This is a genomic window from Pseudomonas sp. NPDC087346, assembly GCF_044744235.1.
GTDB lineage: Bacteria > Pseudomonadota > Gammaproteobacteria > Pseudomonadales > Pseudomonadaceae > Aquipseudomonas.
In genome coordinates, this window is record NZ_JBIUXX010000026.1 from 1 (window position 1) to 52,423 (window position 52,423).

Genomic DNA, 52,423 nt, shown 5'->3' on the forward strand with positions numbered 1-52,423 from the left:
AATAAAACACCAAACCCGATAACAACCACAGACAAGACTACATAAAACTTAACGTACAAAAATCCAAAGACCACTTCCTCAGCTGCGAATGCTGCTTCCAGAACGATCCAGCACTCAGCGCGCTTGGCTTTTTCACGGGACAGCTTGGTTTCACCGAAACCGTCTTCAACCGAGTCCAGAGCAACGTGAACTTCGTCACCGACATTGATAGTCAGATCGCCAGCGTCGTTGTAGAACTGCTCAAGCGGGATGAGTGCTTCAGACTTCAGGCCAGCGTGAACGGTTACCCAGCGAGCCTGGTAATCGATATCAACGATAACACCGGTGATGATGGAGCCTGCCTGAAGGTTCAGGGTTTTTAGGCTTTCTTCAAAGAGTTCCGCAAAGCTTTCGCTCATTTTAATTCCTGTAAATGAGGGCGAAGGATACGCCCATCTCCACACCCCAGACGGTGTGGGTTAGTTTCATATGAAAGAAGCACCGCAGAACTATGACTGGTCCCCTGCGGCCCTCTTGGTCACCCGGCGATATCGCGAATGGCGATCTCGCTCATGATGCGTTCCAGCACCTGATCGATGGACAATTCCGTGGAATCCAGCTGTATGGCGTCAGCCGCCGGTTTGAGCGGGGCTACCGCTCGCTGGGTGTCACGCTCATCGCGCGCACGTATCTCATCTAGCAGACTCGACAGACTAACACCCTCGACTTTGCCCTTCAACTGCAAATATCGACGGCGCGCTCGCTCTTCGGCACTGGCGGTGAGGAAAATCTTCAGCGGAGCACCGGGGAAAACTACCGTACCCATGTCGCGACCATCAGCGACAAGGCCCGGCGCCTCCTGGAAATCGCGCTGGCGCATCAGCAGCGCCTCGCGTACCGCCGGCAGTGCAGCCACTTGCGAAGCGCCGGAGCCGACGCTTTCAGTGCGGATGACATCGCTGACTTCATCACCTTCCAGAATGATGCGCTGCAGCTGACCGTCGGTCGCTGCAATGAACTGCACATCCAGATGAGCGGCGAGTTTTTTCAGCAGCTCTTCATTGGTCAGGTCGACACCATGATTGTGCGCAGCAAACGCCAGCAAACGGTAAAGCGCACCGGAATCCAGCAGATTCCAGCCCAGACGCTTGGCCAGAATCCCGGCTACCGTGCCTTTGCCCGAACCGCTTGGCCCATCGATGGTGATGACCGGTGCCATGTTGTTCACGACTGAGCCTCTTGTGCCACACGAATTCCGACCTGCGCACACAGCGCGAGGAAGTTCGGGAACGACGTCGCGACGTTGGCGCAATCATGGATGCGGATCGGTGCAGAAGCGCGCAACGAAGCAACGCTGAATGCCATTGCGATACGGTGATCGCCATGACCATGCACTTCACCGCCGCCGATCTGGCCGCCGTCGATGATGATGCCGTCCGGGGTCGGTTCGCACTTGACGCCCAGCGCCAGCAAACCGTCCGCCATCACCTGAATGCGATCCGATTCCTTGACCCGCAGCTCTTCGGCGCCGGTCAGAACGGTGCGCCCTTCGGCACAGGCCGCAGCCACGAACAGCACCGGAAACTCGTCGATAGCCAGCGGAACCAGCTCTTCAGGGATCTCGATACCTTTGAGTTTAGCTGCTCGCACGCGCAGGTCAGCCACTGGTTCGCCGCCGACTTCACGCTGGTTTTCCAGAGTGATGTCAGCGCCCATCAGGCGCAGGATGTCGATCACGCCAGTACGGGTCGGGTTGATGCCGACGTGTTCCAGCACCAGCTCGGAACCTTCGGCAATCGACGCCGCTACCAGGAAGAACGCCGACGACGAGATGTCGCCCGGTACTTCAATGTGCGTTGCCGTCAGCTTGCCGCCGGACTCGACCGAAGCCGTGGCGCCATTGACGCTGACTGGATAACCGAAGCCGCGCAGCATGCGCTCGGTGTGGTCACGGGTCGGAGCCGGCTCGGTAACGGTGGTCTTGCCTTCAGCGTACAGACCAGCGAGCAACAGGCAGGATTTCACCTGAGCACTGGCCATCGGCATGGTGTAAGTCAGGCCTTTGAGCTTGTGACCGCCACGGATAGTCATCGGTGGACGACCTTCGGCTGCGGTTTCGATCACTGCGCCCATTTCGCGCAGCGGGTTAGCCACACGATTCATCGGACGCTTGGACAACGAAGCATCGCCAGTCAAAGTGCTATCGAAGTTCTGCGCGGCCAGCAGGCCGGAAAGCAGACGCATCGAAGTACCGGAGTTGCCCAGATAGATCGGGCCCGGCGCCGGTTTCAGACCGTGCAGGCCGACACCGTGGATGGTCACGCGACCGTGATGCGGGCCTTCAATGACCACGCCCATGTCACGGAACGCCTGCAAGGTTGCCAGGGCGTCTTCGCCCTCAAGGAAACCTTCGACTTCAGTCACGCCATCGGCCAGCGAGCCGAGCATGATCGAGCGGTGGGAAATCGATTTGTCACCCGGTACGCGAATCCGACCGGACAGGCGGCCACCAGGTTGAGCCAGGAAAATCAGATCGTTGGAATTCATAGCGTCCACATAGGCCCTGCGGGCCAGGATTTTACTGAAATGCTCGCGGGCAACCCGGGCGCGAGTGAAAACGCCCAACAATTGGTGCCCATCCCCTGCATCGACCGCGTCGCGCAAGGCGTCGAGGTCACTGCGAAATGTATCGAGTGTGCGCAGAACAGCCTCGCGATTGGCGAGGAAGATATCGTGCCACATGACCGGGTCGCTTCCGGCGATTCTTGTGAAATCGCGGAAACCGCCCGCAGCGTACCGGAAGATCTCAAGGTTTTCATTGCGCTTGGCTAACGAATCGACCAGACCGAACGCCAGCAGGTGCGGCAAATGACTGGTCGCGGCCAGCACTTCGTCATGACGCTCGACCTGCATGTGCTCGACGTCGGCGCCCAGCTCACGCCACAAACGGTCAACCACCGCTAGCGCGGCCGGATCGGTTTGCTCAAGCGGCGTCAGAATCACCTTGTGACGACGGAACAGCTCGGAGTTGGAAGCTTCCACCCCGCTCTGCTCGGAACCGGCAATCGGGTGACCCGGCACGAAACGCGCCGGCATGCCACCGAACGCCTGAGTCGCCGCCCGCACCACATTGCCTTTGGCACTGCCGACGTCAGTCAGAATCGCCTGACCCAGATCCATGCCGGCCAAACGGGCGAGCACTTTTTCCATGGCCAGAATCGGTACCGCCAGCTGAATCACATCGGCGCCCTCACAGGCCGCCTGCAGATCATCTTCGCAGCGATCAACCACACCCAACTCGACCGCCAGCTTGCGCGATTGCGGATCGAGGTCGACCCCGACCACTTCGCGGCACACGCCACTTTCACGCAGGCCTTTGGCAAACGAACCACCGATCAACCCCAGACCGACCACCACCAGGCGACCGATCATAGGTGCAGCAGGTTGCAGCGCAGTGACATCAACCACGAGCCAGAACCTTACGCAACGCTTCGAGGAAGCGGCTGTTTTCAACCGACAAACCGATGGTGATACGCAGGTGGTTCGGCATGCCGTAATTGGCTACCGGACGCACGATCACACCCTCGCGCAGCAAGCCCTGAAACACCGGAGCAGCCACTTGGCCGAGGTCGACGCAGATGAAGTTGCCCTTGGACTCGATCCAGCTCAGCCCCAGCTCGCGGAAACCCGCTTGCAGTTGCTGCATACCGGCTTCGTTCAAGCGGCGGCTTTCCGCCAGATATTCTTCGTCTTTCAGCGCTGCACAAGCTGCCGCCAGCGCAAGACTGTTGACGTTGAATGGCTGACGAACGCGGTTGAGCACATCGGCGACCACCGGGGTCGACAGCGCGTAACCGACACGCAACGCTGCCAGACCGTAGGCCTTGGAGAAGGTGCGCGAAACCAGCAGATTCGGATAAGCCGCGAGAAAGTCCAGGCCGTCCGGTAGATCGCTGCCTTCGGCGTACTCGATGTAGGCCTCGTCCAGCACCACCAAAACATGTTCCGGCACGTCTTGCAGGAACTCGTCCAGCGCTTCGGCGCCCAACCAGGTACCGGTCGGGTTGTTCGGGTTAGCGATGAACACCACGCGGGTGTTCGCGTCGATTGCCGCGAGCATGGCAGGCAGGTCATGCCCCCAATCCTTGGCCGGAACCACTTTGGCTTGCGCGCCGACCGCTTGAGTTGCAATCGGATACACCGCAAACGCGTGCTCACTGAACACAGCGTTCAGGCCCGGCGCCAGATAGGCGCGCGCGACCAGCTCAAGAATATCGTTGGAGCCATTGCCCAGAGTGACCTGGTTCAGCTCGACGCGGCATTGCTCGGCCAACAGGGACTTCAGCGCAAAGCCGTTGCCGTCTGGATAACGCGTCAGTTCAGTCAGCTCTTCGCGGATCGCTGCCAGCGCTTTAGGGCTGGCGCCCAACGGATTTTCGTTGCTTGCCAGCTTAACGATCTTTGCCGGATCAAGATCCAGCTCACGCGCCAGTTCGTCCACAGGCTTGCCCGGAACGTACGGCGAAAGTTGTTGCACGCCCGGCTGTGCCAGAGCGAGGAAATTGCCACTCATTTACTACCGCCCCTTACAGAACTGCTTTCGGGTAGGAACCCAGCACTTTGAGTGCTACTGCTTCCTGACTGATCTTTTCCAGCACACCTTTGATCAACGGATCGCGGTGGTGGCCGACGAAGTCGATAAAGAACACGTAGGTCCATTTACCGCTGCGCGAAGGGCGAGTCTCGATACGGGTCAGGTCGATCCCGTTGTCATGGAACGGCACCAGCAACTCATGGAGTGCACCGGGCTTGTTGCTCATGGACACGATGATCGAAGTCTTGTCGTCGCCGGTCGGCGGCACTTCCTGACTACCGATCATCAGGAAACGCGTCGAGTTGTCCGGACGATCTTCGATTTTCTCGGCCAGACGCGTCAGACCATACAGGCCTGCCGCCATGTCGCCGGCAATCGCCGCCGAATTCCACTCACCCTTGACCCGCTTGGCCGCTTCGGCGTTGCTTGAAACCGCGACGCGCTCGACATTCGGGTAATGCGCGTCCAGCCACTTGCGGCACTGCGCCAGTGACTGGGCGTGGGAGTAGATACGACTGATGCTGTCGGTTTTGGTGTTTTCACCGACCAACAGGTGATGGTGAATCCGCAACTCGACTTCACCACAGATCACCATGTCGTGTTCGAGGAAGCTGTCGAGGGTGTGGTTGACCGCGCCTTCGGTGGAGTTTTCCACCGGCACCACGCCAAAATTCACCGCACCGGCCGCCACTTCACGGAACACTTCGTCGATCGCCGCCATTGGCTTGCTGATCACCGCGTGACCGAAATGCTTCATCGCCGCAGCCTGAGTGAACGTACCTTCAGGGCCGAGATAAGCGACTTTCAGCGGCTGCTCGAGCGCCAGGCACGAGGACATGATTTCGCGGAACAACCGCGCCATCTCTTCGTTGCCCAGCGGCCCCTGATTGCGCTCCATCACACGCTTGAGCACCTGAGCTTCACGCTCAGGGCGATAGAACACCGGCACTTCGCCTTCGGCCAGCGAGGCCATCTTGACTCGCGCTACTTCCTGGGCGCAACGCGCACGCTCACTGATCAGCTCCAGGACCTTGGTGTCCAGAGCGTCAATACGAACGCGCAGTGCCTTGAGTTCTTGCTCGGACATTAGCCGTGTTCCTTCTCGAACTCTGCCATGTACGCCACCAGCGCGTTAACGGCGTTGATGTCGACGGCGTTATAGATAGAGGCGCGCATGCCGCCCACAGAACGGTGGCCCTTGAGGTTGAGCAAGCCGCGCTCGTCGGCGCCGACCAGGAACGGCTTGTCCAGACGATCATCAGCCAGACGGAACGGCACGTTCATCCACGAGCGATCCGACTTGTTGATCGGGTTGCTGTAGAGGCCGCTGGCGTCGATGAAGTCGTACAGCGTGCGCTGCTTGGCGTCATTGAGCCTGGCAATACCTTCGACGCCGCCCTGCTCTTTCAGCCACTGGAACACCAGACCGGACAAGTACCAGGCCAGCGTCGGCGGCGTGTTGTACATCGAGCCGTTATCGGCCGCGACCTTGTAGTCGAGCATGGTCGGGCACAGCGAACGCGCTTTGCCCAGCAAGTCTTCGCGGATGATGTTGACGACGATGCCGCTCGGACCGATGTTCTTCTGCGCGCCGGCGTAAATCATGCCGAAACGCGAGATATCGACCGGACGCGAGAGAATGTCGGAAGACATGTCAGCAACCAGCGGTACATCGCCGGTTTCCGGAATCCACTGGAATTCCAGACCACCAATGGTTTCGTTCGGCGCGTAGTGAACGTAGGCCGCGTCTTTCGACAGCTTCCACTCGTTCTGGCCGGGAATGGCGAAGTAGTCGTAAGGCTTGGCGGTCGCAGCCACATTGACGTGACCGTAGCGCGAAGCTTCTTCGATGGCTTTCTGCGACCAGATACCGGTGTCGATATAGTCGGCACTGCCGCCTTCAGGCAGCAGGTTCAGCGGGATCTGCGCGAACTGCTGGCTGGCGCCACCTTGCAGAAACAGCACTTTATAGTTCGAAGGGATATTCAGCAGGTCACGCAGATCCTGCTCGGCCTGGTTGGCAATGGACACGAACTCATCGCTGCGATGGCTCATTTCCATGACCGACAGCCCCTTGCCGTGCCAATCAAGGAGTTCACCCTGAGCGCGCTGCAGGACAGCTTCAGGAAGCGCCGCAGGACCGGCGCAGAAGTTATAGGCTCGCTTGCTCACATCCAATCTCGCTCTGATTTGGTGGTATCACATATCAGTCGGCGCTGATTTTATGTGGATCTTCATGGGCGCCGAAATTTCATACCGGACAAATAACAAGGGGGCGAATTTTCATCCGCCCCCTTGTTGTCCGCTTATTCTTGCGGTTCTTCGTCTGCTGCGGCGTCGAGTTGCTGGTCTTCAACAGCATCGTCGATCACGACAGTGCCTTCGAATTCTTCGCCCTCTTCACCTTCAAGCTCTTCGCCTTCGATTTCCGAAGGCTCCTGAACCCGCTCCAGCCCGACCAGGGTTTCATCCTTGGCCAGCTTGATCAGCGTCACACCTTGGGTGTTACGGCCCAGGCTCGACACTTCGTCGACACGGGTACGCACCAATGTGCCCTGATCGGAGATCAGCATGATCTCTTCACCGTCCTGCACCTGAACCGCGCCGACCAGACGGCCGTTACGCTCGTTGCTGACCATGGCGATAACGCCCTGACCGCCACGCTTGTATTCAGGGAACTCGGTGATCGCCGTGCGCTTGCCGTAGCCGCGCGCGGAAGCAGTGAGAATTTCGCTGCCTTCTTCTGGAATCAGCATGGAGATCAGCTTCTGCCCTTCTGGCAGGCGCATGCCACGCACACCGCGAGCGGTACGGCCCATGGCGCGAACTTCGGATTCCTTGAAGCGCGTTACTTTGCCGCCGTCGGAGAACAGCATGATTTCCTGCTCGCCATCGGTGACAGCAGCGGAGATCAGGATGTCGCCTTCGTCCAGCTCCAGCGCGATCAGACCGACGCTGCGCTGACGGCTGAAAGCTACCAGCGGCGTCTTCTTCACGGTGCCGTTGGCGGTCGACATGAAGATGAACGGGGCTTTTTTGCGATCTGCAGCCTTGATACGGGCACGACGTTCTTCGTCGGTCTCGTTGCTGTTTTCGATTTCTTCTACATCAGCCTCAACGCCTTCAGCCTCTTCCTCCTCAGCCTGACGCTTCATGGCTTCGAGATCGACCGGCAACATGGTGGTGATGTATTCACCCTCGCTCAGCGGCAAGAGGTTGACCAGCGGACGACCACGGGCAGCGCGGGACGCTTCCGGAATCTCGTAGGTCTTGAGCCAGTACACCTTGCCTTTGCTGGAGAACAGCAGCAGCGTGGTGTGGCTATTGGCAACCAGCAGGTGAGCGATGTAGTCCTCATCCTTGACGCCGGTAGCCGATTTGCCTTTACCGCCACGACGCTGAGCCTGGTACGCAGCCAGCGGCTGGGTCTTGGCGTAGCCACCGTGGGAGATGGTCACGACGCGCTCTTCTTCCGGGATCATGTCACCCAGGGTCAGGTCGAGGCGTGCATCGAGAATTTCGGTGCGGCGCACGTCGCCGTATTCGGCGCGGATCACTTCCAGCTCTTCGCGGATCACTTCCATCAGGCGCACGGCGCTGTTGAGGATGCGGATCAGCTCGCCGATCTGGTTGAGGATCTCTTGATACTCGGCCAGCAGCTTTTCGTGTTCCAGACCGGTCAGACGGTGCAGACGCAGTTCCAGAATGGCTTGCGCCTGTTCTGGCGACAGGAAGTACTTGCCTTCGCGCAGACCGTATTGCTCGTCCAAAGTCTCTGGGCGGCAAGAGTCCGCACCGGCACGCTCAACCATTGCGACCACGGCGGAAGATTCCCACGCAGTCTTGATCAGCGCTTCCTTGGCTTCCGACGGCGTCGGCGAAGCCTTGATCAGGGCGATGACCGGGTCGATGTTCGACAGGGCAACGGCCTGACCTTCCAGGATGTGGCCACGTTCGCGGGCTTTGCGCAGTTCGAACACGGTACGACGAGTAACCACTTCGCGACGGTGACGAACGAAGGCTTCCAGCAGATCCTTGAGGTTCAGGATGCGCGGACGGCCATCGATCAGGGCCACGATGTTGATACCGAATACGGCTTGCAGCTGGGTCTGGGCGTAGAGGTTGTTGAGGATCACCTCAGGCACTTCGCCGCGACGCAGCTCGATCACGACGCGCATACCGTCCTTGTCGGACTCGTCGCGCAGTTCGGTGATGCCTTCCAGCTTCTTCTCTTTTACCAGCTCGGCGATCTTTTCGATCAGACGCGCCTTGTTCAACTGGTAAGGCAGTTCGGTGATGACGATCTGCTGACGACCACCGACCTTGTCGATGTCTTCAATAGTCGAGCGAGCGCGCATGTAAATGCGGCCGCGACCGGTGCGGTAGGCTTCGATGATGCCGGCGCGACCGTTGATGATCGCGGCGGTCGGGAAGTCCGGACCCGGAATGTATTGCATCAGCTCGTCGACAGTCAGCTCGGGATTGTCGATGAGCGCCAGGCAACCGTCGATGACTTCACCGAGGTTGTGCGGCGGAATGTTGGTCGCCATGCCCACGGCGATACCGCTGGAACCGTTGACCAGCAGGTTCGGGATGCGCGTTGGCATCACCGCCGGGATCATCTCGGTGCCGTCGTAGTTCGGCACCCAGTCCACGGTTTCCTTGTGCAGGTCGGCCAGCAGTTCGTGCGCCAGCTTGGTCATGCGCACTTCGGTGTATCGCATGGCCGCAGCGTTGTCGCCGTCGACCGAACCGAAGTTGCCCTGACCGTCGACCAGCAGGTAGCGCAGGGAGAAAGGCTGGGCCATGCGGACGATGGTGTCGTACACCGCCGTATCACCGTGCGGGTGATACTTACCGATCACGTCGCCGACAACACGGGCAGATTTCTTGTACGGCTTGTTGAAGTCGTTGCCCAGCTCGCTCATCGCGAACAGTACGCGACGGTGCACGGGCTTGAGGCCATCGCGCGCATCCGGCAGTGCACGGCCGACGATCACGCTCATCGCGTAGTCGAGGTAGGACTGCTTCAGCTCGTCTTCGATATTGACCGGGAGGATTTCTTTGGCCAGTTCGCCCATGAGAAGCCTGATTCCTTTTTCTGGTGAAACTTCGCCATATCCATAGGGGAGCAACGAAGCTCGTCGGGGCAGGCTCGATGCCTGGCTCCGACTTACGACAAATCAACGAGTTTGATCCCGGATTTGCGCAGTAAAGACAACCCCGCGGGGCTGCCTCGGAAAACGCCGGATGTTATCACAAGAGCCGCCACGCACCTATCCCCCAGATGCGCATGGAGCATAGTAAGTTGACCGGTGACAGGCTTAACGGGGACGAGAGAAGCTCAGAGCTTGTTGGAATGCAGAATTCAGGACTGAATTACGGATGTTTATTGACGTTTAGGGCCTTATCGCTAGCAGGCTAGCTCCCACAGGGTTTGTGATCGACACTGATTCTGTGGGAGCCAGCCTGCTGGCGATGGCGTTCCAGCCAATCAATGCAGGCGTTTGCGGCACATTAACTGGGCCATCTTCGCGGTATCCGGGCGCTCGACGATGCCCTTTTCAGTGACGATCGCGTCGATCAGATCCGCCGGCGTCACGTCGAACACCGGGTTGAACGCCTCTACATCAGCCCCGACACGCTTGCCGCCGACCTCCAGCAACTCTTTGCCGTCGCGTTCTTCGATTGGAATGTCGTCGCCGCTGGCCAGATGCATGTCGATGGTTGAACTCGGTGCCACCACCATGAAGCGCACGCCGTGGTGCATGGCGTTGACCGCCAGTTGATAGGTGCCGATCTTGTTCGCCACGTCACCGTTGGCCGTGATGCGGTCGGCGCCGACAATCACCCAGGTCACGCCTTTGGTTTTCATGATGTGCGCAGCGGCCGAATCAGCGTTCAGCGTCACCGGAATGCCTTCGTTGGCCAGTTCCCACGCAGTCAGACGCGAACCCTGCAGCCACGGCCGGGTTTCATCGGCATAAACACGCTCGACCATGCCCTCAAGGAACGCCGCACGAATCACCCCCAGCGCCGTACCAAAACCGCCGGTAGCCAGTGCGCCAGTATTGCAGTGAGTGAGAATCGCCTGTGCATTGCCCTGATGCTTGCGGATCAGATCGACGCCGAGCTGCGCCATGGTCAGGTTGGCTTCGCGATCACTTTCGTGAATCGCGATGGCTTCCGCCTCCAGCGCTGCCAGCGGATCAGCGTTGTCTTTCAGACGATCCAGCCGATCATGCATGCGCCCCAGCGCCCAGAACAGATTGACCGCCGTTGGACGCGAATCAGCCAACAAGGCGAAATCCTCTTCCAGCGCCGCATACCAATCGCCACCTTCAGCCAGTCGGGCACGCAACGCGAGGACGATGCCGTAGGCCGCGCTGATGCCAATGGCCGGTGCACCGCGCACCACCATCGAGCGAATCGCTTCAGCCACACCGGCAGCGCTGGTGTAGGCGATCCAGGTTTCCTCGAACGGCAAAATGCGCTGATCCAGCAGGTAAAGCGCGCCGTCACGCCAATCGATGGCCTTAACTTTCTCCGCAGCCAACAGTCGATCGCGCATCCCAAACCCCGCACTCATGAACAAAAGCCGCCGATTATAGCGATCCCCCCGCGAAGACGCTCGGGTATACTTCGCCATCCTTTACAAAAGCACTGGAACCGACCCTCGATGCCGAAACCTGCCATTGCGCTCGACTTATTATTGCTGCCGACCTGGCTGGTACCCGTCGAACCCGCAGGCGTTGTGCTCAAGGAGCATGGCCTGGGCATCCGTGACGGTCGCATCGTGTTTATCGGCCCGCGCGCCGAAGCGCTCAAGTGTAACGCCACTGAAATCCGCGAATTGCCGGATGTTTTGCTCGCCCCGGGCCTGATCAACGCACACGGCCACGCGGCGATGACGCTGTTCCGTGGCCTGGCAGACGATCTGCCGCTGATGACCTGGCTGGAAAATCACATCTGGCCGGCCGAGGCCAAATGGGTCGATGAAGACTTTGTGCGTGACGGCACCGATCTGGCCATTGCCGAGCAGATCAAGGGTGGCATCAGCTGTTTCTCTGACATGTATTTCTTCCCCAAGGTTGCCAGCGAACGCGTGCACAACAGCGGTATCCGGGCGCAGATCGCGATTCCGATCCTCGATTTCCCGATCCCGGGCGCCAGCAACGCCGATGAAGCCATTCGTCAGGGCGTCGAGCTGTTCGGCGACTTGAAGCATCACGAACGGATCAAGATCACCTTCGGCCCTCATGCACCCTACACCGTGGGCGACGAGAATCTGGAAAAAATCCGCGTGATTGCCGAAGAGCTCGACGCGTCGATCCACATGCACGTCCATGAAACCGCCTTCGAAGTCCAGCAATCGCTGGAGCAACGCGGCGAGCGACCACTCGCCCGCCTCGGCCGTCTAGGCCTGCTGGGGCCGCGCTTCCAGGCGGTACACATGACCCAGATCAGCGATGACGACCTGGTGTTGCTGGTAGAAAGCAACACCACCGTGATCCATTGCCCGGAATCGAACCTGAAGCTGGCCAGCGGTTTTTGCCCGGTCGAGCGTTTGTGGCAGGCTGGCGTCAATGTTGCAGTCGGCACTGATGGCGCGGCGAGCAACAATGATCTCGATCTGCTCGGCGAAACCCGCACTGCCGCCCTGCTGGCCAAAGCGGTCGCTGGTTCGGCCACCGCCCTCGACGCCCACCGCGCCTTGCGCATGGCCACGCTTAACGGCGCTAGAGCACTGGGGATCGAAGCGCAGACTGGCTCGCTGGAGATCGGTAAAGCGGCGGACATCGTCGCCTTCGATCTTTCCGGGCTGGCGCAGCAACCGGTGTATGACCCGGTTTCGCAGCTTATATATGCCACCGGCCGTGATTGCGTGAAGCACCTGTGGGTCGCCGGCAAACAGTTGCTCGACGACCGGCAACTGACACGTATGGATGAACAACAGTTGGCCGCCACCGCCCGTGCCTGGGGCCAGCGCATCAGCGGCCACACCGAATCGTAAACCTCCCGCAGCACACTGCGGGACTACAGCATTTTTCAAGTTTTGAGGAAATGAACATGAGCAACGTCGACCACGCCGAAATCGCCAAATTCGAAGCCCTCGCGCATCGCTGGTGGGACCGCGAAAGCGAGTTCAAGCCGCTGCACGACATCAACCCGCTGCGGGTCAACTGGATTGACGAACGCGTCAATCTGGCCGGCAAGAAAGTTCTCGACGTCGGTTGCGGCGGCGGCATCCTCAGCGAAGCCATGGCCCAGCGCGGTGCCACCGTCATGGGCATCGACATGGGCGAAGCACCACTCGCCGTTGCGCAATTGCATCAGCTGGAATCCGGTGTGAGCGTCGAATACCGGCAGATCACCTCCGAAGACCTGGCCGAAGAGATGCCCGAGCAGTTCGACGTCGTCACCTGCCTGGAAATGCTTGAGCACGTGCCCGATCCTTCGTCGGTGATCCGCGCCTGCTTCCGCATGGTCAAGCCCGGCGGCCAAGTATTCTTCTCGACCATCAACCGCAATCCGAAGGCGTACCTGTTCGCCATCATCGGCGCTGAATACATCATGAAGCTGTTGCCACGCGGCACCCACGACTTCAAGAAATTCATCCGCCCGTCCGAGCTGGGCGCCTGGAGCCGCATGGCCGGCCTGACCGTCAAGGACATCATCGGTTTGACCTACAACCCACTGACCAAGCACTACAAGCTGGCCTCGGACGTTGACGTCAACTACATGATCCAGACCCTGCGCGAGGAGTAAGCCGATGGCCATCAGAGCAGTCCTTTTCGACATGGACGGCACCCTGCTCGACACCGCGCCAGACTTCATCGCCATCTGCCAGGCGATGCGCGCGGATCGTGGTTTGCCGCCGATCAACGATAAGCACATCCGTGACGAGATTTCCGGCGGCGCCAAGGCCATGGTCGCGGTGACGTTTTCGATGGACCCGGAATCGCCGGGTTTCGAAGAGTTGCGTCTGGAGTTCCTCGAGCGTTATCTGGTCGGTTGCGCGGTACACAGCAAACTGTTCGACGGCATGGGCGAATTGCTGGCCGATATCGAAAAAGCCAATCTGATCTGGGGCGTGGTCACCAACAAGCCGCTGCGCTTTGCCGAGCCGATCATGCAGCAGTTGGGGCTGGCTGAGCGTTCGGCACTGCTGATCTGCCCGGATCACGTGAAGAACAGCAAACCGGACCCGGAGCCGCTGATCCTTGCGTGCAAGATGCTTGATCTGGATCCATCGACCGTTCTGTTTGTGGGCGATGATCTGCGCGATATCGAGTCCGGACGTGATGCCGGCACCAAGACCTGCGCCGTGACCTTTGGCTACATCCATCCGGACGACAACCCACGGCATTGGGGTGCGGACGTGGTGGTTGATCACCCGTCCGAGTTGCGCAAGGTGCTCGATAGCGCGCTCTGCAGTTGCTGATCAACGTCAAAAGATCGCAGCCTGCGGCAGCTCCTACGGGTTGTAATGATCTGTAGGAGCTGCCGAAGGCTGCGATCTTTTAGCTATTAATGGATTGTGAGGTTTTTATGTTTGATTACTCCGCTCGCCCCGAATTGCTCAAGGATCGGGTCATTCTGGTCACCGGTGCCGGTCGTGGCATCGGCGCGGCTGCCGCGAAGACCTACGCGGCCCACGGCGCCACCGTGCTGCTGCTGGGCAAGACCGAAGCCAATCTGAGTCAGGTCTACGACGAAATCGAAGCCGCCGGCCACCCGCAGCCAGCAGTGATTCCGTTCAATCTGGAGACCGCCCTGCCCCATCAATACGATGAGCTGGCAGCGATGATCGAAACCGAATTCGGCCACCTCGACGGACTGCTGCACAACGCCTCGATCATTGGTCCACGGACGCCGATCGAACAGCTGTCTGGCGAAAACTTCATGCGCGTCATGCAGATCAACGTCAACGCGATGTTCATGCTGACCAGCACCCTGCTGCCGCTGCTCAAGCTCTCGCAGGACGCTTCGGTGGTGTTCACCTCCAGCAGCGTAGGCCGTAAGGGTCGTGCTTACTGGGGCGCTTATGGCGTGTCGAAGTTTGCCACCGAAGGCCTGATGCAAACCCTGGCCGACGAAGTCGATACCGTCGCGCCAGTTCGCTCCAACAGCATCAACCCGGGCGCCACCCGCACCAGCATGCGCGCCCAGGCTTACCCGGGCGAAAACCCGCTGAACAACCCGACACCGGAAGAAATCATGCCGGTCTACCTGTACCTGATGGGCCCGGACAGCACCGGCATCAACGGTCAGGCATTCAACGCGCAGTAATGCCATACGTCGCTTTTGTTGCCGTGGCGGTTTCCCGTCGCGGCAATCAATTGCCGCACAAAACCAGCACAGCCTAGTCAAATAACCAGCGCGCATTGAAGCCATCAATCAGCAATTGATTGATTTATAACGACTTTAATAAACTTGAAACAAATGGCACGACTTTCGCTCTAAATTTCTTCACAGCATGCCGCGTGATGGCAATGGGGCGACGCCTGAATCGATAGCTTACTAATCGACATCAGGCAGACTAGACTTACGCCAAACGTCCTACGGGACTGATGGATCAGTACGACGCGCAGCCCATAGCCGCTCTCACCCAGCCTGTAAGACAGACTTAGTGCTTAGGGGCTCACGCCACATGAAATCACCCTCCCAGACCAATGCAATTGACTTCGACAGTGCCAAATTGCAACGCCTGGGCTTTGGTCAACAACCTCCGCTTCTGGAGCGTCCGACCAGTCTTGCGCAATTGCGCCAGCAACTGAGCCTGCAACTGCAAACCAGCCTTGAGCCACAACGAATTCTCGGTCTGTTTTTCCGCGAAGTTCAGCGCCTCGTGCCGCTTGATGCCTTGAGCTACGAGCATCAGGGCAGCGACCTGCGTCTGGAGTTCGGTGCGCGCGGTCATCACTCGGTCAGCTATAGCCTGAGCCACGAAGGTGAGCACATGGGCGTGGTGATCTTCCGTCGCAATCAACGGTTCAGCGATCTGGAGCAAGGCAACCTCGAATCGCTGCTCTCGGCATTGCTGTACCCGATGCGCAATGCCCTGCTCTATCGTGCTGCCACACAAAGCGCGCTGCGTGACCCCCTGACCGGGACCGGCAACCGCATTGCCATGGAGCAAACGCTGCAACGCGAGATCGAGATGTCGCGCCGGCATTTGCAGCCGCTGTCAGTGTTGATGCTGGATATCGACCACTTCAAACGGGTCAACGACAGTCACGGCCATAGCGCCGGAGACATCGTGCTGAAAGCCGTTGCTGCATCGATCAAGGGCCAGTTGCGCAATGTCGATATGGTGTTCCGCTATGGCGGAGAAGAGTTTCTGATCTTGCTGTCGAACACTGGTCGCGAGGCTGCGGCGATGGTCGGTGAGCGCTTGCGCCATGCCGCGCAAGCCGCTGAATACAACGCCAATGGCCAGTTGATCGAACTTACGGTGAGCCTCGGTTGTTCGAACCTGCTGCCGGGCGAGTCTGCCGACAGTCTGCTGCGTCGCGCCGATAACGCGCTGTACGTGGCCAAGCGCGAAGGCCGTAATCGCCTGGCAATGGCGGGCTAGGCTTTCAGCCACAACACAAAACAACAGTGGGAGTGAGCCTGCTCGCGATAGCGGATTGTCAGTCAACATCATCGTTGAATGTCAGACCCTCATCGCGAGCAGGCTCACTCCCACATTTTTTTGCGCAGTGTTATCTAAAATCAGCTCTCGACCAACGCCCGCCGCTCTCGCCCGTGAAGCGCCCGCTCGGCCGTCTCCAGTTGCATGCAGCGCTCCAGGAACAGGTACATGTAGTCGTAGCTCTTGCACACGGCCTGACGCAGTTCTGCCTGCAATGCCTTGGTCGGGTTCATTCCGGCCAGCGTGCAGATGATCTCCAGTGCTTCCCACGGATGGGCATCGTCATACTGGGCGTGCATCTTCAGCCACTTCATCGCACGCTTGCGATCCTCTTCCGGGAACGCCGCTGCATAGACGCCCGTGGAGCAGACCAGCGCCGACCACTCGCCGGTCGCGCCCTCAATTGCATAGTTGGTGGCGGCAATGGCGACGATCAGTGAATCCGCCGAACTGGTGTGCCAGCACCAGTGGCTCAGCGCATGCAACTCGGGGGGCACTTGCTGCTCCTGAAGATCTTCCAGGCTCACGCCGTGGGCACGGCTCCAGTTCAGCCAGTAATCGGCATGATTGAGTTCAACGCGGATATTGCGCATCAGCCAGCGCCGCGCCATGTCTTCACCCGGATGACGGGCAAATTTGGTCTTGGTCAGGTTTTGCGCCATGTACAGCGCGAACTGTTCAACGACCGGCCAGCCGCCGATCAAGTATTGACGCATGGTCTTGGCGCTGAGTTTGTTATCACGCATGCGCAGATAGAGTTCATGTTCGACAACCCGGCGTTTGCTCTCGCTGCAATCCTGAATGAGCTGTTGTGCCCAGGCGGGGTAACTTGCAGCTTCCATGAGTGGTCCGGTTCGGTTGAATGTGTCGATCACTGTTCGGCTCCTTTTGATTTGTGATTGTAAGGATCGGCGAAAGACTTCAACGGAACGTGCCAGGCGCTTTGAATAACAACGGCTGCGGTCTGGCGGGCCGACTTTGCAAACTGTCGCAGGTAAACAATTGCGGGCGTTCTATGACATAACCCTGAGCGTAATCCACCCCGATTTCAAGCAATGCCTGCTCGATCTGGGCCGTTTCAACAAACTCGGCAATGGTCTGCTTACCCATGACATGCCCGATGTGATTGATCACTTCGACCATAGCGCGGTTAATCGGGTCGTCCAGCATATCCTTTACGAAACTCCCGTCGATCTTCAGGAAGTCTACAGGCAAATGTTTCAGATAAGCGAACGAAGACATACCGGCGCAAAAGTCATCCAGTGAGAAGTAACAACCTAAGCCTTTGAGTTCGTTAATAAATCGAATTGCACTTCCCAGATTCGCAATAGCACTGGTTTCGGTGATTTCAAAACAAATCATTTCAGGCGGTATAGCGTAGTTAACAAACTGTTCACGCAGGAAGTGCAAGAACGCGTCATCTCCGATAGTAATGCCTGAAAGATTAATCGCACACATTGCCAAAGGGCCTTCGCGCTCTTCGTTTATACATTGGGCAATTACTTTAAAAACATTCTCGACTACCCAGCGATCCAGTTGACTCATCAGGCCATAACGCTCTGCCGCCGGAATGAAACTGTCGGGCAGAATCATGCGTCCGGCTTCATCATGCAGGCGCAAGAGGATTTCGATGTGGCCGCCGCCCCCTGGAGCAGCGCCCAGCGGAGCGATTTCCTGGGCGTACAGACAGAAGCGGTTTTCTTCCAGCGCCATGTGCAGGCGCTGAACCCAGGCCATTTCGCCGAAGCGCAGGGACAATTCCGAATCGTCGGCGTGGTAGACCTGCACCCGGTTGCGACCCTTTTCCTTGGCCATGTAGCAGGCCATATCAGCGGCGCGCAGCGAAGCTTCGAGGGTGGTCGGGGTCTGCGCGATGTGCACCAGACCGATACTCACGGTGGTCAGGAACGGCCTGCCCTTCCAGACGAAGTGCAGGTTCTGCACGGTTTGCCGCAAAATTTCGGCAATCTTTTCCGCCGCCTCTGGTGCACAGTTCTCCAGCAGAATGCCGAACTCGTCACCACCGAGCCGCGCCAGGGTGTCGCCTTCGCGCAGACCGGACTGCAACAGCGCGCAGATGTGCCGCAACAGCTCGTCACCGGCAGCATGGCCGCAGGTGTCATTGACCAGTTTGAACTGGTCGAGATCAAGGAACATCAACGCATGGCGCCCGACCTGGCGCGTGAGATTGTGCAGCGCCTGCTCCAGGCGATATTCGAACTCGCGACGGTTGGCCAGCCCGGTCAGCGCATCATGGGTCGCCTGCCAGGAAAGGTTGGCGATGTATTGCCGCTCCTGAGTCATATCATGCAGCACCAGTACGGTGCCGCTGACCTTGTCGGCATGGCGGATCGGCGCGCCCACCAGATTGACTGACACGGTACTGCCATCCAGTCGTTGAATCAGTTTGGAATGCTCGCTGCCGCCACTGAGCCCGCCGCTGAGAATGTGTTCGATCAGGGTCAGTCCCTCGGCCTGAGCATTGTCATCCAGCAGGTTGAACAGCGCCGCCAGTGGCAGACCGGCAGCCTGTTCGGCTTTCCAATGGGTCATCGCTTCGGCGGCAGGGTTCATGTATTCGATTGCACCACTGACGTCGGTGGTGATCACACCGTCGCCAATCGACTGCAAAGTGATGTGCGCGCGATCTTTCTCCAGTTGCAGCGCCTCGGCAAAGGCGTGGCGTTGTTTAAGCAGTTTATGGGTGCGCAACAGCGCCAGCAGAATCAGCCCCGCCGCTGTCGCCAGGTTAGTGAACAGCAACAGTCGCAGAATCATCCGTGAGCCTTCGCCCAAGGCATCGCTGAATGCCTTGGCCGCCGGGGTCACGCCGTCGTTGATGGCAAAGATCTGTTCCTTCCAGCGGTGGATATCGGCCGGGGTCGCGGCATTCTCGCTGATGCCCTGGTGCATCTCGCGGGCGACATTGTCCAGTTCGACCAGATAGGCATCGCCCACCGTCCAGCGGTCGATGGCGGTTTCCAGATAACTGAAATGACGGAAATTGAGGTACAGCCAGATCAGGCTCGAAACATCGTCCGGGTGGTTGCCACCCTTGAGAATGCCTTCGCGTGCTGCTTGCAGATCCGGCGGTTGATGGTCGAGTGCCAGGCGCAATTGATGTCCGCCCTGCGGCACCGCAATCGCGTCCTTGTATTTGAGGAAAATTGCCTCGTCACGGCTGTCGGCATACAGATTGAGGTAGTAGATGGCGTCTTTCTGGCCCTTGGACCAGAGGCTCTCGCCAGCGACGTAACCGCGTACGGCCGACAGGACGTAAAGACTCACGCCCCCCAGTAACGCCTGAAATAACACAACGGCAATAAATGGCCAGACGATGCCCAACAACCGTGGCGTTCCGAGAGTCCTTTTTTGCTTCATGAGGTCCTTTGCGCACGCATTGCATCATCAAGAGGAGACCGCTAAAGCTAGCCTAGGGGGCGATCCCCCTTACGGCAAGCCAGGACACTGCAACCCGCGATACATATGTACCGCACCGAGAGCACTTGATGCTTCGACACTGACAGCTTCCAATCAATGCGGAGCTGTTTCTCATGCAATCACCGATATCCCCGCTGCAACGCCAGAATGCCCAACAGACAGAGTCGCGCATGATATTGACTGCCTTGCGCGCAGTGCAAAAAGCCGACACCGCGCTGGACAGCTATTACCTGCCGCCCCAGCCACATTCGCGCCTCGGCGTGGCGCACGATCAGGCGCAAACTCTGCTTCAGGCCCTGTTCGACGATGTTGGCGAGCCACATTTGACCGCACACCTGCAAGCATCCAAAGGGTTGCTGATGCAAGTAGACGCAGTGTCTGACCAATGCAGTTTCACCTTCGCATACCACGATGAGCGCGTAGCCACGCACATCATCAAGGACGTTACAAAAGCATCCGCCAAGGTTCGAGAGTTTCAGCGCGCGTTGCTCAGTATAGGCACACACCTGCGTTCCGACAGGCTGCTGACGCTGTCGCAACTATTGAGTGCGTCTGGCTTCACACTACCGCCTAAAACGAATGCCGGCGCACTGACCGAGCTGATTGACGAAGTCGAGGAACGCCGCGCCCGTCACCGACTGAAGCTGCAACAAGGCGCGTCCTACGCTGCCTTGATGACCGACGACGACAAAGCCCTCGTTCACGACGTTCTCGGCGATTGGCTCACAGGAAAAACCCTGACAGCGATAGACAGCCTTGCCAGCGAGGTGAGCCCACCGTTGACCCCCAAGCAGTTGCAAAGCCAGCCTGTTGCATGCCTGGAGCGTCTGCTCGACACCCCGATGGCTCGAGATCTGGGCCAACTCCTGCTGGAAAAAATCGATTGGTACGGTGCCAGACCGGGCGAACAAACCCTCCCCGACATCGCCGCGCAATTACTGCTCGAAGCGTTGTGTGTCTGGTATGACCTGCCGCGCCTTGACAGTTCCACCCAAGTGGCCGGTTTTACACTGGAGCAACAGGCCAACTACGGAAAAAGCTACGCCACCATTCGCCGGGACTTTCTACAACACCTTGAGGACTCGAATCGAACCTCGACGCCAATCGAAACCGCTTTGCTGGGAAGTGTGTGCCTTGCGCTATTTCCCGCTGAGTTTCAGGTGCGTGACATTCCCGAGGATCTGCCGTACGCCTCTTCGACTGTCTGGGTTAATTTCGTGCATGGCGCCCACCTCGCCCATGCTCTCGATCCAGAGCAGTTGCACTATCTGACCTTCCAACAACTGATCGACTTGCCTCTGAAAAAATCCGTAAACGCCAGTGTCGATTTGCAGGCCCTGATTGCCGTGACCCGCGCCCCAGCCGCGCTGACCTGGGCATTGGCGACCGGGGCGCTGGCGCCAACGGACGAACCGCAAACCGGGCGCCGAGCCATGCAAGCACTGGAAGATCACGAATCTCAGTTGAACAAGGCGATCTTGCATCTGGATGTCGCACCGCCACAACGGCTGTCATTGGCAAAACAGCAATTGGCACGGGTGCTGGCCAATGACCTCTACGACCAGACGAAGATTCATCTGAAACGCCATCATCATTTACCGGCCAATCGCTCCCGACGCAGCATCATCGGTACCCCGGATGTGGCGCTGACCATTTGGCCGCTATTGGAAGTCTATGCATCCGGAGGACTGGAGCCAGATACCCGGTGGTACGTCAGCAGCGACGGCAGGAGCGCCAGCGAATGGATCAGCTTGACCAAGGACCGGGAGCTGATCTCCGGATTTGTCGAAAACAAGGGCTCCGGTCGCCTGCTATCGCGTTTTCCACGCAATCGCACTTTGCCGGATATCAAGAAGTTGTTCGACCAGCAGTTCAACGATTACCTGGCCCGGGCCAGAAACGCCTATGAATATCTGATCAAGTGCCAACTGGTCACACTGCCATGGGCAGATCGCCAGGCCCTGGAACATGGCGAGGTGAAAGTTCTCAGTCTCAGGGATGAGACACGCCACATCCCGGTTCACCTTGAAACTGCCGACAATATGATGCCGCACAGGGCTCGCATGGGATTCGTGCTGCAAGTCACCTATCACGGTCCGCCACAATTCTACGAGTGCCTGCCGCGCGCCGGCAAAATACGCAAGCGACCGGATCTGACGGTCTCGCATATAGGCGGTTTGCTGCTGCAGCCACTCCCGCCAAAACGCGGAAGAACCCGAGGCCAGAGCATTACCCGTATCGCCTCACGCCACCTGCCGTTCGACCGGGAGGCACACAAGACCGGTTCTATCCCCAAACCCGGCGCCAGGTGTCGCGCAATCCTTGAGCCTTTGGGCTCTGCCTTCTTGCCCTCTGCGATCCCGCCAGCCCATCATGACAGCACGCCGAACCTGACCTTGACCTCGGCGCGAACCGGGCAAATCGCCGCTTTCGTGGCCGCTCAACTGTTTTACGTCGATGAACAGGCACTGCGCCGCGAAGCGTGGGGAGAAACGCGCTTCGAACGCGACAGCAGCAAAAAACACTGGGCTCACGCACTCAAGGCATTTATCCCGTTCTGGGGCAGCTTCGAGGATCTGCAATCCACCGATCCTGGTAAACGTGCGCTGGGTGTAGTCGGCTTATTGCTCGATATCGTTTCTTTCGCCATTCCTCTGGGCAAGTTCGTCGCCGGCAGCATTCGTCTGATCGGCGTGTCCGGAAAAATAGCCATTCGTGCAGCACTACCGCGCATGGCGCAATTGTCGAAAACCCTGCTGGTCTCCAGCCTGCGCAACTTCAACCCGCTGGACGCTGCGCCTGCGCTACTCAAGCTTGGAGGTCGTGGTTTGCGAGGGGCAGTGCGTGCTGCGGCGCATCTTGAAAACCGTTCTCTGATGCGTCTGAAAAGGCTGGCGGGCAGAGCCGGTGAATATGATTTGCTGCACAGCCTCCCGCAGTCGCTTGGCGCCGGACGCTGGAAGCCACTGACCCACGCCGATCAGCTTGCGGTAGTCAAAGGTATCGATGATGTTCCAGTACGTAATGTCTCAGACCGTGGTGTAAGTTTTCATCTGCTCGATCCGTTGACCGATCGACCGTACGGCCCTCGTCTGACGGAGCTTGATCACGGTTTTTCACCAGGGCGCTCTCACTACAGCGGCATAAAAAAAGCCGATGATCAGATCATCATCGAACTTCCGGAAAAGACTCGGGTGCAACACCTGCCCGAAGCTGATGGGCGCACCACGGTAATGATCGACGACGCGCCCTATCGACTCGACGGCGATGAATTACGCCGAACCGATCTGCTCGATGACAGTCGTCACTGGACATTACTGCCATGTCGCATTCGCCGGGCGCCGGGGGGCGCACGCGACTGCCGCGTCAGCTATATCACCGACGAACCCGCGCCGACCCCGGCCCTCGGTTCGATCGACAAGGAGAAGGGCTACGCCCCGTGGTTCGGCGAACGGGTCTCGGAACCGGCCAGTCTTGCTCGTCAGGATGGAACGTTCCTCGCGGTCGACGCCAATCTTTACCGAATCATCGATAACCGGCCGGTCTTATGCACCGGCAACCTCACCCGCTTCGGCTTTCGCGGCGGCAGGCTGGTGCCCAGGCAACAGCTTCAGGCCACGCTGCAGTTTCGAAAAGGTATCTATGCGCGCATCAAGACGGGTGGAACATACGACGGGATCAACGATTCACATCAGGTCGGCGCGGTGCTGGTGCCGGCGATTGATGACACCGCCTCCCATGTGTTCTTCAGGATCAACAGCAATGAATACTATCTGGCGACGCTGCGCCAAGGGCAGATTCCCGGCAATCAACTGACATTCAATCGACTGTCGCTGGCGGAACTGGCGGATGGCACGCTGGGCGCAGAATTATTGACGGTGTATACCGGCTCGCTGAACGCCAACAACATTGTGCGCATTCACGGCCTCGAATCGGTACAGCGTGCCATGCACACCATGGAGCAGATCGCCATTCCCATTGGCACCAACTCCCGGCCTGCGAACAATATGAAATGGTTAAAGATCGACACCAGTCCGGGTGAGGCGCTGATGTTCGATCACTCGACCCGGATGATTGTCACCCGCCTGCCCGAAGGCGCCGCCACCTGGGCGCGAAGCAAGGAAGCACCGGAAGCCTTTCGGCAGAAAACTGCAGAAATTTTCGACACGCTGTTTTTGTCGCCAACGATTCAACCAGCCAATGCCAACGCGGCGCTACGCATCGATGGCACCATGCAAAAATTGCAAAACCTGTTGCCGATGCGCGAGCGGCCGGTCAATGCCCGGAACATTGCTTTCGCCGAAGTCACCACTATCGGCGGTCAACGAGAGATCTATGTCAGCGTTTCCGGCGCTCAGGGCAGCACGTTGCACTTGCCGCTGTTCCGGCACATGGGCGCCCATCATGTGCGTGTCGGCCAGACCACCTACATCAACGTTGATTACAACCAGGCCCTCCCGAGAACGTCGCTGGAGGTGACACCACAAGGACAATTACTGGCCGTGCCGCTGACCATCAAGGATCTGAAAACCTATCAACCGGCACAGACTATCCGGCCGACTTCGCTCGACAGCGAAAGCAAACTGATCCGCATGATCCGCGACAAGTATCCCGACCCCACGCAGATACGCTCGGTCGACATTGCCACCACCATGCGTCCGTGCGAGTCATGTTCGGTGGTGATGAAACAGTTCGGCCATGAAGGTGGGGAAAACGCGCTGCAAGTGCTGTGGGGCTGATTACATCCGCTGCAAATGGCCGTAGAGCTTGGCGTACAGTCCGCCATCGGCAATCAGTTGCTGGTGATCGCCGTCCTCGGCCACTTGCCCGCCGTCGAACACCAGCACCCGATCCGCCTGCTTCACCGCAGACAGACGATGGGCAATGATCAACGTGGTGCGGCCACTGAGGAACCGCGCCATGGCCTGATGCAAGTTGTATTCGGTGGCGGCGTCGAGGGCCGAAGTGGCCTCGTCGAGAATCACCACTTTCGGTTCGGCGAGGATCATCCGCGCAATCGCCAGCCGTTGCCGCTGGCCGCCGGACAGGCGCACGCCGGAGCGCCCGACGATGCTGTCCAGTCCATCGGGCAAGGCGCGAATGGTCGCTTCCATCTGGGCGATTTGCAGCGCCTGCCAGCAGTCTTCGTCGCTGCGCATCCGGCCCATGGTCAGGTTGGCCCGTACCGTGTCGTTGAACAGCGCCGGATGCTGCAGCACCACCGCGACGTTTTCACGCACAGTCTCCAGGCCGATTTCCTGCTGGGTCGAACCACCAAAACGGATGGTCCCGGCCGATGGCGTGTACAAGCCCAGCAACAGTTGCACCAGAGTGCTTTTGCCGCCGCCACTGGCACCGACAATCGCAACCTTTTCACCGGGGGCGATCGACAGGTTCATCTGGTCCAGCACCAGTTCATCACCGTAGCCAAAACTCAGGCCCTGCACTTCGATGCCTACAGTGTCGCGCCCCTTGAACGGATCGACGCCGCCCGGGTATTGCGGCTCATCGGCGCGCGCCAGCAGTTCGTTGATTCGCGTCAGCGCCCCGCCCGCCGCGTAGTAGGCGTATTGCAGGTTCAGCAGTTGTTCGACCGGGCCGATCATGAACCACAGGTAACTGAACACCGCGAGCATCTGCCCGATCGACAGATCGGAGAACAGCACGGTGAGCATCGCTGCCGCACGGAAGATGTCGATGCCGAACTGGAACAGCAAGCCGCTGGCGCGGTTCGAAGCGTCGGTTTTCCACTGCGAATTGACTGCGTAATTACGCACTTCCTGCGCCCGCAGACCGAGCCGTCCGAGGAAGAAGCCCTGACGATTGCCCGCGCGCACTTCCTGGATCGCATCGAGGGTTTCGCTCAATGCCTGAGTGAAGCGCGCAGTGCTGTCGTTCTCCAGCTTCTTCAGGTGTTTGACCCGTTTGCCCAACTGCACCGTGGCGTAGATCACCAACGGGTTGAACAGCAGAATCAGCAGCGCCAGTTTCCAGTGCATCCACATCAGAATGCTAGCGGTGCCGACCAGCGTCAGCATCGCCACCAGGAAACGGCTGAGGGTTTCGCCGACAAACTTGTCGAGAGTGTCCAGATCGGTGACCAGATGCGTGGTCACCGTGCCACTGCCGAGGCTTTCGTATTCGGCGAGGGAAATTCGCTTCAAGCGTTCGATCAGGCGCACGCGAATGCGATAGACGATGTCCTTGGCCAGACGCGCAAACAGCCGCGCCTGCAATACGCCAAAGCACAACGCGCAGCAACGCAGGGTCAGGGTAACGACCAGCATCAGACCGATATAACCCGCCGCCTGCTGCCACATACTCGGCAGCACCTGGTTCATCACTTTCAGCGCTGAATCGCCGTGACCGAGCAGAACTTCGTCGACCAGCAATGGCAGCAGCAACGGAATCGGCACGCTGCACAGCGTCGCCAGTACGGCCACGCCGTTGGCGATCCACAGGGATTTTTTATGATGCAGTGCCAGTCGCCGGACTTCTGCCCAGCTCAGCCGGTCGACACGCTTTACGGCTGGCGTGTCATCGGCCAGGTCAGGCACAGGCTGCGCGCTCCAGCCAGCGGCCAAGCAGCGGTGAGAGTTCGCTGAGCGGTTGATAGCCGTTGGTCAGCAACGCCAGTTGTCCATCGCGCTCGGCGAGCAAGGTCGGGAAACCGGCAATGCCCAGATCCTGCACCCAACTGAAATCAGCCTGGGTCGCTTTGTGTTGATCGGCATGGTCGAACAAAGCGGCAAATTCGATACGCGGCACGCCGGCCTGCTCGGCCAGCTCTACCAACACGCTGGCCTGGGTGACGTCGCGGCCTTCAGCGTAAAACGCCTGCTGGATCAGCCCGACCAGTTTCCACGCGCAATCCGGCGCAAGACTGCGCGCGGTGACGATGGCGCGACAGGCAGGTTCGGTGTCGTAGACAAAACCGTCAGGCAACGCGCCCTCAAGCTTGAACGGCTGGCCGGTGGCCTCGGTGACCGCTTGCCAGTGTTCGAGAATGTAGCGTCGAGTGGTCGGTTCGAGTGCCGCACCGCTGCCGGTGCGCAGTCCGCCGACCACCAGATGCAACTCGACACCCGCCGCCTGAGCCTGCTCGACCAGAGCCTTGGCTACCGGAGCGAACCCCCAGCACCAGGAACACATCGGGTCCATCACATAGAGCAGGCGCGCAGACATGGTTCAGGCCTCGGAGGATGCTTGCTTATAGTTGTAGCCGATCGGGTGCGGCTGGTTGCGCGCCTTGGCCAGTTCGATCTGCTTCTGCCGATCAATGGCGCTACGGCGGGTTTTCTCGCTCAGCTTGTCCCAGCAATGCGGGCAACTGATGCCGGCCACGTAATGCTCAGAGGTGCGATCTTCAACGCTGACCGGTGTGCGGCAGGCATGACATTGATCGTAGTCGCCTTCGCTCAGGTCGTGACGCACGGTCACGCGGTTGTCGAACACAAAGCAGTCGCCCTGCCATTTGGTCTCTTCCTGCGGCACCTCTTCGAGGTACTTCAGAATGCCACCCTTGAGGTGGTAAACCTCTTCGTAGCCTTCGGTGAGCATGTAGCTCGATGCCTTCTCACAACGAATGCCGCCGGTGCAGAACATCGCGACTTTCTTGTGCACGGCCGGGTTGAAGTGGGCTTTGATGTAATCGGGGAATTCGCGAAAACTGGTGGTTTTCGGATCAATGGCGCCTTCGAAGGTGCCAATCGACACTTCGTAATCGTTGCGCGTGTCGATCAACAGCACTTCCGGGTCGCTGATCAACGCGTTCCAGTCTTGCGGATCAACGTAGGTGCCGACCTTTTTGTTCGGGTCCACGCCTTCGACGCCGAGGGTGACGATCTCTTTCTTGAGCTTGACCTTGGTGCGGTAGAACGGCTGATCGTCGCAATACGATTCTTTGTGATCGATGTCGATCATGCGCGGGTCGTTCTTCAGCCAGGCCAGCAGGCCGTCAATGCCTTCGCGGGTGCCGGAAACCGTGCCGTTGATGCCTTCTTCGGCGATCAGCAAGGTGCCTTTGATGTCGTTGTCGACCATCGCTTGCAGCAATGGCTCGCGCAGGGCGACGTAATCTTCGAGGGTGACGAACTTATACAGTGCCGCCACGACAATCGGTTGTGTCATGGGTGTTTCTCCAGGTGGCTACCCTCGTAAAGGGTGAACCGGATACGAAAAAAAACGCGCCGGGTTAGCGGCGCGTTGCGGATTCTAGCAAAAACACGACGGTTTTAGGATCTGTCGAAACTCTGTGGCGAGGGGATTTATCCCCGTTCGGCTGCGCAGCAGTCGTAAACCCGGTAACTGAGGTTCAACTGGAGAAAAGGGATTGAAGGGTTTTGGGGCTACTTCGTAGCCCAACGGGGATAAATCCCCTCACCACCACAGCCCCTCACCCAATACCCTCACTACAAAAAGCCGGCAGATCTATCAGTGCTTGCTACCGCCGGCACAGGTCGGCGACGCCGGGGCGGCGCCGATCTCTGCCCATTCCTGCGGGGTGTAGGTGTGCAGCGCCAACGCATGGAACTCGCCCATCAGCTCGCCGAGCGTGCCGTAGACTTTCTGGTGGCGCTTGACCCGGTTCAAGCCGTCGAACTGCGCGCTGACCACCACAGCCTTGTAGTGGGTCTGTAACCCGCGACTGTGCATGTGGCTTTCATCCAGCACTTGCAGATGCTCGGGCTGTAACAGGCCCAGCGTCGATTCGATGCGTTGTTGCATGGTCATACCGAACTCCGCTGATTACTTCTTCTTGGCCGGAGCTGCGCCTTTCGGAGCCAGCTCATTGGTCATGTCATCCAACAGTTTGTTGACGACAGGCACTGCGCTTTCCAGCTTGGCCTGGGTCATCTGGGCCGATTGCTGAGTCAGCTGCGGCATTTTTTCCAGGACTTTCTTGCCCAGTGGCGACTGGTAGAACGCGACCAGGTCTTTCAGCTCGGATTCGCTGAAGTTGCTGGTGTAGAGCTTGACCATGTCAGGCTTGAGCTTGTTCCAGCCAATGGCCTGGTCCAGCGCAGCGTTGGCCTTGGCCTGGTAGGTTTCCAGTACGGCTTTCTTGGCTTCCGGGGCTTTGGTCTGTTCAAAACGCTGGGCAAACATCTGCTGCACTTGCATGTACACCGGAGTGCCCAGTTTGTCAGCGTGTGCCAGGGTCAGGAAAGCTTCGGCACTGGCGTTGTGGCTGGCGGTATCGGCAAGCACCTGGCCGCTGGCGCAAACCAGTGCAACCGCGGTGCAGATGGCACGAAGACGAGTCATCGAGTTTCCTTTTCTAGCAGGCGAGGTAAAACCCCAAGGGGGGCCATTCTGCGCCTAAAAATCGCTGCGGCTCAACCCCCGGGCCTTGCGGCGCTTGATTGACCGGGTTTTACCGGTCAACAATCGGGTTGATGGAACCACCTGGGCCGAACCGGGCCTAAACTGCGCAAACAGACCAACAGGAGTGTGCACGATGAGCCGTATCGAAACCGACAGCCTGGGCCAGATCGAGGTCCCGGACGACGCTTACTGGGGTGCTCAGACGCAACGCTCGCTGATCAACTTCGCCATTGGTCAGGAACGCATGCCGCTGCCGGTGCTGCATGCCCTGGCCCTGATCAAGAAAGCCGCCGCCCGGGTCAACGACCGCAACGGCGATCTGCCCGCCGACATCGCCCGCCTGATCGAACAGTCTGCCGACGAAGTCCTCGACGGCCAACACGACGACCAGTTTCCACTGGTGGTCTGGCAGACCGGCAGCGGCACCCAGAGCAACATGAACGTCAATGAAGTGATCGCCGGCCGCGCCAACGAACTGGCCGGTAACCCACGCGGCGGCAAGACGCCGGTGCACCCGAACGATCACGTCAACCGCTCGCAGAGTTCCAACGACTGCTTCCCCACGGCCATGAGCATCGCCACCGCCCGCGCCGTGCAGGAACAACTGCTGCCGGCGATTGCCGAGCTGTCCGGCGGCCTCGCCGAACTGGCCGCCCGCCACATGAAACTGGTGAAGACCGGCCGCACGCACATGATGGACGCCACGCCGATCACCTTCGGACAGGAAGTGTCCGGGTTTATAGCGCAACTGGATTACGCCGAGCGGGCGATTCGCGCCTCATTGCCAGCCGTTTGCGAACTGGCACAGGGCGGCACCGCAGTCGGCACCGGGCTGAATTCGCCGCATGGTTTTGGCGAGGCGATTGCCGCTGAACTGGCGGCGCTGTCGGGCCTGCCTTTCGTCACTGCGCCGAACAAATTCGCCGCACTGGCCGGGCACGAACCGCTGACCACCCTCTCCGGCGCATTGAAAACCCTGGCCGTGGCGCTGATGAAAATCGCCAACGACCTGCGCCTGCTCGGCTCCGGCCCGCGCGCAGGTTTTGCCGAAGTACGCCTGCCAGCCAACGAGCCGGGCAGTTCGATCATGCCCGGCAAGGTCAACCCGACCCAGTGCGAAGCGCTGTCGATGCTCGCCTGCCAAGTGCTGGGCAATGACGTGACGATCGGCATCGCCGCGAGTCAGGGTCACTTGCAGCTGAACGTGTTCAAACCGGTGATCATCCACAACCTGCTGCAATCGATCCGCCTGCTCGGCGATGGTTGCAGCAACTTCCAGCAGCATTGCATCGCCGGGCTCGAACCGGATGCGCAGGTCATGGCCCAGCATCTGGAGCGTGGCTTGATGCTGGTGACGGCGTTGAATCCGCATATCGGTTACGACAAGTCGGCGGAAATCGCCAAGAAGGCTTACGGCGAAGGGCTGACCTTGCGTGAGGCGGCGCTGGAGCTGGGTTATCTGACCGATGAAGAGTTCGATGCGTGGGTTCGACCAGAGAATATGACCGAGGCTGGCGCCAAGGGCTGATATCTTTAGCACCTTAAAGTCAGCCATCGCGAGCAGGCTCACTCCTACAAGGGATCGCATTTCCCTGTGGGAGTGAGCCTGCTCGCGATGAACGATAACGCGGTCTAACTGGCAACCACCCGTGCCCGTCGCGCCTTGAGCCCGGCAATCAACGAAGGCCCCAACGCCACCAGCGCCGAACCCAACACCACCAGCACCGCCCCGCCATACCCCAGACCATTGATCTGCTCGGCATGCACATAATCCGGCCAGACTTCGGCCGCAATCGCTACCGCGCCAAAAGTCACCAACGGCGTAATCGCCAACGTCGCACTGACCCGCGACGCCTCCCAATGCGCCAGCGCCTCGGCAAATGCGCCATAGGCAATCAAGGTGTTCATGCAGCACGCCAGCAGCAACCAGCCCTGCAACGGACTCAACTCCAACGCTTCCAGCGGATGCACCCACGGCGTCAGCAACAGCGCGCAGAACAGGTAGATCACCATCATCACCTGCAGCGAATTCCACACCGTCAGTAATTGCTTCTGCCCCAGCGCGTAAAACGCCCAGACCGTCGAACCCAACAGCACCAGCAGTACGCCAGCGGTGTAGTCCGACAGCGAGGTCAGCAACTCCGCCAGACGCTGATTGAAAAACAGCACGAAACCGATCAACAGCACCGCGAGGCCGACACCCTGACCGATGCTGAAACGCTCCTTGAACACAAACACACTGGCGATCAGCAACATGATCGGCCCGGTCTGCACCACCAGTTGCGCGGTGCCGGGGCTGAGCAACTGCAAGCCCATCAGATACAAAACGTAGTTGCCGACCAGACCGAGTACCGCCATCAGCACCAGCCAGCCTCCCTTGGGTCCAAGCACCTTGCGGCTCGGCAAACGCCTGGCCAACGACAGATAGATAAACAGGCAGCCACCGGCAACCATCAGGCGATACCAGGTGACCGTGAACGGGTCCATCACCTGCAACACCTGCTTGAGTTTGATCGGCAAGATTCCCCAGAGAAACGCGGTCAGCAGCGCGAGGAACAATCCATACACCCAGCGCCCGGAAGATATGTGCATGTGAACCCCAAAAGCCTGCTGACAAGAGCGCTCATTCTAGGCGCAGAGGCTGATGCGACACAGGGACAGTTCAGGCCAGGCCGCGAATGAAACTGTGCAGGTCGCAACGGTTTATTGGCGCACTGCCGTTGATCGGCTGGCAGGGCACGCCAAGTGCTTCAGGCATAAGCTGATCGAACTCATTCATGGCCTTTTCAGGAGACTTGCCATGTTAGCCATGCGCGCCCAGGACGCGGCCCCCGCCACGCACTTTCGCAGTGATCGAATTTGCCGGGTCAATGGAGATCTGTATTTCAGCACGCGAGAAAACACCCTTGAAGGGCCGTTCGACAGTGCCGAGACCGCTGAGCAAGAGATCAAGGCCTACATTGCGCGGATGCAACTGCTCGATTCCCGCCCTTGAATAGTGTTGATACCAATCGCCAGCAGGCTGGCTCCCACAGGTTTTTGTGCTGAACACCAAACCTGTGGGAGCCAGCTATTGGACTGACAACAAACTTCTCAGGGCTTAACGCACCGCCTCAAACAACCCGGTCGCGCCCATCCCGCCACCCACGCACATGGTCACGATGCCATAACGCAGATTGCGCCGTTGCAGCTCACGCACCAGATGCCCGACCTGCCGCGACCCGGTCATGCCGAACGGGTGACCAATGGAAATCGAACCGCCATTGACGTTGTACTTCGCGTTATCGATTTCCAGCCGATCACGGCTGTACAGACACTGCGACGCGAACGCCTCGTTCAGTTCCCACAAATCGATATCCGCCACTTGCAAACCCTTGGCCTTGAGCAGTTTCGGCACCGAGAACACCGGGCCGATGCCCATCTCATCGGGCTCGCAACCGGCCACGGTGAAACCACGGAAAAACGCTTTCGGCTTGAGCCCCAGTTGCAGGGCTTTTTCCAGGCTCATCACCAGCGTCATCGAGGCGCCGTCGGACAGTTGTGACGAGTTGCCAGCAGTCACTGAGCCATCTTCAGCAAACACCGGTTTCAACCCGGCAAGACTTTCGTAAGTGGTGTCCGGGCGGTTGCAGTCATCGTGATCGACGATGCCGTCGAGAATCTGCACCTCGCCGGTGTTCTTGTCTTCAACGCGGTACTTCACTGACATCGGCACGATTTCGTCAGCAAACAGCCCCGCCGCTTGTGCCTGCGCGGTGCGTTGCTGACTTTGCAGGGAGTAACGATCCTGCGCTTCACGGCTGACGCCATAACGCCGCGCGACGACTTCGGCGGTCTGGCCCATCGTGTAATAGATGCCCGGCGATTGTTGTTTAAGCAAAGGGTTGATCAGGTGGTCGGTATTGACGCTTTTCATCGTCAGGCTGATCGATTCGACGCCGCCGGCAACAATGATGTCGCTGCAACCCGAGGCGATCTGGTTCGCGGCAATCGCAATCGCCTGCAACCCGGAAGAACAGAAACGGTTGAGGGTCATCCCGGCAACGCCAGTGCCCAACTGCGAGAGCACCGCGACGTTGCGGCCGATGTTGTAGCCCTGCGCGCCTTCGTTGGAGCCGGCACCGACGATGCAATCCTCGACGCTGGCCGGGTCGATGTCGTTGCGCGACAGCAGCGCGTTGACGCAATGCGCCGCCATGTCGTCAGGGCGGGTCTGGTTGAACTTGCCGCGAAAGGATTTGGCCAGGCCGGTCCGTACGCTGTCGACGATCACCACTTCACGCATGGCATACCTCATTGTTGTTATCGGTTGAGAGTGGACTCGAGCATAAGTCCACCCCGGCGCCGACCGCGACAATCATTCACCTCGCGTATGCGGGTCCATCGGCTCAGCTCTTGTGTTTTTTCTCGTGCTTGTCGGAACGCTCGAAAGCCTCTTCGAGTGCGCGATTGATTGTGCGCAACACTTTGACCCGGGCCCAGCGTTTGTCATTGGCCTCGACCAGCGTCCACGGGGAAATTTCGGTGCTGGTGCGATCAACCATGTCGCCCACTGCCGTGCGATAAACGTCCCACTTTTCACGGTTGCGCCAGTCGTCCTCGGTGATCTTGAAGCGCTTGAACGGGATTTCCTCGCGCTCCTGAAAGCGCTCCATTTGCGTGTCCTTGTCGATTGCCAGCCAGAACTTGACGACGATTACCCCGGCATCAGCGATCTGCTCTTCAAAGTCGTTGATTTCGCTGTAGGCGCGCATCCAGTCCGCCGGGCTGCAGAAGCCTTCGACCCGCTCCACCAGCACCCGGCCATACCAGGAACGGTCGAATACGGTGAACTTGCCCCGCGCCGGAATGTGCCGCCAGAACCGCCACAAGTATGGCTGCGCGCGCTCTTCTTCGGTCGGCGCGGCAATCGGCACGATGTTGTACTGGCGCGGATCAAGCGCGGCGGCGACACGGCGGATCGCCCCGCCCTTGCCTGCCGCATCGTTACCTTCGAATACCGCCACCAGCGCATGTCGACGCATGCGTTTGTCACGCATCAACCCCGACAGACGCGCCTGCTCGGTGATCAATTGCTCTTCGTAGTCTTTCTTGTCCAGACGCCGGGTCAGGTCGAGACTGTCGAGCAGGTTCAACTGATCGACCGCCACGCCCAGCGGCGCAGCGGTGACATCGTGCGTCTGGATGCTCTGGCGTTTCAGCGCACTTTGCAGGCCTTCGAGCAAAATCTTGCCGACCGCCAGACTGCGATAAGGGGCGTCCACACCTTCGATCACGTGCCACGGCGCATAGTCGCGGCTGGTGCGGCGCAACACGCGCTCGCCGTACTTGACGAACTTGTCGTAGGTCTCCGATTGCTGCCAGTCCAGCGGGCTGATGCGCCAGCTGTGCAGCGGGTCATCGGCCAGAGCCTTGAGCCGTGCCTTCATCTGTTTCTTGGAGAGGTGAAACCAGAACTTGAAGATCAGCGCGCCTTCATCGCAAAGCATCTTTTCCAGACGCTCGGCGGCGTTGATCGCCTGATCCAGACGCGGGTCCTTGAACAGTCCGTGCACCCGACCCTGCAACATCTGGCTGTACCAGTTACCGAAGAAAATCCCCATCCGCCCCTTGGCCGGCAACATCCGCCAGTAACGCCATGCCGGTGGCCGCGCCAGCTCTTCATCGGTCTGCTGGTCGAAGGTGCGCACTTCGATCAGGCGCGGGTCCATCCACTCGTTGAGCAGCTTGACGGTCTCGCCCTTGCCCGCGCCCTCGATGCCGTTGATCAAAATGATCACCGGAAAACGCTTTTGTTGCTGCAACTCGAACTGAGCTTCAAGCAGCGCTTCACGCAGAGCGGGCACGGCAGCTTCGTAAGTGTCTTTGTCGACGGCGTGACCGATTTCAGCGGATTCGAACATGGGACAGCTCCTTACAGGGTTCAGCAAGACTAGCGGATGATCGCGATTTTTTGGCATTTTCCACGACATGCCCGGCCACCACCTTGCCATGGATCAAGCGCCCCCTGCGCGATCGGCTAGAATGGCCGCCTTGCCGTTGCCGAGCCTGCCATGAAACCTGTAATGCCCCACGCCCAACTCGACTGGGATGATCAGGGACGCCCGCATTCGCGGGTGTTCGATGACGTGTATTTTTCCGACAAGTCGGGCCTCGATGAAACCCGCTACGTGTTCCTCGAACAGAACCGTCTGGCCGAGCGTTTTGCCGCGTTGCCAGCGGATGGACGACTAGTGATCGGCGAAACCGGCTTCGGCACCGGGCTGAATTTTCTCTGCGCCTGGCAGTTGTTCGAACAACACGCGGTGGTGGGTGCGCGGCTGCATTTCGTCAGCGTCGAAAAGTACCCGCTCAGCCCCGCCGATCTGCAACGGGCACTGGCGCTCTGGCCGGATCTCAAGCCATTATCCGATCAGTTGCTCACGCACTATGTGGCAATTCATCAGGGTTTTCAGCGCATCACCTTGGCCAACGGTCGAGTGACGCTGACGTTGATGATCGGCGATGCACTGGAACAACTGCCGCAACTCGACGCGCAGATCGACGCGTGGTTCCTCGACGGTTTTGCCCCGGCGAAAAACCCCGACATGTGGACCGCCGAACTGTTCGTCGAACTGGCGCGACTGGCCGCGCCCGGCTCGACCATCAGCACCTTCACCAGCACCGGTTGGGTGCGGCGCTTGCTCAACGCCGCCGGGTTCAAGATGAAGCGCACGCCGGGCATCGGTCACAAGTGGGAAATCCTGCGCGGCGAGTTTCTCGGCTGGCCACAGGATGTCGCGCCACCGGTCCCGGCCAAACCTTGGTTCGCCCGTCCTGCACCGTTGACCGGTGAACGTCGGGCGCTGGTGATCGGTGCAGGTCTGGCCGGTTGCGCCAGCGCCGCTAGCCTCGCTGCTCGCGGTTGGCAGGTCAGTTTGCTGGAACGGCATGACGCCGTGGCCCGCGAAGCGTCGGGTAATCCGCAAGGCGTGCTTTATCTGAAGTTGTCCGCGCACGGCACAACGCTTTCGCAAATGATCGTCAGCGGTTTCGGCTACACCCGACGTCTGCTGGAGTCCCTGCAACGTGGCACGGATTGGGAAGATTGCGGCGTGCTGCAACTGGCGTTCAATGCCAAGGAAGCCGAGCGTCAGGCGCAACTGGCCGAGGCGTTCCCGGAAGATCTGGTGCACTGGCTCGATCAGCCGCAAGCCGAAGTGCAGGCCGGCATCGCTCTGGCCCATGGCGGTTTGTTCTACCCCGAAGGGGGTTGGGTGCATCCGCCAGCACTGTGTCAGGCACAAGCTGCACAACCGAATATCACCCTGCTGCAACATCACGATGTGCTGCAATTGCGCAAGGTCGATGATCAATGGCAGGCGTTCGACGGTGAACGTCTGCTCGCCGCCGCCCCGGTGGTGGTGCTGGCCGGTGCCGCCGAGATTCAGCGTTTTGCGCAGAGTGCCGACTTGCCCCTCAAGCGCATTCGCGGACAGATCACCTGCTTGTCCGAAACCGAGCAAAGTCAGGCGCTGCGCACCGTGGTGTGTGCCGAAGGTTATGTCGCCCCGGCCCGTTTGGGTGAGCACACGCTGGGTGCCAGTTTCGACTTCAACAGTGAAGACCTGACGCCGACCACCGCCGAACATCTGGGCAATCTGGCAATGCTCGAAGAAATCTCCCACGACCTGGTCTCACGCCTGAATATCAGCGAGCAGGACCCCGAACAGCTTGAGGGGCGCGCCGCGTTCCGTTGCACCAGCCCGGATTATTTGCCGATTGTCGGTCCGTTGGCCGACCGCGAAGCCTTCGATCAGGCCTATGCGGCGCTGAGCAAAGACGCGCGACAGGTTCCAGACATCGAATGCCCGTGGCTCGACGGTTTATACGTCAACAGCGGCCACGGCTCACGCGGGCTGATCACCGCGCCGCTGTCCGGCGAACTGCTCGCGGCATGGCTGGAGAACGAGCCATTGCCGCTGCCCAGAAGCGTGGCCGAAGCCTGCCATCCCAATCGTTTCGCCTTGCGCAGGTTAATCCGCGGCAAGTAACAAACGGCGAATGGCCACTGGTCAGCCGCCGGCCCTTATAACTTATCGTTCTAAAACTCCCACAACTGCACCGGGTCAGTTTCAGAGTACCGGCCATTTTGGCCGGCACCGATTGACCCCTCCCCAACGGAAAAACCGGTAAGGACTTTATGTGCGGATTAGCTGGCGAGTTACGTTTTGATCATCAACCTGCAGACCTTGCAGCCATTGAGCGAATCACCCATCACCTGGCCCCTCGCGGCCCCGACGCGTGGGGTTTCCATGCCCAAGGGCCGATTGCCCTGGGCCATCGTCGCCTGAAAATCATGGACCTGTCGGACGGCTCGGCGCAGCCGATGATCGACAGTCAACTGGGCTTGTCCCTGGCCTTCAACGGCGCGATCTACAACTTCCCGGAACTGCGTGCCGAACTCGAAGCGCTGGGCTACGCCTTCTATTCCGGTGGCGACACCGAAGTGCTGCTCAAGGGTTATCACGCCTGGGGCGAAGCGTTGCTGCCGAAACTCAATGGCATGTTTGCCTTCGCCATCTGGGAGCGTGACGCGCAGCGTCTGTTTATCGCCCGTGACCGACTCGGTGTGAAGCCGCTGTACCTGTCGCGCACTGGTCAGCGTTTGCGTTTTGCCTCGGCATTGCCGGCGCTGCTCAAGGGTGGCGATATCAACCCGATTCTCGACCCGGTGGCACTCAATCATTACCTGAACTTCCACGCCGTGGTTCCGGCGCCGCGCACGCTACTGGCCGGCATCGAAAAACTGCCGCCAGCGACCTGGATGCGTATCGAAGCCGATGGCCGCACCGAACAGAAAACCTGGTGGACGCTGCCCTATGGCCCACACGAGGATGAGAAAAATCTGACCCTCGAAGACTGGCGTGACCGCGTCCTCGACAGCACCCGCGAAGCCGTGGCCATTCGTCAACGTGCGGCGGTGGATGTTGGCGTGCTGCTTTCGGGTGGCGTCGATTCGAGCATGCTCGTTGGCTTGTTGCGTGAAGTCGGCGTGGAGAATCTCTCGACCTTCTCCATCGGTTTTAAGGATGCCGGCGGCGAGCGCGGAGACGAGTTTCAGTATTCCGATCTGATCGCCAAACACTACGGCACTCAGCATCACCAACTGCGCATCGACGAAAAAGAGATCATCGAGCAGTTGCCCGCAGCGTTCCGCGCAATGAGCGAGCCGATGGTCAGCCATGACTGCATCGCCTTCTATCTGTTGTCCCGCGAAGTGGCCAAGCACTGCAAAGTGGTGCAAAGCGGCCAAGGCGCCGACGAGTTGTTCGCCGGTTATCACTGGTACCCGCAAGTGGACGGCGCGGCCGATCCGTACGCGGCGTATCGCGAGGCGTTTTTCGACCGCAGCTACGACGACTACGCCGCCACCGTGCAGCCGAAATGGCTGACGGCCAATGACGCTGCCGGCGACTTCGTTAAGGAACATTTCGCACAACCCGGCGCCAATGCGGCGGTCGACAAAGCCCTGCGTCTGGACAGCACGGTGATGCTGGTGGACGACCCGGTCAAACGCGTCGACAACATGACCATGGCCTGGGGCCTGGAAGCGCGCACGCCGTTTCTCGACTATCGACTGGTTGAACTGTCGGCGCGGGTGCCGGGCAAGTTCAAGCTGCCCGATGGCGGCAAACAGGTTCTGAAAGAAGCTGCACGCATGGTCATCCCGAGCGAAGTGATCGACCGCAAGAAAGGCTATTTCCCGGTGCCCGGCCTCAAGCATTTGCAGGGCGACACGCTGAACTGGGTGCGTGATCTGCTGCTCGACCCGAGCCAGGATCGCGGCCTGTTCAACCCGGCGATGCTCGACAAACTGCTGACCGATCCGCAAGGCCAATTGACCCCGTTGCGCGGCTCGAAGCTGTGGCAACTGGCGGCACTGAACCTGTGGCTCAGCGAACAAGGAATCTGATTGATGAAACCCCACGCCACGGCTTACAGCCAACGCTTGTTGCGCGGTCAGACACCTTCGTATGAACGCTTGCAGGCGCGGCTCGCCGAAGACGGCAGCCAGCTCGCAACCGATCCCATCGCCGTGCATTGCGGCTGGGGGCGGTTGTTGATCGGCCACACCTTTCCTGACCCGGCGAGCCTTGCGCAAGAGCTGCTCAACGAGCAACCGGGCGAGCGCGACATCGCGCTGTACGTCGCCGCTCCGCAGCAAATTCTCGGCCTCGAACCGACGCTGCTGTTTCTCGATCCGTCTGACACGCTGCGTCTGTGGTTCAGCGATTACCGGCAGGCGACCCGAGTGTTTCGCGGTTTCCGTATCCGCCGGGCGCAGAGCGAAGCGGACTGGCAGGCAATCAATAACCTGTATCAGGCGCGCGGCATGCTGCCGATTGATGCCACATTGCTCACGCCGCACCATCAGGGCGGTCCGGTTTATTGGCTGGCGGAGGACGAAGACAGCGGTGCGGTGATCGGCAGCGTCATGGGCCTGAATCATCACAAGGCGTTCAACGATCCGGAAAACGGCAGCAGCCTCTGGTGCCTGGCGGTTGATCCGCAGTGTTCGCGTCCGGGGGTTGGCGAAGTGCTCGTGCGTCATTTGATTGAGCACTTCATGAGTCGCGGTTTGAGCTATCTCGATTTGTCGGTGTTGCATGACAACCGGCAAGCAAAAAGCCTCTACGCCAAACTCGGTTTCCGCAATCTCTCGACCTTCGCCATCAAGCGCAAAAACGGCATCAATCAGACGCTGTTCCTCGGCCCGGGGCCGGAAGCCAACTTCAATCCGTACGCGCGGATCATTGTCGAAGAGGCTCATCGACGCGGTATTGATGTGCAGGTGGATGACGCCGATGCGGGTTTGTTCACCCTCAGTCATGGCGGACGCCGGGTGCGTTGCCGTGAATCCCTGAGCGATCTGACCAGCGCCATCAGCATGACGTTGTGCCAGGACAAAAGCCTGACGCACAAGGTGCTCAAGACCGCAGGTTTGAAGTTGCCGTCGCAGCAACTGGCCGCCAACGCCGACGACAATCTGGCATTCCTCGATGAGCATCAACGAGTCGTGGTCAAGCCGCTGGACGGCGAGCAAGGCCAGGGCGTCGCAGTGGACTTGCAGAGCATCGAAGAGGTGCAGCAAGCCATCGACGCGGCTAAGCAATTTGACAGTCGCGTGCTGCTGGAGAGTTTCCACGAAGGGCTGGATCTACGGATTCTGGTGATCGGATTTGAGGTGGTCGCGGCGGCAATTCGTCGTCCGGCGGAAGTGGTTGGCGACGGTCAGCACTCGATCGGCGCGTTGATCGAAGCGCAGAGCCGTCGTCGGCAAGCGGCTACCAGCGGCGAAAGCAAAATCCCGCTGGATCACGAAACCCAGCGCACTTTGCATGCGGCCGGTTATGACTACAGCAGCATTCTGGCGGCTGGCGAGCATCTGTTCGTGCGGCGCACCGCCAATCTGCACACCGGTGGCACGCTGGAGGATGTGACGGCGATTCTGCATCCGACACTGGTCGATGCTGCCGTGCGCGCGGCCCGGGCGCTGGATATTCCGATGGTCGGCCTCGATCTGATGGTGCCGGCGGCGGATCAACCGGAGTACGTATTTATCGAAGCCAACGAACGCGCCGGGTTGGCCAACCATGAACCGCAGCCGACGGCAGAGCGGTTTGTGGATTTGTTGTTTCCGCACAGTCAGCCGGCTGTTTCTTGAATATGTAGTGCCTGATCCGGCCCCATCGCGGGCAAGCCCGCTCCCACAGTTATTGGGTACGCCTCTGATCCTGTGGGAGCTGGCTTGCCAGCGATGAGGCCCTGACAGCTACCATCAAATGCCCCTCATCGAAACCATCGATGCGCTCAACTCATCAGGAGTTTCCATGAACAGTCAATTTCCCGAACCGGATCTCAACTACCTGCAAAAAGTCCTGCTGGAAATGCTCGCCATTCCCAGCCCCACCGGGTTCACCGACACCATCGTGCGCTACGTCGCCGAGCGTCTGGAGGAACTCGGCATTCCCTTCGAAATGACCCGACGCGGCACCATCCGCGCCACGCTCAAGGGCAAGAAGAACAGCCCCGACCGAGCTGTCTCGGCGCACCTCGATACCATCGGGGCCGCCGTGTGTGCAGTCAAAGACAACGGGCGTCTGACCCTCGCCCCGGTTGGCTGTTGGTCCAGCCGTTTTGCCGAGGGTAGCCGCGTCAGCCTGTTCACCGACAACGGCGTGATTCGTGGCAGCGTGCTGCCGCTGATGGCCTCGGGGCACGCATTCAATACAGCGGTGGACGAGATGCCGATCAGTTGGGATCACGTCGAACTGCGCCTCGACGCCTATTGCGCGACCAAGGCCGATTGCGATTCGCTGGGGATCAGCGTCGGTGATGTGGTGGCCTTCGATCCGTTGCCGGAGTTCACTGAAAGCGGGCATATCAGCGCTCGCCATCTAGACGACAAGGCCGGGGTCGCCGCGTTGCTGGCGTCACTCAAAGCCATCGTCGACAGCGGTCAGGAACTGATGATCGATTGCCATCCGCTGTTCACCATCACCGAGGAAACCGGAAGCGGTGCAGCGGCGGCGTTGCCTTGGGATGTCAGTGAGTTTGTCGGCATCGACATCGCACCGGTCGCACCGGGCCAGCACTCCAGCGAGCACGCGGTAAGCGTGGCGATGCAGGATTCCGGCGGACCGTACGACTATCACCTGTCGCGGCACTTGCTGCGGCTGGCCGGTGAAAACGAACTGCCGGTGCGCCGGGACATGTTCCGTTATTACTACAGCGACGCGCATTCGGCGGTGACCGCCGGGCACGATATCCGCACCGCCCTGCTGGCTTTCGGCTGCGATGCGACCCATGGTTATGAGCGCACGCACATCGACAGCCTCGCAGCGCTGAGTCGCTTGCTGTGTGCCTACATCCTGAGTCCGCCAGTGTTTGCCAGCGATGCGGCGCCGGCCAATGCTTCGCTGGATCGATTCAGTCATCAGATCGAGCACGAGACGCAGATGGAAAGCGATACACGGGTGCCTTCGGTGGACAGTCTGGTCGGGCAGCGGTCGGATAGCTGATTCAGATTGAGTTGTGACATGACGGGCCTCATCGCTGGCAAGCCAGCTCCCACAGGTTTTGGGGTGGAACACAATATTGTGTAAACCATTAAACCTTGTGGGAGCTGGCTTGCCAGCGAAGGGGCCGGTACGACCAACACAAAACTGGCAGGCAACCGGCAATCGCCGTAGCATCCCGACATTGATTTAGCCGAGGTGCCCATGCTGATTCCCTACGACGCCCTTGAAGTCGACACCCTCACCCGCCTGATCGAGGATTTCGTCACTCGCGATGGTACCGACAACGGTGATGACACGCCGCTGGAAACCCGCGTACTGCGCGTGCGTCAGGCGCTGACCAAAGGCCAGGCACTGATCGTCTTTGACCCGGAAAGCGAGCAATGCCAGTTGATGCTGAAGCACGATGTGCCCAAGCATCTATTCGACTGACCAGCCTCAACGACCCTTGGCGCTGGCCTGTTTGCGCTGGATTCTTTCGTAGACCTCGGCACGGTGCACGTTGACCTGCTGAGGGGCTTCGACGCCAAAGCGCACGCTCGACCCGTTGACCGACAGCACGCGCAGGGTGATGTCGTCACCGATGGAAATCAATTCGCCGACAACACGACTGAGTACAAGCATTGAGTTCGTCCTTCAAGGTTGATCAGCCTTGAAGATGCACCGCGCCCGAGCGCACCACAATGCGCGCCGGGCAATTCAGTCTTGCCCTACAACGCCCATCGATTTGCCTGTCAGACGCTTCCTGCAAATCGGCGCAGAAAGCTCACAGATCACGCTGCCGAAAACTTCGGCCCGAACAAAATGATGCTGGCACCGATCACGCACAATGCCACGCCGATCCAGTCCGAGCCCAGCGGGCGAATGCGCTCCACCACGGCCAGCCAGCCAATCGACGCAACGATATAGATGCCGCCATAAGCCGCATAGGCGCGGCCCGCGTAAGTCGCTTCGACGCGGGTCAACAGCAGCGCGAACAAGGTCAGACTGAGCAGCGCCGGGATCACCCACAAGGCACTTTTACCTTGGCGCAGCCACATCCAGAATGCAAAACAACCGGCGATTTCGAACAATGCCGCGAGGAAAAACCACAAGTAATTGAGCATGTGCGAAGTCTCGTCAGGGTGAAGATGGCGGCCACCCTAACGATGCACTACTTCGCAGGCAAGTTCAGCCGTTGGTTTGCTTGGCCTTGGCGCGCATTTTTTCCGCCATGGAGGTCATTTCGTTGTACAGCAGTTGCGGGTTTTTCTGCTTGATCGCCCAGGCCATGCGACCTTGTTCGTGCGGCAAGATCATGAACTCGCCTGCGGCGACTTGCTGGTAAATGTAGTCGGCGATGTCCGCCGCAGTAATCGGCGAACTCTCCAGCAACTTGCCGACCTGAGCCTTCATTGCCGGAGTCGGGCCACGGAACGAGTCGAGCAGGTTGGTCTGGAAGAATGACGGGCAAACCACATGCACACCGACTTCCTGTTGCGCCAGTTCGATCAGCAGGCTTTCCGACAACGCCACCACGCCAGCCTTGGCCACGTTGTAATTGCTCATCGCCGGGCCTTGCATCAGTGCGGCCATCGACGCGATGTTGATGATCTTGCCTTTGCTTTGCTCCAGCAACGGCAGGAACGCCTTGCAGCCTTTGACCACGCCCATCAGGTTGATTGCGATCTGCCAGTCCCAGTCTTCCAGCGACAGTTCGCTGAAGAACCCGCCAGAGGCCACACCAGCGTTATTGACGATGATGTCGATACCGCCGAGCTTCTCTTCGCAGGCCTGGGCGAATGCAGTCAGTTGACTGTAGTCGCGCACGTCGCAGCGCTGGATAAAGCCGTCACCGCCCGCCTCGCGCACCAGTTTCAGGGTTTCCACCAGACCGGGTTCGCTGACATCCGACAGGGCCAGTTGCCAGCCTTCACGCGCCCAGCGCAGCGCGATTTCGCGACCCAGGCCAGAGCCCGCACCAGTGATCATCATGCGATTTTGCATAGCAGACAGCCTTGTTGTTCTGGGGAAGATGCGCGGAGTGTAGCGAAGGATCAGCAGCGACCCACGCTCCATCAGATTGCTGAATGCAAGATCAAAAGATCGCAGCCTTCGGCAGCTCCTACACCGATTCCTGTAGGAGCCGCCGAAGGCTGCGATCTTTTGATCTTTTGCTTTAAAGGAAATAAGCGAACGATCCAAATACATTAAAAAAACATTGAATTTTCTTTCAAGCGCACCAGTCGGAACTTGTAAGCAGTCTGGATTTACTTAGTGTCCAGCCGCCATCAAACACCAAGACTTCTCGAACACTACCCACAAGGAAATCGACATGGGCACAATTCTTATAATCATCCTGATCCTGTTGCTGATCGGTGGTCTGCCGGTCTTCCCGCACTCTAGAAGTTGGGGTTACGGTCCATCGGGCATTATCGGCGTGGTATTGGTCGTGCTCCTGGTGCTGTTGTTACTCGGTCGGATATAACGATTCAAGCGTAAAAAAAAGAGGCCCTTTTCAGGGCCTCTTTTTTATTGCGTACAGCTTATTGCAGAACTATCAGTCCGGCTTGCCGTTGACTACACCAGCAGTGTTGTCCATCAGGCTCTTGGTCGCCGTTTGCAGGAATGCTTCAAGCTTGAGTTTCAGTTCAGCAGTACGCGGTGCGTCCGGAATGATCTCGGCTGAAGGATTCGCGCCCAGTTGGTACTGGTAGATCTTCGGCGCCATTTCTTTCTCTTTCGGCAGCACCAGAATCTGGTCAGCCGTGACAATGGCGGTGGTCTGCTCGCTACCCGAAGGCTTGATCACACCGAAACCGGTGTCGCCAGCCGGCAGGTTGAGCAGGTCACGACCCCAGCATTGATGACGCACTTCGCCACCCAGACGACCCATGATGGTCGGCACGATATCGATCTGCGTACCCACGGTGTGGTCACGCTGGCCGAATTTCTCCTGGATGCCCGGTGCGATCATCAGCATCGGTACGTTGAAGCGACCCAGGTCCATTTCGGTGATCTGACGCTCGTTGCCGAAACCGTGGTCGCCAACGATCACGAACAGAGTTTCCTTGAAGTACGGCTCTTTTCGCGCCTTCTCGAAGAACTGACCCAGTGCCCAGTCGGCGTAGCGCATGGCGGTCAAGTGTTCGTTGAGGCTGCCACGATCAGTCACGCGCTCGACCGGCAATGGCGTCGGCAAGGCGTATGGCGTGTGGTTGGACAGGGTTTGCAGCAGCGCGTAGAACGGCTTGCCGTTTTCCCGTGCCTTCAGCTCCACCAGACCACGGTCGAACATGTCCTGGTCGGACACACCCCAGGTCGGATCGGAGAACACCGGGTTGACGAAGTCATTACGGCCAACGAAGTTGGTCATGCCCTGGTTGCTGAAGAAGCCCGACTGGTTGTCCCAGGCGAAATCACCGTTGTAGACGTAAACGTCGTCATATTTGCGCGCGCTCAGCAGTTGCGGCAAACCGGACAACTTGTGGCTGCCTTCCGGGGTCTGCATCAGGTATTCGAAACCTGGCAGGTTCGGGAAGCAGGCCATCGTGGCGAACATACCCTGGTGGGTGTGGGTGCCGTTGGAGAAGAAGCGGTCGAACAGCAGGCCTTCCTTCGACAGTTTGTCGAGGTATGGCGTGATGTTGCCCGGTGCGCCCAATGCGCCCACCGAGTGACCGGCCATGCTTTCCATCAGGATCACGACAACGTTCTTGATCGGCAGGGTCTTGTCGGCTGGCGGCGTGTAGTCACGACGCACAGCGGCAATATCGGCATCAACCAGTTTGTCGTCCGGCATCACCAGCATTTCACGCACGATTTTCTGTGCTTCAGCTTCCGGCAGTGTGGCTTTCCAGATGTTGTTGCGATCTTCGCCCATCCGGTCTTTCGCCGCGGAGATCAGCGACAACGTGCCGTTGAGGCCCAACTGGTTGGCGAAGTTCGAATCGGTGGTGTAGACGTCGCCCCAACGCAGTGGAGGACCCTGACGCAGGGTGCCACGAGCGGCAACCACACAGATCAGCAGACACACCACGAACACCGCAAGGCGCGCATACCATGGCGCAATCTGACGGGTGCTGACATTGCCGCCACTGAACGGCCCGCGAGGACGCGTTGCACGGTCGGCGCCTTTGAACGCCAGTGTCAGGATCACGGTGCCCACGGCCCAGGCCAGCAGATAACGCACCACCGGGAAACCGTACCAGAGCATGCTCATCACGGTTTTCGGGTCTTCTTTCACGTACTGAAACACCAGACCGTTGAGGCGCTGGTGGAACTCGCGATAGAAGTCCATCTCCATCAGGCCGAGGAACAGCGCGATGCTCGACGCAATGCTCAGCCAGAGGCGGAAGAATCCACGCGCCGCCATCGCTCGGGCACTGAACAGTGCCAGCACCAGCGGAACGCAGACGTAAACCACCAGGCGCAGGTCGAACCGCAGGCCGTTGGCGAAGGCTTCGAGGAAAGTCGAGGCCGGGGTATCGAGGATCATCTCGCGGTTGTAGACCAGCAGCGCGAGGCGCAGCACGGAAAACATCACCATCATGACCAGCGCGCACAGCAGCGTGTAGGCCAGATGCGATTTGACGGTCGGTTGCAGCAGGCGACTTGAAGATCGCTGCTGATTCAGGGCGTCCGGGTTTGCCATGTCGTTTTAGGACCCATTGGAAGTTGAAGTTGCAAAAATACAGCTGCGCCCTGCCCTCTATTGGCCATTCCAGGCCCCGGGGCGTGCGCGGTGCGCAAATGTTGCACGATCAACGGCACCATTGCCATTGATTACTGCCCGCAGCCTGACTCTTTCATTTCAAGCCAGCGCCATACCGGGACAGGGTGCAAACAGCGCGGGCGAATTGTCTGGAACACTTTGTGAAAATTTCGTGCAACGCATATCTGGAAACACAAAATAGCTACAAAACAAAACGCCCCGAATGATCGGGGCGTTTGGCTGGAGACGCGCTGATTACTTCTCGGCGCGCGCTTTCAGTTCTTTCAGGGTATTGAACGGCGCATCAACGACAAACTTGTTGGCAACCATCGCCGGTACGCTGCCACCTGGCTCGGTGTGCACCTGGTAAGTCACTTCTACCTGATCGCCTTTAGGGACGAACTTCCAGAAACCAGTGACCTGAGCAACGCGCACGAAGCCCTTTTCTTCCGGAATATAGGTTGGAACACCTTTCAGGTTGCGGGTCAGGCTGCCGTCGGCGCCTTCTACGGTAGTGACCTGCAGCACCGAGTCACGTGGGGTTACTGGCCACGGTGTATTGAACTGGGTATAGGTCCAGCTCTGGTCACCTTCATGCTTGAGCAGTTTTTGCATCTTGCATTCGTGAATCCAGGAGCAGGCACCGGCAACGTCTTCCTGCAAGGCCTTGAGTTTGGCGACGGTGGTTTTCATCATCGTCACGCCTTGATAGGACTTGTAGTCCGAACCCGGCACTTCGCTCAGCGAGACTTTGATGCCGTCCTCATTCTTGGCGACCTTCCAGTCTTCAGCCTGAGCCACCGAAGTAGCCAGCACGGCAGTCAAACCACACAACACAGCGATACGATGCAGCGAACCCATAGTCTTATTCCTTATTGTTGAAGTTCCGTTCGTTTGACACATCACGCCGCCGTCATCTGCTCCCACCAGCCAATCAGCTTGATCGCTTCTTGCTGGCTGCTGCCACAGACTTCCACATCGGCGGAGAAATCCGAGCAGACCGCCGGGCGCTCCGGCTGGCCGAAAATGCTGCACAGGTTTTCGACCGAGAGCTGCACGCAACGTTCGCCCGCAGGTTTGCCTTGCGGCATACCGGGAATCGGTGAACTGATGGAAGGGGCAATACAACAGGCGCCACAGCCTTCTCGGCATTTCATGACGACGAGTTCCTCGCGACGGGCAATGTGTTAAAGGGACGCGGAACAGAGTAACCGCTAAAACGGTTGTTTCAAATTCCTTGAGCGGGGTTTTTACGCACAAACCAATGTGACTGACCAGTCTCCGACAAAGCGTCTGCCCTGCGGGTCACCGATGGATTGAATTTACTGCTTGAATTCGAAATCCAGCGCTGCGCCTTCAACTTCACGACGTTCTTCGTTACGCAATTGAAGCTGCATTTCATTGCTGAGCAGACGCCCGTTGAGCTGGAAGCCGCTGTCTTTTTCGCCAAACATCTGCGGCAGGATCGCCTCACGCTTAGGCAAAGGCACGGCGCCGACCGGCTTCAACTCCTGGACCATGTCCTTGGGCAGGCTCAGATCAAGCTTTGCCGCAGGCAGTTTGGTTTTGGCAACTTCTTTGGCGGACTTCGACTTGGAGGCGACGGGTGCACGCTTCTTTACCGGAGCCGCTTTCTTGCTCACGGCTGGTTTTTTTGCAGTGGCTGTAGCGGTCGGTTTTTGCTGATCGGTTGCCGCCATGACAGCAGGAGCATGACCGATCATCAGCAGGCAGAGCAAAACCCAGGCAGGAAAAATCGCTTTCATGGAACCACGACACTAACGGCAGAGGGCCATATGCTCGCCTGTTGAGCGTCGTATGACAAGCTTGGTTCGCATCTCGTTCAGAAACCGCTGGCTGTTTCCTGACACAGTTGGGTGGCCAGCAGACCGAGGGTCATCAGCGCCCGCTCCGCCTCGCGATTCCACGGAATGCCGCAGTTCAGCCGAATACAGTGGTTGAACTGCTCGGTATTACTGAAGATCAGCCCCGGCGCGATACTGATGCCCTGTTGCAAGGCACGGACATGCAATTCCTGGGTATTGACCCTGCCCGGCAGACTCACCCAAAGAATGAAACCGCCCGTGGGCCGGGTCATTTGCGTGCCTTCGGGGAAGTACTGCTGCACCGCCAATTGAAAGGCGCTGAGGTTTTTTCGGTATTCCTGGCGGATGTACCGCAAATGCCGGTCATAACCGCCATTTTCCAGATAAGCGGCAATGGCCATTTGCGTGACGCTACACGCTGAATGCGTGGTGAAGGTCTGCAAGCGCTGGATTTCCTGCTGATACTTGCCGGCAATCATCCAGCCGATGCGCACACCCGGCGACAGGGTCTTGGAGAAACTCGAGCAATAGATCACCCGGTCCAGTCGGTCGTATGCCTTGAGTGCCTTGGTCTTGCCTTGCTCGAACATCAGTTCGCCATAGATATCGTCTTCGATTATCTGGATATCGAAGTCCGAGGCCAGGCGCAGCAATTGTTTTTGCCGCTCTTCGGGCATGGTGCCGCCCAGCGGATTGCTCAGGCGGGTGGTCAGCACCAAGGCCTTGATCGACCACTGGTTGGCTGCCAGTTGCAACGCTTCCAGGCTCATGCCGGTCGCCGGGTCGCTGGGGATCTCGATGACTTTCAAGCCGAGCAAGTCGGCCAATTGCAGCAGGCCGTAATAGGTCGGCGATTCGGCGGCGATCAGATCGCCGGGACGAGTCAGCACCCGCAGCGACATCTGCAAGGCATCGACGCAACCGTGGGTGATGACCACTTCCGAAGGATCGACCACCACGCCGGCATCACGCATGCGAATAGCCACTTGCCGGCGCAACGGTTCAAAACCCGGGCTGAACATGTAGCTGAACGCCCGCGGACTATGGAAACGGGTGACTTTGGCCAATTGCTGATGCAGAGCGCGCACCGGCAAATACTCGACGCTGGGCACCGCTGCGCCCAATGGGAAAACCCCTTCGCGGCGCGATTCGACCAACACTTGCTGAATGATGCTGCTGCGGGTGACCAGGCCTGGTCGCTCGACCCGGGCAATGTCCGGCGTCGGCGCCGTCAGTGCCGGCGTCTGGTGCACGTAATAACCCGACTGCGGGCGTGCACGGATCAGCCCCTGATCCTCGAGATTGGCGTAAGCCTGCAACACCGTCGCATGGCTGACGTTGAGCTGCGAACTCATCTTGCGCACCGAAGGCACGCGCTCCCCCGGTTGATAGACACCACGGCGGATGTCCTCGGCCAGTTGCTGAGCAATACGTTGGTAGAGCAAGAGATTGGTCATGACGCAGCACTCGATTTCACGGGCGTTTTATTCTTGTGTGAAACAATACCGGAACAGTTTAGAAGTGTACTGGGACAGTTGCCACTTTAGTCAACCATACAGTGCATTGTCAGTCGCAACTGTATTGATTTGCGATGCAATCGACAGACATAAAAAAGCCCGGCGCTGCATGACAGCCCGGGCTTTCCAGAGACGCAGCCCTCAGCGGGCGGCGCCGAGCTGGCCTTTTTCGTCGGAGAAAACAATTTCCACTCGACGGTTCTGTGCACGCCCGCGCTCGGAAGCATTGGCGTCCACCGGGTATTCATCGCCGTAACCTTCGACCTGAATGCGTTTGTCCTCGATGCCCAGATCCATCAGCACATCGGCCACCGCTTGCGCACGGTCGCGGGACAGTTTGAGGTTGTCCTGCTTGCCGCCGGTGCTGTCGGTGTAACCCTCGATGCGCACGACACGCTTGGGGTTGAGTTGCAGGAACTGCACGATTTTCAGGACCACGCGGTTGGCCGAGTTCTTCAATTCCGCTTCGCCGGTGTCGAACAATACGTCGCCGAGGGTCATCACCAGACCGCGATCAGTCTGCGTGGTGGCCAACGCAACAATCTGCTCTTCGAGCCACTTACCCTGCTGCTGAACGCTGAGCAGTTTCGACTCGCGCAGGGCAAGTTGCAGGCGCTGACGCTCCAGTTCCAGCTTGGCTGCACTTTCTTCGTTAAGTACCTGTTTGGTGTGCTCACGGGCGATTTCACTGTAACGCTGGCTCAGGTATGCGTAATGCGCCACGTCCCAGCCGCTGCCCCAATAAGTCGACAGACGATCGGCACGGGCCAGGGATTCACCGGCACGAATCACGTCTTTGGGCGCGATGCGCAACACGTTGGAGTCTTCTTTCACTGCCTGAAAATCAGTACTCGCCTGTTGCAATGCAGCTTCGCTGTGTTGACCGGCGCAGCCATAAAGGCTGGCGCAACCGGCGAGAATCAAACCGCCCAGGGCTTTGGACTTGAGGCTCATTGGGCATCTCCCAGCTGCTTGCGCAGACGGACGATGCGGGTATTGAGCACCTTCAACTGTTCTTCACTCTTGAGGGTCAGCACTTTGGCTTCCGCCAGACGTGCGTCCAGTTCGGACTGCTCGGCACGCATGCGGGCGTTCTTGAACGACTCGTCGGCCATGTTGCCTTGGGCCCGTTTGAACTTGTCTTCGGCCAGCTTCATTTCCGGCACTTCATCAGCAGTCGCACCGACAGCCTTGGCTTGTTCGATGGCTTGCTCGGTCAGGCGCATTTGTTCATTCGGCGCCGGATCGTTGGCGCAACCGGCCAGGGCCAGAACGGCCATGGCCGCGAAAAGAGGTCGAATACTCACTAAGAATCCCTACTGTTTTGGGGCACTGACAGGTTGCGGTTGTTGCTGCTGCGCCTTCCAGCGCTCGATATTGCGTTGCAGCGCGGCTTCCGTCAGTCCGGACGCGGGCAATTCTGTCATCTTTTTGGCCAACTGTCCGCGCAACCACGGATCGTTACAGGCCGAGTTATGCGAAACCGCGAGGAACAACCCCGGGCGATCGATCGGCTGCTCAAATGCCAACAAGTCGCTGACCATGCCCAGCGCCTGCGCGGCTGCCATGCCCGAGTAGCGACCGGCGAGTACATATTCCACTTCACCCAGAAGCAATTTCTGAAAGGCCTGGGTCAGGTTTGCTGTCCGGGTGAGGGTCAGATTCTGCTCGGCAAAGGTGCCGAATTCCTGGGTCATTCGAGACTTTTCCGACACGGCACCGCTGTGGCCGTGCAAGTCTTTGGCTTCGCTGTAGACCAGCGTCGAGCCTTTGCGCGTCCACACCAGATAATCGTTTTCCAGTAACGGCGGGTAGATGTAGTCGAGGTTTTCCAGCTCATTGAAGGTCAACGGCGCATCGGCCAGCATGTCGATGCGCCCGCTGCGAACCTCATCCAGTGCCTGAGAGCGCTTGCCTGCGTAGAGCAATTCGACCTTGATGCCCAAATCCTTGGCCACTTGCTGCAACAGATCGGCACTGGCGCCGATCAGTTGTTTGGGATTCTGCGGGTCTTGCCAAAGGTACGGCGGCGCGTCGGGACTGCCGGTGACGACCAGGCGCTCGCACTTGCCTGCGGCCATGGACAATCCCGGCAACAGCGCAAACCCCAACACTAACAAGCTGCCCAAGCGGCGGCGCAGATCCATGGCAAAACACTCCACTCAAATCCGAGACAAAAAAAAAGCCCGACCAAAAGGCCGGGCTCTTTATAAGTGAAGCTGCCGGTTTAGACCAGCTTCTCCAGCTCGGGTACTGCTTCGAACAGATCCGCCACCAGACCGTAATCGGCCACCTGGAAGATCGGCGCTTCTTCGTCCTTGTTGATCGCAACGATCTCTTTGGA

General features: G+C 59.1%; 44 protein-coding genes. 14 read left to right on the top strand and 30 right to left on the bottom strand.

Features of this window, described 5'->3' with window-relative positions:
- The 8 genes from ACIOZM_RS16680 to mtnA all read right to left on the bottom strand — a co-directional run.
- Window positions 1-398, bottom strand: a 398-nt coding sequence (locus tag ACIOZM_RS16680; protein ID WP_401215825.1) for a S1 RNA-binding domain-containing protein, incomplete at its 3' end; no start/stop codon positions are given.
- Window positions 399-517: 119 nt separating this feature from the next.
- Window positions 518-1,198 carry a (d)CMP kinase gene (gene cmk / locus ACIOZM_RS16685; protein ID WP_401215959.1) on the bottom strand — a complete coding sequence of 227 codons (681 nt, stop codon included), beginning with the start codon at window positions 1,196-1,198 and terminating at the stop codon, window positions 518-520.
- Window positions 1,199-1,203: 5 nt separating this feature from the next.
- Window positions 1,204-3,411 (bottom strand): bifunctional prephenate dehydrogenase/3-phosphoshikimate 1-carboxyvinyltransferase, encoded by a 2,208-nt coding sequence (locus ACIOZM_RS16690; protein WP_401215961.1) that lies wholly within the window; start codon window positions 3,409-3,411, stop codon window positions 1,204-1,206.
- Window positions 3,412-3,439: 28 nt separating this feature from the next.
- Window positions 3,440-4,552, bottom strand: a complete 1,113-nt coding sequence (hisC, locus tag ACIOZM_RS16695) for a histidinol-phosphate transaminase (RefSeq protein WP_401215827.1) — start codon at window positions 4,550-4,552, stop codon at window positions 3,440-3,442.
- A gap of 13 nt (window positions 4,553-4,565) precedes the next feature.
- On the bottom strand, window positions 4,566-5,660 hold the full coding sequence (gene pheA, locus ACIOZM_RS16700; protein WP_028620536.1) for a prephenate dehydratase: 1,095 nt from the start codon (window positions 5,658-5,660) through the stop codon (window positions 4,566-4,568).
- Window positions 5,660-6,745, bottom strand: coding sequence for a 3-phosphoserine/phosphohydroxythreonine transaminase (gene serC / locus ACIOZM_RS16705; protein WP_401215829.1), 1,086 nt, complete (start codon window positions 6,743-6,745; stop codon window positions 5,660-5,662). Before serC ends, pheA begins: the two co-directional genes overlap by 1 nt.
- Window positions 6,746-6,879: 134 nt before the next feature.
- Entirely contained in the window at window positions 6,880-9,654 is a 2,775-nt protein-coding gene (gene gyrA / locus ACIOZM_RS16710; protein ID WP_401215831.1) for a DNA gyrase subunit A, read from the bottom strand.
- Window positions 9,655-10,067: 413 nt separating this feature from the next.
- Window positions 10,068-11,144, bottom strand: coding sequence for an S-methyl-5-thioribose-1-phosphate isomerase (gene mtnA, locus ACIOZM_RS16715; RefSeq protein WP_401215833.1), 1,077 nt, complete (start codon window positions 11,142-11,144; stop codon window positions 10,068-10,070).
- Window positions 11,145-11,252: 108 nt separating this feature from the next.
- On the opposite strand from mtnA, the gene ACIOZM_RS16720 reads away from it, so the two are divergent.
- The 5 genes from ACIOZM_RS16720 to ACIOZM_RS16740 all read left to right on the top strand — a co-directional run bounded on the left by ACIOZM_RS16720 (window position 11,253) and on the right by ACIOZM_RS16740 (window position 16,154).
- Window positions 11,253-12,587 carry a TRZ/ATZ family hydrolase gene (locus ACIOZM_RS16720; protein ID WP_401215834.1) on the top strand — a complete coding sequence of 445 codons (1,335 nt, stop codon included), beginning with the start codon at window positions 11,253-11,255 and terminating at the stop codon, window positions 12,585-12,587.
- A gap of 56 nt (window positions 12,588-12,643) precedes the next feature.
- Window positions 12,644-13,342, top strand: a complete 699-nt coding sequence (gene ubiG, locus ACIOZM_RS16725) for a bifunctional 2-polyprenyl-6-hydroxyphenol methylase/3-demethylubiquinol 3-O-methyltransferase UbiG (protein WP_401215836.1) — start codon at window positions 12,644-12,646, stop codon at window positions 13,340-13,342.
- A gap of 4 nt (window positions 13,343-13,346) precedes the next feature.
- Window positions 13,347-14,018: an N-acetylmuramic acid 6-phosphate phosphatase MupP gene (gene mupP, locus ACIOZM_RS16730; RefSeq protein WP_401215838.1), complete on the top strand. Its 672-nt coding sequence runs from the start codon at window positions 13,347-13,349 to the stop codon at window positions 14,016-14,018.
- 107 nt (window positions 14,019-14,125) lie between these two features.
- Complete coding sequence (locus ACIOZM_RS16735) at window positions 14,126-14,866, top strand: YciK family oxidoreductase (protein WP_401215840.1); 741 nt, start codon at window positions 14,126-14,128, stop codon at window positions 14,864-14,866.
- 361 nt (window positions 14,867-15,227) lie between these two features.
- Window positions 15,228-16,154, top strand: coding sequence for a GGDEF domain-containing protein (locus tag ACIOZM_RS16740; RefSeq protein WP_401215842.1), 927 nt, complete (start codon window positions 15,228-15,230; stop codon window positions 16,152-16,154).
- Between the two features lie 140 nt (window positions 16,155-16,294).
- Here ACIOZM_RS16740 and ACIOZM_RS16745 read toward each other — a convergent pair whose 3' ends face one another.
- Window positions 16,295-17,056, bottom strand: coding sequence for a TenA family transcriptional regulator (locus ACIOZM_RS16745; protein WP_401215843.1), 762 nt, complete (start codon window positions 17,054-17,056; stop codon window positions 16,295-16,297).
- A gap of 79 nt (window positions 17,057-17,135) precedes the next feature.
- The gene (locus ACIOZM_RS16750; RefSeq protein ID WP_401215845.1) at window positions 17,136-19,595 is read right to left on the bottom strand and encodes an EAL domain-containing protein; all 2,460 of its coding nucleotides are present in this window, start codon (window positions 19,593-19,595) and stop codon (window positions 17,136-17,138) included.
- Window positions 19,596-19,825: 230 nt separating this feature from the next.
- Here ACIOZM_RS16750 and ACIOZM_RS16755 point away from each other — a divergent pair, with 230 nt between their 5' ends.
- Window positions 19,826-24,394 (top strand): hypothetical protein, encoded by a 4,569-nt coding sequence (locus tag ACIOZM_RS16755; RefSeq protein WP_401215847.1) that lies wholly within the window; start codon window positions 19,826-19,828, stop codon window positions 24,392-24,394.
- On the opposite strand, the gene ACIOZM_RS16760 is transcribed toward ACIOZM_RS16755, so the two are convergent.
- The 5 genes from ACIOZM_RS16760 to ACIOZM_RS16780 form a co-directional block, all read right to left on the bottom strand.
- Window positions 24,395-26,212: an ABC transporter ATP-binding protein gene (locus ACIOZM_RS16760; RefSeq protein WP_401215848.1), complete on the bottom strand. Its 1,818-nt coding sequence runs from the start codon at window positions 26,210-26,212 to the stop codon at window positions 24,395-24,397.
- Entirely contained in the window at window positions 26,205-26,807 is a 603-nt protein-coding gene (locus tag ACIOZM_RS16765; protein WP_401215963.1) for a DsbA family protein, read from the bottom strand. Before ACIOZM_RS16765 ends, ACIOZM_RS16760 begins: the two co-directional genes overlap by 8 nt.
- A 36-nt stretch (window positions 26,808-26,843) precedes the next feature.
- Window positions 26,844-27,785 carry a rhodanese-related sulfurtransferase gene (locus ACIOZM_RS16770; RefSeq protein ID WP_401215850.1) on the bottom strand — a complete coding sequence of 314 codons (942 nt, stop codon included), beginning with the start codon at window positions 27,783-27,785 and terminating at the stop codon, window positions 26,844-26,846.
- Between the two features lie 303 nt (window positions 27,786-28,088).
- Window positions 28,089-28,388 carry a BolA family protein gene (locus tag ACIOZM_RS16775; protein ID WP_401215851.1) on the bottom strand — a complete coding sequence of 100 codons (300 nt, stop codon included), beginning with the start codon at window positions 28,386-28,388 and terminating at the stop codon, window positions 28,089-28,091.
- 15 nt (window positions 28,389-28,403) lie between these two features.
- Window positions 28,404-28,922 (bottom strand): DUF2059 domain-containing protein, encoded by a 519-nt coding sequence (locus ACIOZM_RS16780; protein ID WP_102354097.1) that lies wholly within the window; start codon window positions 28,920-28,922, stop codon window positions 28,404-28,406.
- A 193-nt stretch (window positions 28,923-29,115) separates the two neighbouring features.
- On the opposite strand from ACIOZM_RS16780, the gene ACIOZM_RS16785 reads away from it, so the two are divergent.
- The gene (locus tag ACIOZM_RS16785; protein ID WP_401215853.1) at window positions 29,116-30,510 is read left to right on the top strand and encodes a class II fumarate hydratase; all 1,395 of its coding nucleotides are present in this window, start codon (window positions 29,116-29,118) and stop codon (window positions 30,508-30,510) included.
- Window positions 30,511-30,614: 104 nt separating this feature from the next.
- Here the strand turns inward: ACIOZM_RS16785 and ACIOZM_RS16790 are convergent, their stop codons facing one another.
- On the bottom strand, window positions 30,615-31,574 hold the full coding sequence (locus tag ACIOZM_RS16790; RefSeq protein WP_401215854.1) for a DMT family transporter: 960 nt from the start codon (window positions 31,572-31,574) through the stop codon (window positions 30,615-30,617).
- Between the two features lie 208 nt (window positions 31,575-31,782).
- On the opposite strand from ACIOZM_RS16790, the gene ACIOZM_RS16795 reads away from it, so the two are divergent.
- Window positions 31,783-31,977: a DUF6316 family protein gene (locus ACIOZM_RS16795; protein ID WP_401215855.1), complete on the top strand. Its 195-nt coding sequence runs from the start codon at window positions 31,783-31,785 to the stop codon at window positions 31,975-31,977.
- 105 nt (window positions 31,978-32,082) lie between these two features.
- Here the strand turns inward: ACIOZM_RS16795 and ACIOZM_RS16800 are convergent, their stop codons facing one another.
- Window positions 32,083-33,267, bottom strand: a complete 1,185-nt coding sequence (locus ACIOZM_RS16800) for a thiolase family protein (RefSeq protein WP_401215856.1) — start codon at window positions 33,265-33,267, stop codon at window positions 32,083-32,085.
- 103 nt (window positions 33,268-33,370) lie between these two features.
- Complete coding sequence (gene pap, locus ACIOZM_RS16805) at window positions 33,371-34,885, bottom strand: polyphosphate:AMP phosphotransferase (RefSeq protein WP_401215858.1); 1,515 nt, start codon at window positions 34,883-34,885, stop codon at window positions 33,371-33,373.
- Window positions 34,886-35,035: 150 nt separating this feature from the next.
- On the opposite strand from pap, the gene mnmC reads away from it, so the two are divergent.
- The 5 genes from mnmC (at window position 35,036) to ACIOZM_RS16830 (ending at window position 42,475) form a co-directional block, all read left to right on the top strand.
- Window positions 35,036-37,015, top strand: a complete 1,980-nt coding sequence (gene mnmC / locus ACIOZM_RS16810; protein ID WP_401215859.1) for a bifunctional tRNA (5-methylaminomethyl-2-thiouridine)(34)-methyltransferase MnmD/FAD-dependent 5-carboxymethylaminomethyl-2-thiouridine(34) oxidoreductase MnmC — start codon at window positions 35,036-35,038, stop codon at window positions 37,013-37,015.
- 149 nt (window positions 37,016-37,164) lie between these two features.
- Window positions 37,165-38,937 carry an N-acetylglutaminylglutamine amidotransferase gene (locus ACIOZM_RS16815; RefSeq protein ID WP_401215861.1) on the top strand — a complete coding sequence of 591 codons (1,773 nt, stop codon included), beginning with the start codon at window positions 37,165-37,167 and terminating at the stop codon, window positions 38,935-38,937.
- A gap of 3 nt (window positions 38,938-38,940) precedes the next feature.
- Window positions 38,941-40,689, top strand: coding sequence for an N-acetylglutaminylglutamine synthetase (gene ngg, locus ACIOZM_RS16820; protein ID WP_401215862.1), 1,749 nt, complete (start codon window positions 38,941-38,943; stop codon window positions 40,687-40,689).
- 166 nt (window positions 40,690-40,855) lie between these two features.
- Window positions 40,856-42,046 carry an osmoprotectant NAGGN system M42 family peptidase gene (locus ACIOZM_RS16825; protein ID WP_401215864.1) on the top strand — a complete coding sequence of 397 codons (1,191 nt, stop codon included), beginning with the start codon at window positions 40,856-40,858 and terminating at the stop codon, window positions 42,044-42,046.
- Between the two features lie 201 nt (window positions 42,047-42,247).
- Window positions 42,248-42,475, top strand: a complete 228-nt coding sequence (locus ACIOZM_RS16830) for a YheU family protein (RefSeq protein WP_003192759.1) — start codon at window positions 42,248-42,250, stop codon at window positions 42,473-42,475.
- Window positions 42,476-42,481: 6 nt separating this feature from the next.
- On the opposite strand, the gene csrA is transcribed toward ACIOZM_RS16830, so the two are convergent.
- The 3 genes from csrA to ACIOZM_RS16845 form a co-directional block, all read right to left on the bottom strand.
- The gene (gene csrA / locus ACIOZM_RS16835) at window positions 42,482-42,667 is read right to left on the bottom strand and encodes a carbon storage regulator CsrA (protein WP_401215865.1); all 186 of its coding nucleotides are present in this window, start codon (window positions 42,665-42,667) and stop codon (window positions 42,482-42,484) included.
- 149 nt (window positions 42,668-42,816) lie between these two features.
- Window positions 42,817-43,149, bottom strand: a complete 333-nt coding sequence (locus tag ACIOZM_RS16840) for a YnfA family protein (protein ID WP_401215866.1) — start codon at window positions 43,147-43,149, stop codon at window positions 42,817-42,819.
- 64 nt (window positions 43,150-43,213) lie between these two features.
- Window positions 43,214-44,029 (bottom strand): SDR family oxidoreductase, encoded by an 816-nt coding sequence (locus ACIOZM_RS16845; RefSeq protein ID WP_401215868.1) that lies wholly within the window; start codon window positions 44,027-44,029, stop codon window positions 43,214-43,216.
- Window positions 44,030-44,351: 322 nt separating this feature from the next.
- Between ACIOZM_RS16845 and ACIOZM_RS16850 the strand changes: the two genes are divergently transcribed.
- A complete protein-coding gene (locus ACIOZM_RS16850; protein ID WP_169432680.1) occupies window positions 44,352-44,510 on the top strand; it encodes a DUF3309 family protein in 159 nt (52 codons plus the stop codon).
- 72 nt (window positions 44,511-44,582) lie between these two features.
- Here the strand turns inward: ACIOZM_RS16850 and ACIOZM_RS16855 are convergent, their stop codons facing one another.
- From ACIOZM_RS16855 to ACIOZM_RS16895, 9 genes are all read right to left on the bottom strand, one after another.
- Window positions 44,583-46,676, bottom strand: coding sequence for an LTA synthase family protein (locus tag ACIOZM_RS16855; RefSeq protein ID WP_401215870.1), 2,094 nt, complete (start codon window positions 46,674-46,676; stop codon window positions 44,583-44,585).
- Between the two features lie 315 nt (window positions 46,677-46,991).
- Window positions 46,992-47,597, bottom strand: coding sequence for an START domain-containing protein (locus tag ACIOZM_RS16860; protein ID WP_401215872.1), 606 nt, complete (start codon window positions 47,595-47,597; stop codon window positions 46,992-46,994).
- Between the two features lie 41 nt (window positions 47,598-47,638).
- Entirely contained in the window at window positions 47,639-47,893 is a 255-nt protein-coding gene (locus ACIOZM_RS16865; RefSeq protein WP_401215874.1) for a YkgJ family cysteine cluster protein, read from the bottom strand.
- Between the two features lie 165 nt (window positions 47,894-48,058).
- A complete protein-coding gene (locus ACIOZM_RS16870; RefSeq protein ID WP_401215876.1) occupies window positions 48,059-48,502 on the bottom strand; it encodes a translation initiation factor 2 in 444 nt (147 codons plus the stop codon).
- Window positions 48,503-48,579: 77 nt separating this feature from the next.
- Entirely contained in the window at window positions 48,580-50,019 is a 1,440-nt protein-coding gene (locus ACIOZM_RS16875) for a PLP-dependent aminotransferase family protein (RefSeq protein ID WP_401215878.1), read from the bottom strand.
- A gap of 201 nt (window positions 50,020-50,220) precedes the next feature.
- A complete protein-coding gene (locus ACIOZM_RS16880) occupies window positions 50,221-51,033 on the bottom strand; it encodes an OmpA family protein (protein WP_401215880.1) in 813 nt (270 codons plus the stop codon).
- Window positions 51,030-51,386 (bottom strand): DUF4398 domain-containing protein, encoded by a 357-nt coding sequence (locus ACIOZM_RS16885; protein ID WP_401215881.1) that lies wholly within the window; start codon window positions 51,384-51,386, stop codon window positions 51,030-51,032. The genes ACIOZM_RS16880 and ACIOZM_RS16885 overlap by 4 nt, the downstream gene beginning before the upstream one ends.
- Window positions 51,387-51,395: 9 nt before the next feature.
- Window positions 51,396-52,226 (bottom strand): substrate-binding periplasmic protein, encoded by an 831-nt coding sequence (locus tag ACIOZM_RS16890; protein WP_401215883.1) that lies wholly within the window; start codon window positions 52,224-52,226, stop codon window positions 51,396-51,398.
- 80 nt (window positions 52,227-52,306) lie between these two features.
- The coding region (locus ACIOZM_RS16895; RefSeq protein ID WP_401215965.1) for an electron transfer flavoprotein subunit alpha at window positions 52,307-52,423 on the bottom strand (117 nt) is incomplete at its 5' end.

Bases quoted from the DNA above. Each gene is read 5' to 3' on its own strand.
- ACIOZM_RS16755 (WP_401215847.1), top strand. From the start codon at position 19,826: ATGATATTGACTGCCTTGCGCGCAGTGCAAAAAGCCGACACCGCGCTG.
- ACIOZM_RS16785 (WP_401215853.1), top strand. From the start codon at position 29,116: ATGAGCCGTATCGAAACCGACAGCCTGGGCCAGATCGAGGTCCCGGAC.
- ACIOZM_RS16690 (WP_401215961.1), bottom strand. From the start codon at position 3,411: ATGATCGGTCGCCTGGTGGTGGTCGGTCTGGGGTTGATCGGTGGTTCG.
- ACIOZM_RS16745 (WP_401215843.1), bottom strand. From the start codon at position 17,056: ATGGAAGCTGCAAGTTACCCCGCCTGGGCACAACAGCTCATTCAGGAT.
- pheA (WP_028620536.1), bottom strand. From the start codon at position 5,660: ATGTCCGAGCAAGAACTCAAGGCACTGCGCGTTCGTATTGACGCTCTG.
- mtnA (WP_401215833.1), bottom strand. From the start codon at position 11,144: ATGCGCGATCGACTGTTGGCTGCGGAGAAAGTTAAGGCCATCGATTGG.
- ACIOZM_RS16770 (WP_401215850.1), bottom strand. From the start codon at position 27,785: ATGACACAACCGATTGTCGTGGCGGCACTGTATAAGTTCGTCACCCTC.
- ACIOZM_RS16890 (WP_401215883.1), bottom strand. From the start codon at position 52,226: ATGGATCTGCGCCGCCGCTTGGGCAGCTTGTTAGTGTTGGGGTTTGCG.
- ACIOZM_RS16875 (WP_401215878.1), bottom strand. From the start codon at position 50,019: ATGACCAATCTCTTGCTCTACCAACGTATTGCTCAGCAACTGGCCGAG.
- pap (WP_401215858.1), bottom strand. From the start codon at position 34,885: ATGTTCGAATCCGCTGAAATCGGTCACGCCGTCGACAAAGACACTTAC.
- ACIOZM_RS16830 (WP_003192759.1), top strand. From the start codon at position 42,248: ATGCTGATTCCCTACGACGCCCTTGAAGTCGACACCCTCACCCGCCTG.
- ACIOZM_RS16720 (WP_401215834.1), top strand. From the start codon at position 11,253: ATGCCGAAACCTGCCATTGCGCTCGACTTATTATTGCTGCCGACCTGG.
- ACIOZM_RS16740 (WP_401215842.1), top strand. From the start codon at position 15,228: ATGAAATCACCCTCCCAGACCAATGCAATTGACTTCGACAGTGCCAAA.
- ACIOZM_RS16750 (WP_401215845.1), bottom strand. From the start codon at position 19,595: ATGAAGCAAAAAAGGACTCTCGGAACGCCACGGTTGTTGGGCATCGTC.
- gyrA (WP_401215831.1), bottom strand. From the start codon at position 9,654: ATGGGCGAACTGGCCAAAGAAATCCTCCCGGTCAATATCGAAGACGAG.
- ACIOZM_RS16790 (WP_401215854.1), bottom strand. From the start codon at position 31,574: ATGCACATATCTTCCGGGCGCTGGGTGTATGGATTGTTCCTCGCGCTG.
- ACIOZM_RS16840 (WP_401215866.1), bottom strand. From the start codon at position 43,149: ATGCTCAATTACTTGTGGTTTTTCCTCGCGGCATTGTTCGAAATCGCC.
- ACIOZM_RS16765 (WP_401215963.1), bottom strand. From the start codon at position 26,807: ATGTGTTCCTGGTGCTGGGGGTTCGCTCCGGTAGCCAAGGCTCTGGTC.
- ACIOZM_RS16735 (WP_401215840.1), top strand. From the start codon at position 14,126: ATGTTTGATTACTCCGCTCGCCCCGAATTGCTCAAGGATCGGGTCATT.
- hisC (WP_401215827.1), bottom strand. From the start codon at position 4,552: ATGAGTGGCAATTTCCTCGCTCTGGCACAGCCGGGCGTGCAACAACTT.
- ACIOZM_RS16800 (WP_401215856.1), bottom strand. From the start codon at position 33,267: ATGCGTGAAGTGGTGATCGTCGACAGCGTACGGACCGGCCTGGCCAAA.
- cmk (WP_401215959.1), bottom strand. From the start codon at position 1,198: ATGGCACCGGTCATCACCATCGATGGGCCAAGCGGTTCGGGCAAAGGC.
- ACIOZM_RS16795 (WP_401215855.1), top strand. From the start codon at position 31,783: ATGTTAGCCATGCGCGCCCAGGACGCGGCCCCCGCCACGCACTTTCGC.
- ACIOZM_RS16855 (WP_401215870.1), bottom strand. From the start codon at position 46,676: ATGGCAAACCCGGACGCCCTGAATCAGCAGCGATCTTCAAGTCGCCTG.
- ACIOZM_RS16870 (WP_401215876.1), bottom strand. From the start codon at position 48,502: ATGAAAGCGATTTTTCCTGCCTGGGTTTTGCTCTGCCTGCTGATGATC.
- ACIOZM_RS16815 (WP_401215861.1), top strand. From the start codon at position 37,165: ATGTGCGGATTAGCTGGCGAGTTACGTTTTGATCATCAACCTGCAGAC.
- ngg (WP_401215862.1), top strand. From the start codon at position 38,941: ATGAAACCCCACGCCACGGCTTACAGCCAACGCTTGTTGCGCGGTCAG.
- ACIOZM_RS16845 (WP_401215868.1), bottom strand. From the start codon at position 44,029: ATGCAAAATCGCATGATGATCACTGGTGCGGGCTCTGGCCTGGGTCGC.
- csrA (WP_401215865.1), bottom strand. From the start codon at position 42,667: ATGCTTGTACTCAGTCGTGTTGTCGGCGAATTGATTTCCATCGGTGAC.
- ubiG (WP_401215836.1), top strand. From the start codon at position 12,644: ATGAGCAACGTCGACCACGCCGAAATCGCCAAATTCGAAGCCCTCGCG.
- ACIOZM_RS16775 (WP_401215851.1), bottom strand. From the start codon at position 28,388: ATGACCATGCAACAACGCATCGAATCGACGCTGGGCCTGTTACAGCCC.
- ACIOZM_RS16865 (WP_401215874.1), bottom strand. From the start codon at position 47,893: ATGAAATGCCGAGAAGGCTGTGGCGCCTGTTGTATTGCCCCTTCCATC.
- ACIOZM_RS16860 (WP_401215872.1), bottom strand. From the start codon at position 47,597: ATGGGTTCGCTGCATCGTATCGCTGTGTTGTGTGGTTTGACTGCCGTG.
- ACIOZM_RS16880 (WP_401215880.1), bottom strand. From the start codon at position 51,033: ATGAGCCTCAAGTCCAAAGCCCTGGGCGGTTTGATTCTCGCCGGTTGC.
- mnmC (WP_401215859.1), top strand. From the start codon at position 35,036: ATGAAACCTGTAATGCCCCACGCCCAACTCGACTGGGATGATCAGGGA.
- mupP (WP_401215838.1), top strand. From the start codon at position 13,347: ATGGCCATCAGAGCAGTCCTTTTCGACATGGACGGCACCCTGCTCGAC.
- ACIOZM_RS16825 (WP_401215864.1), top strand. From the start codon at position 40,856: ATGAACAGTCAATTTCCCGAACCGGATCTCAACTACCTGCAAAAAGTC.
- ACIOZM_RS16780 (WP_102354097.1), bottom strand. From the start codon at position 28,922: ATGACTCGTCTTCGTGCCATCTGCACCGCGGTTGCACTGGTTTGCGCC.